The following is a 52,730-nucleotide window of genomic DNA, read 5'->3' on the forward strand; positions in this document are numbered from 1 at the left end:
GGAATGTTGTCGCCGTCGAATTCGCGACGCGACAGCTCTTCGCGGATTTCCATCTCGACGAGCTCGAGGATTTCCTCGTCGTCGACCAGATCGACCTTGTTGAGGAACACGACCATGGTCGGCACGCCGACCTGACGCGCGAGCAGGATGTGCTCCTTGGTCTGCGGCATCGGACCGTCGGTCGCTGCCACCACCAGGATCGCGCCGTCCATCTGCGCTGCGCCGGTGATCATGTTCTTCACATAGTCGGCGTGACCCGGGCAATCGACGTGCGCGTAGTGACGGCTGTTCGTCTCATACTCGACGTGCGCGGTCGAGATGGTGATGCCGCGCTCGCGCTCTTCCGGAGCCTTGTCGATGTTCGCGAAATCGACCGCTGCGTTGCCCGCAACGTTCTCCGCCAGGATCTTCGTGATCGCAGCCGTCAGCGACGTCTTGCCATGGTCGACGTGACCGATGGTGCCGATGTTGAGGTGCGGTTTGCTCCGATCGAACTTTGCCTTCGCCATTGTCTTCCTACCTTCTGATTCAATTTCCCGTGCCGCCAGGGGACTCGCGAGAACGCGGCCCCATAGCGGCTGTTTTCCGATTACGCCAGCTTTGCCTTCACTTCGTCGGCGACGTTGGCGGGCACTTCGTCATAGTGCGAGAACTGCATCGTGTACTGCGCACGGCCCTGGGTGAACGAGCGGAGCGCGTTCACATAGCCGAACATGTTCGCCAGCGGCACCATGGCAGTGACGGCCTGCGCGTTACCGCGGGTGTCCGTGCCCTGGATCTGGCCACGACGGCTGTTCATGTCGCCGATGACGTCGCCCAGATAGTCTTCCGGGGTGACGACTTCGACCTTCATGATCGGCTCGAGCAGCTTGATGCCCGACTTCTGCGCCGCTTCGCGCATTGCTGCACGGGCGGTGATTTCGAACGCCAGCGCCGACGAGTCGACGTCGTGGTACGCACCGTCGTACAGCAGCACTTCGAAGTCGATGATCGGGAAGCCGACCAGCGAACCGGTGGTTGCCGTCTCGCGGAAGCCCTTTTCGATCGCGGGGATATATTCCTTCGGAATGTTACCGCCCTTGATCTCGTCCTTGAAGACGAAGCCCGAACCGCGCTCGCCCGGCGTCAGCTTGACCTTGACGCGACCGAACTGGCCGGTGCCGCCCGACTGCTTCTTGTGCGTGTAGTCGATGTCGACCGGCTTCGCGAGATACTCGCGATACGCCACCTGCGGCGCGCCGACATTGGCCTCGACCTTGAACTCGCGACGCATGCGGTCGACCAGGATCTCGAGATGGAGCTCGCCCATGCCCTTGATGATGGTCTGGCCGCTCTCCGAGTCGGACGAGACGCGGAACGACGGGTCCTCGCGGGCAAGACGATTGAGCGCGACGCCCATCTTTTCCTGGTCCGCCTTGGTCTTCGGCTCCACCGACAGCTCGATCACGGGCTCGGGGAATTCCATCCGCTCGAGGATGATCGGGGCGTTCTGCGCGCAGAGCGTGTCACCGGTCGTGGTATCCTTCAGGCCCGCCAGCGCGACGATGTCGCCCGCGAACGCTTCCTGGATGTCCTCGCGGCTGTTCGCATGCATCAGCAGCATGCGGCCGACCTTTTCCTTCTTGTCCTTCACCGAGTTCATCACGGTGGTGGCCGCTTCGAGCTTGCCCGAATAGATGCGCGCGAAGGTCAGCGTGCCGACGAACGGATCGTTCATGATCTTGAACGCCAGCGCCGAGAACGGAATCTCGTCCGAGGAGGGACGCTCGTCCGGCGTCACGCCGTCGAGCTTGAGACCCTGGATCGCGGGAACGTCGAGCGGCGACGGCAGATAGTCGACCACGGCGTCGAGCAGGGGCTGCACGCCCTTGTTCTTGAACGCCGAACCGCACACCACCGGCACGAACGCCATCTCGAGCGTACCCTTGCGGATCAGCTTCTTGAGGTCGGCGACGCTCGGCTCGTTGCCTTCGAGATACGCTTCCATCAGCGTGTCGTCGAGTTCGACGGCCATCTCGATCAGGTCGCTGCGATACTTCGCCGCCTTCTCTGCGAGATCGTCCGGGATCGGCTGATATTCGAATTTCGCACCCAGGCTCTCTTCGAGCCAGATGATCGCGCGGTTCTCGACCAGGTCGACCAGGCCCTTGAAACCGCCTTCGATGCCGATCGGCAGATACAGGACGGCCGGGCGGGCGCCCAGGCGATCGATGATCGAGTTGACGCAGAAATAGAAATCGGCGCCGGTGCGATCCAGCTTGTTGACGAAGCACATGCGCGGCACGCCGTACTTGTCGGCCTGGCGCCACACGGTTTCGGACTGCGGCTCAACGCCGGCGACGCCGTCGAAGCATGCGACCGCACCGTCGAGCACGCGGAGCGAACGCTCGACTTCGATCGTGAAGTCGACGTGCCCGGGGGTGTCGATGATGTTGATCAGGTGCTCTTCGCCCTTGCCTTCTTCGGCGCGCCACTTGCACGTGGTGGCAGCAGACGTGATCGTGATCCCGCGCTCCTGCTCCTGCTCCATCCAGTCCATGGTCGCGGTGCCTTCGTGCACTTCGCCGATCTTGTAGGACTTGCCGGTGTAATAAAGGATGCGCTCGGTCGTGGTCGTCTTACCGGCGTCGATATGGGCCATGATGCCGATGTTGCGGTAACGCTCGAGCGGATGGCTGCGGGCCATGATCGTGGTTTCCTTGAAAATTTGGGGAGCCGGACCGTCCAGCTCCCCAATATGTAGGTACGAAAGTTACCAGCGGTAGTGGCTGAAGGCGCGGTTCGCTTCCGCCATGCGGTGCGTGTCTTCGCGCTTCTTCACCGCGTTGCCGCGGTTGTTCGCCGCATCCATCAGCTCACCCGAAAGACGGGCGGCCATGGTGTGCTCGCTGCGGTTGCGGGCCGAGGTGATCAGCCAGCGGATCGCGAGCGCCTGCGCACGCTCCGGACGGACTTCGACCGGAACCTGGTAGGTCGCACCGCCGACGCGGCGGCTGCGGACTTCGATGCCGGGCTTCACGTTGTTCAGCGCGTCATGGAACACGCCGATCGGCTCGCGCTTGGCGCGCTGCTCGACGGTTTCCAGGGCACCATAGACGATCGCTTCTGCAACGGCCTTCTTGCCGTCCAGCATGACCGAATTCATGAACTTCGACAGAACCTGATCACCGTAGACGGGATCGGGCAGGATTTCCCGCTTTTCGGGACGACGACGACGTGCCATCTCACATAATTCCTTCTGAACTTCAGCCGATCCGGAACACGTCCGGGGCTTACTATGGCCTGATTACTTCGGACGCTTCGCGCCGTACTTCGAACGGCTCTGCTTACGATCCTTGACGCCCTGCGTATCGAGCACGCCGCGAAGGACGTGGTAGCGGACGCCGGGAAGATCGCGCACACGGCCGCCGCGGATGAGCACGACCGAGTGCTCCTGCAGGTTGTGGCCTTCACCCGGAATGTAGCTGATGACTTCGCGGCTGTTGGTCAGGCGAACCTTCGCAACCTTGCGGAGTGCCGAGTTCGGCTTCTTCGGGGTCGTCGTGTACACGCGGGTGCAGACACCGCGCTTCTGCGGGTTCTGTTCCATCGCAGGGACCTTGGACTTGGCCTTCTGCGGTTCGCGGCCCTTGCGGACCAGCTGGTTAATCGTCGGCATGAAGCCCTTCACCTTTCAGATGGTTACTTTGCTGGAGCCCTGTTGGACAGAATACGAAAAAGCCCCGGCGGCCTCAGCCCCCCGGGCGATTGCGTCTCCAGCAACGTTCAGCTCTTGTACCCAAGGCAGGAATCGCCCTACCCGGAACCGGGCGGCCTATACCGATGCGGGGCGATCCGGTCAACTGCGGCGCCCTCGGGCCACCGCGGCCGCGGCGTTAACCCTTTCCGGGGGCTGTCCCCTTGCCGGAGCTGTGCTAGCGCAACGCTACGGAATCGGCGGCGGGGTATGCGGATGTTCAACGGCAGTCGTAATCGGGAAGATCGAGCAAGCTCGAGCGGGAGCACCGCCCAGGCGAATGCCCGGCGCGGGCAATTCTCCGTCCTCGGTGCCGACATCGTCATCACCGGCAATCTCAGCGCCACCTCGGACCTGCACATCGACGGGCGCATCGAAGGCGATGTTCGCTGCGGCAGCCTGGTGCAGGGGGCGGAGAGCCAGATCTTCGGCCGAGTCGAAGCCGACGATGCCCGCCTTGCCGGATCCGTCGAAGGATCGGTGCGCGCCCGCCAGCTCACCGTGGAACGCACCGCGCGGATCACCGGCGATGTCGAATATGAGACGATCATGGTCGAACAGGGCGGCCATATCGACGGCCGGCTGAAGCACATGAACGGCGGGGCCGGTCCGGCTGCCGCGCCGGTGCTGATCGAAGCGGCCGGGGAAGCGGCCTGAGGCCACCTCCCCGGGGCGCTTACATGCCCTTGATCTTGTCGTAGTGCTTGGAAATCATGCCTTCCGCGTCGTGCGCGAATTCGCGCAGTTGCGGCACGTCGCCGCTGCCGGCATAGGCCTGCACCGCGGCGAGCGCCTTTTCGTGCGCCACGACCTGCTGGCTCTTGTAGGCCGTGTCGAACGCGGCACCGGTGGCAGACTGGAGCGTCTTCAGGTTCGCCTGCTGCTCCTCGGTCATCGCCGGCGCCGGGGTGATCGCCGGGCTGGCCTTGCCGGCGGCCGTCTTCAGCTTGGCGGTCGACTTGGTGTGCTCCTCGACCATGTCCTTGCCGAAGTCCTTGAGACCGTCCGTCGTCGCCTTTTGCTGGGCGAGCTTGCCGGCGGCGATCTCATAGGCATCGCTTGCCGCGACGGTGTTCGCGAAGACCTGGCCGGTCATCGGCGCGGCGGCCATGGCGTTGCCGTCCATGCCGTTCATCGCGCCCATATTGTCGCCCATCGCCTCGCCCGCGGGGAGGTTGGTTACGGTGTCGCCGCTGTTCATCGCGTCGGTACCGCCGTTGCTGTTGCCGCCACAGGCGGCGAGCGCGAAGATCGGTGCTGCGCCCAACATCAACAGGTATTTCTTCATCATACAGGCCTCCTCAGTTCCGGAAGCGAACGCCCCGCCCCTGCCGGCGTTCCGAAAAAGCCGGATCATCCCTTTGAGGGGCAATCATAAGTTAGGAACCGAGGGTCTGTCGCCTTGTGTCCGCCTGGGGGCAATATCGGCAGCCCGTCGCCCGAATGGTGCAGCGCAACGCGAATGGTGCGGCGCGCAAACTTACGTTACCTAGCGTCCATTCCCCAGTTAAATTGCGCGCTTAGCTCTGGTCCCTCACCAAGCAACAAGGACTCCACGATGCACCAGGATGAACGGACCCGCCGCAAGGAACGCCTGCGAAGCTCCATCGCGCTGCTGCTGTTCGGGCTGGGAACGCTCGCCTTCCTGATCGCGATCGATCGCCCCGAATGGTTCCATCTGCGTCCCGCCAGCGGCACCGCCGCCGCCATGTCGCACGCCGCGACCGCGGCGCCGGACCGAAACGACGGCTGAACGGACCTGAAACAATCGTCGCGCGTATAGTCCGGCCATGATCGTCACCACCGCCCCCCGCGCCAGACAGGTCCTGCGTGAAGTGTGGCAGCCGCTCGCGCTGCTCTTCATCTGGGACGTGATCGTCACCATCGTCTATTTCGTGCTGCCGTTCCGCGCGCCCTCGCTGCCGCTGACGCTGTTCGGATCGGTGCTGGCGCTGTTCCTCGGCTTTCGCAGCAACTCGGCCTATCAGCGCTGGTGGGAAGGGCGCGGGCTGTGGGGGCTGATGATCAACGCCAGCCGCAACCTTGCGCGGATGGCGCGGAACTACCTGCCGGATAGCGAGGCGATCGATCTCAAGCGCACCATCGTGCTGCGCCAGATCGCCTATGTGAACGCACTGCGCTGTCAGTTGCGTCGCCAGTCCGCGGACCAGGAGGTGCTGCGCTTCCTCTCCAAGGGCGAGGCCGACTATGCGCTGGCCCGCACCAACATCGCCAACGGCATCGTCGACGGCACCGGGCGGCGCATCGAGATCGCGCGGTCGAAGGGATGGATCGATTCGATCCAGCAAAGCTCGATGGAGAGCGTGCTGGTCGACATCGCCAATGCCCAGGGCGGCATGGAGCGGCTGAAGAATACCCCGCTGCCGATGCAATATCGCTTCGTGCCGACGGTGTTCACCCATATCTTCTGCGTGCTGCTGCCGATCGGCCTGGTCGAAACGCTGGGGGTGGCGACGCCGCTGGGCTCGACGCTGGCGGGGCTGATGTTCCTGGCGGTGCTCGCGATCGGCGACGATCTGGTCGATCCCTTCGCCAACACCGTGCACGACCTGCCGCTGAACGCGATGTGCCGCACGATCGAGATCGACCTGCTGCAATCGATCGGCGATCCCGCCCCCGAGCCGGCGAAACCCGACAAGCAAGGCGTGCTGTGGTGAATTGCACGCTGGCCGCCCCTCAAAACGTCATCCTGGCTTGCGCCGGGATGGCGCCTGAGAGGGATGGCTTGCCGTGGCGCCCCTCCACCCGCTACAGCGCGCGGCGTAACGGGTGTCCTCCCGCCGACGGGGGGATGAAAAGGGAACTCGGTGAATAGTCCGAGGCTGCCCCCGCAACTGTAGCCGGTGAGCCGGCGCGCCATTCTGCCACTGGAGCCCATGCTTCCGGGAAGGCGGCGCGCCAGCGACGACCCGGGAGCCAGGAGACCTGCCCGCTACGGTCGATTCTTCACGCGGGCGGGGTGCACCGAGTGAGCGGGGCTGAAATCCCCGTGTGAGCGACACCAAACCATGCGGGAGCGCGTCGCTCCCCCATCCCGGGTGTCTGTACCAAATGCAGTTCTTCAAGCTTTCCCTGTTCGCCACCGCCGTGCTCGCGCCGCTGGCCGCCCATGCCGATCCCGACGACGACCGCATCGTCGTCGTCGCCAGCGGCGTCGCCCAGCGTGCCGATACCGTCGGCCGTTCGATCACCATCCTCGCGCGCGACGAGATCGAGCAGCGCCAGACCGTCGCGCTCTCGGACCTGCTCGCCACCACGCCGGGCGTCACCGTCGTCCGCAACGGCGGGCTCGGCACCGCCACCGCGCTCAGCATCCGCGGCGCGCAGACCGACCAGACGCTGGTGCTGATCGACGGCATCCGCGTCGGCGATCCCTCCGCAACCGGCGGCGCCTACAACTTCGCCAGCCTGCTCGCCGGGTCGGTCGAGCGCGTGGAGGTGCTGCGCGGGCCGAACTCGGTGATCTGGGGCAGCCAGGCGATCGGCGGCGTGGTCAACGTGACGACGCTGCAGGGCGCCCAGGGCCTGCACGTCCGCGCCAATGCCGAAGGCGGATCGTTCGGCACGTTCAACGGCAATGCCGCGATCGCCGGCGGCAACGACCGGATCACCGCGGGCCTGACCGCGGGCTATCTCACCACCGACGGCATTTCGGCCGCGGCGAACGGCACGGAGGCGGACGGCTATCGCCAGCTCGGCGCGACCGGCAACGTGCAGGTGCAGCTGGCCCCGGGCCTCGCGCTCGACCTGCGCGGCTATTATGCCGACAGCAAGGTCGATCTCGACGGCTATGCCCCGCCGACCTATGATTTCGGCGACACGCGCGAATATGCCAAGACGCAGGAGATCTACGGCTATGCCGGGCTCAGGAACGACGCGTTCGGCGGCAAGCTGCGCAGCCGGCTGGGCTTCACCCTCTCCGACATCCACCGCGACGGCTATACCGACGACGCGTCGATCGCGTACCGATACCGAGGACGCGCCGAGCGCTACACCTATCAGGGCGATGCGACGCTGGCCGAGCAGCTTCGCCTGGTGTTCGGCGCCGAGCATGAGCAGAGCCGCATCCGCTACGACGAGGGCTTCGGCAGCGTCGGGCGGTATTCCGTGGGCATCACCAGCTTCTCCGGCCAGGCGATCGTCACGCCGATCACCCCGGTGACGCTGACCGGCGGCGTGCGACATGACGATCACGACACGTTCGGCGGGCACTGGACCTGGAACGCCGATCTCGCCGTCCGCCCCACTGCGACCACGGTGCTGCACGCCAGCTTCGGCGAGGGTTTCAAGGCGCCGACGCTGTACCAGCTCTACAGCGCCTATGGCTTTCGCGGCCTCCAGCCCGAGACGGCCAAGAGCTACGAGGCCGGCGTGCGGCAGATGCTGGCCGGCGGCAAGGTCGCGCTGGGCGTCACCTGGTTCCATCGCGATGCCGACAACCAGATCGACTACAACTTCGACACCTCGACCTATTACAACCTCAACCAGACCCGCGCCGAGGGGATCGAGCTCGAAGCGCTGCTCCAGCCGGTGCAGGCGCTGACGGTACGGGCGAACGTCACCCATGTGACGTCGGAAAACCGCAGCGCCGGCTATCTCGGCAACGATCTGCCGCGCCGCCCGCGCGATACCGCCAATGTCTCGGCCGATTATCGCTTCCCGTTCGGCCTCGCGATCGGCGGCACGGTGACGATGGTCGGCGACAGCTTCAACGATGTCGGCAATGCCACGCCGATCGACGGCTATGCCCTGGCCGGGCTGCGCGCCGAGATGCCGGTGACGCAGCGGCTTTCGGTCTATGGCCGTGTCGATAATATCGGTGACGTGCGCTACCAGCAGATCACCGGCTACGGCACCTATGGCCGCGCTGCCTTTGGCGGCGTGCGGGTGCGCTTCCAGTGAGGTTCGGCGCCGCGCTGCTCGCCTGCCTTGGGCTCGCCTGCCTGGGGCTCGCGGGCTGCGCGGCGCCGCCCACCACCGGCGGCGGGGGCATCGTCTCGATGAACCCGTGCGCCGACGCGACGTTGCTGGAGCTGGTGCCGCCGTCGCGGATCGCCGCGATCAGCCATTATTCGCAAGCGCCCGATTCGACCTCGATCCCGCTCGACATCGCCCGACGCTTCCGCGGCAACAACGGCACCGCCGAGGAAGTGATCGGCCTCAAGCCCGACCTGGTGATCGCCAGCAGCTTCACCGCGCCGTCGACCCGCGAGGCGTTCGCCCGCGCCGGGCTGAAAGTCCTCTATCTCAACATTCCGCCATCGATCGCGGACAGCAAGGCGCAGGTCACCGAACTCGCCGCCGCGGTGGGGGCATCCGCGAAGGGCGCCGCGCTCAACGCCCGCATCGACGCCGCGGTCGCCGCCACCCGCTGGACCGGGCCCAGGACCCCCGCCCTGCTGTGGATCGGCGGCAACCTCGTCACCGGCGGCAAGACGCTGCTCGACGATCTGCTGATGACCACCGGCTTCTCCAACCAGGCCGCGCATTACGGCCTTGCCCATACCGGCCACCTGCCGATGGAGCAGGTGATCGCCGATCCGCCGCGCGTGATGCTCGCCCCCGAGGGGCCCGGCCATGACAGCGATTCGCGCGCGGCAAGCCTGCGCAAGCGCGCCCTCGCCGAGACCGGCCTCCCGGTCACCCAGGCGCAGTTTCCCCGCCAGTTGGTCAATTGCGGCGGGCCGGTGATCCCGGCCGCGCTTGCGCGCCTCGCCGAAATCCGCCGACAGGTCCGCTGAGACGCCTCAGCGGCGCGAGAGCACCTTCTCGATCGTTTCGTGCGGGATGGGAACGGCCTCGCCGAATTCGCGCTCCAGCCGGTCGCGGATGTCGAGCAGCTGCTTCTCGCTCAGATGCTCGATGCCGATGAATTCGTTGCGTGCCTTGTCGACCGCGCGGATCACTTCGTCCAGCTTGGCCTGCAGCGCGGCGGCGTCGCGGTTCTGGGCGTTCTGGATCAGGAACACCATCAGGAAGGTAACGATGGTGGTGCCGGTGTTGATCACCAGCTGCCACGTGTCCGACCAGTGGAACAGGGGCCCGCTGGTGCCCCAGACGATGATGATCAGGAAGGCGAAGGCAAAGGCCGGGGGGCGCCCCGCCCATCCGGCGACGCTCTGCGCGAACCGTTCGAAAATGCGTCCCAAGCCGATGCTCCCGATCCGTGGCGCCGCCGCTATGCGCGCCCGACGGGCAATTGCCAATCGGGGCTGTTCCTCGGTCTTCAGAGGAGCGCAAAAGGGGGGCCGGCGTTGCCGCCAGCCCCCCATGTCGCCGGCCGGTCGGGGTTCTGCGCCGAAGCGCATCGTCCTTCCCGTCGGCGGCCTGCGGCGCGCGCCCCGGCAGGGGGACGATCACCGGATCGGCACGCGAACCGCCACCGGGAGGGGCGATCGTCGCGGGCCTGCCGAATCGGGCGGATCCCGGCGGGACCCGGCACCGAAATGGCTCGCAAGACGCTGACTTTGCTCCGGTTTCCCCTCGGCACCGCCAGCCTTCCTACAAGCATGATGGTCTCACCGGCGGCGAGTCGGACCAAGCGGCATCGCCTGTGGATACTGTGGATAACGGGGATAAGCCGATGTCAGAGGCCCGGCGGCGCCCATCCCGGCGCGGCCAGCTCGAACCCCGCGAAATCGAAGCCGGGTACCACCACGCAGCTCACCAGCCCCCAGCCGTGCGGCGCCTCGGTCGCCTGCCAGCGCCCCGCCGGCACGCGCGCCTGCGGCGCCTGCCCTGCCAGCACGTCACTGCCGAGCACCACCCGCTCGATCCCGCCGTCCGAAGCTTCGATCTGCAGGTCGAGCGGGTATCCGGCGTGCCACAGCCACAGCTCGTCGGCATCCACCCGGTGCCAGTGCGAGCGCTGCCCGGCCTCGAGCAGGAACAGGATTCCGGTGCCTGGCGAGCGCCCCTCGCCCACTGTCGCGGCACGCCACGTCTCGCGATACCAGCCGCCTTCGGGGTGCGGCGCCAGCCCCAGCCGCTCGATGATCGCCCGCGCCTCGTCCATGCGTCTGCCTCCTGCCTGAACGCCGCGTAGTATTGGGTTCATGCAACCGGGATTAAACCCGGCACGTTCCTTTCTTCAACAACAACTCGGGGAGTATCCCATGCGTACCCTTCTGCTTTCGCTCAGCGCCGCCGCGCTCGCCATTCCCGCCGCGGTCGTGCTGCCCGCCACCCAGGCCGAGGCCAAGGCGACGATCGGCCAGGACCGTTATTACCGCGACCATGACGACCGCCGCTATCGCGACGACCGCCGCCGCTATGCCTATCGCGAGTGGCGCGGCCGCGACGGCCGCCGCTATTGCCGCAAGCCCGACGGCACCACCGGCACCGTGATCGGCGCCGTCGGCGGCGCGCTGCTCGGCCGCACGATCGACACCAGCGGCGACCGTACCGCGGGCACCGTGCTGGGCGGCGTCGCCGGTGCGCTGGCCGGCCGCGCGATCGAAAAGGGCGGCAACAACTGCCGCTGATAGCCGAAGCCTTAACCCCGGGGTGCTAATGCCCCGGGGGACATGCTTCGCGTCCTCGTCCTCTCCACCCTGTTCCCGGACGCGTCGCGCCCGAATTTCGGCATCTTCGTCGAGCGCCAGACCCGGGCGCTGGCAGCGCGGGACGGGGTGGAGGTGCAGGTGGTCGCCCCGCGGGGCCTGCCGCCCCTCCCCTTGGATCGCCACCCCCGCTACGCGGCGCTGGCCGCGCAGCCGATGCGGGAGGAATGGAACGGCCTGCCCGTCCATCGCCCGCGCTTCCTGAACCTGCCCGCCACCGGCGGCCGCTTCCATCCCTCGATGCTCGCCCGCGCGCTGCGCCCGATGCTGGCCGCACTGCGGCCCGACTTCCCTTTCGACGTGATCAGCGCGGAGTTCTTCTTCCCGGACGGGCCCGCTGCGGTCGCGCTCGGCAAGGCGTTCGACGTGCCCGTCTCGATCAAGGCGCGCGGATCGGACATCCACCAATGGACCCGCCGCCCGGCCATCGCCCGACAGATCGTGCGTGCGGGCCAGGCAGCAGACGGGCTGCTTTCGGTCTCGCTGGCCCTCCGCGACGACATGATCGCGCTCGGGATGCCGGGCGAGCGCACCCGGTGCATCGTCACGGGCGTCGACCTCGCCCGCTTCGCGCCCCGCGACCGCGCCGCCGCCAAGCGGGCGCTGGGGATCGGCGGCCCGCTGGTCGCTTCGGTCGGCGCGCTGATCCCGCTCAAGGGGCATGACCTGCTGATCGATGCCGTCGCGCGTCTGCCCGGCGTCCATCTTGCCATTGCCGGGCACGGTCCGGAAGCGGAGCGTCTGACGGCGCGCATCGCGGCCCATGGCTGCGGCGACCGCATCCGCTTGTGCGGCGCACTGAAGCCGGACGACATCGCCGAGCTCCTCGCCGCGGCCGACGTGATGGCGCTGGCCTCGTCGTCCGAGGGGCTGGCCAATGCCTGGCTCGAGGCGCTGGCCAGCGGCACGCCCATCGTCATCCCGGACGTGGGCGGCGCGCGGCAGGTGGTGACCGCCCCCGCCGCCGGGCGGATCGTCGATCGCACGCCCGAAGCACTCGCCGACGGCATCGCCGCGCTCCTCGCCGCGCCGCCCGCCGCCGCCGCGGTACGCCGCCTTGCCAAACCGTTCACCTGGGAAGCCAACAGCGAACGATTGCATCGCCACCTGGGCGGGCTCGTCGCCGCTCGTCGCGGAACCTGACCGTATCTGCAGGGTTCGACAGGTGCCGAGACAGGCAAGGAGCCCGTGATGCAGAAGCCCAAACCCTATCGCTCGCCGCGCCGACGGCACTCGCCGAACGCGCTGCCGCCGCGCCATCTCCGCCGCGCCGCCGCCCGACCGGGCGACACCGAGTTCGACATCGTGTTCGAATGGGAAGGCGACGGTCCGACCCAACACTGACCGCACGTTGACAGCGCGAATCGCTTGGCGGAAGCTGGCCGCTTCACCCAGCCCGGGAGGTGCGGCATGGCCGGCAAGAAAGACAAGAAGGCGAAGAAGGACGACAAGAAGACGTCGTTCCTGCCCAAGGTGATCGACGGCATCAAGCTGCCCAAGGACGCACGCCGCCAGCTCACCGCGCTCGCCAGACATCCGGTGATCGCCGATCTGCTGGCCTCGGGCCTCGTCGCCTTGGCGCAGCGGATCAAGGGCGACGGCGGCAAGGCCGAAGCCGCGGCGGCTCCGCCACCGGCCACCGAAACGACGCCTGCCGAACCCGCGGCGGTGGCGACGCCCGCAAAGCCGGCGGTGAAGCGGATCCGCAAACCGGCCGCGGCCACTGCGGCCACCCCTGCCGAAGGTACGGCGGAGACCAGGCCCGCGCCAGCCCGGCGCACGCGCAAGACCGCGGCCCCGGCCAATACATCGACGGCGCCGACCGCCGAGGCGGCTCCCGCCAAGCCGGCCAAGGCCCCGCCGCCGCGCCGCACCCGCAAAAAGGCCGAACCCGCCACCAAGCCGCGCACCCGCCGCACGCCGCCCAAGACGGAGAGCTGATCGCCTGCTAGCCCGGGCACCGGGGATCTCTGCATGCTGAGCACGGTGGCGGCGATGCCGTTCTTCACCGCCTTCTCGTCCGAATATTATGGATACCGCGTACCCGCGGCGCTCTATGCCTTCTGGATGATGCTGATCGCGCTCGCCAATATCTGGGTGCAGCGGCTGGCGACCTCGCCGCCGGTGCTCGGCGAACGCATCGCCCCGGCGCATTGCCGGGTGATCCGCCAGCGCGAGCTCGCGACGTTGCTCGGCACCATCTCGGCCTTCGCGATGGCGCTGGTCTTCCCCTTCGCCTCGCAGATGGCGCTGGCGACGATCCCCCTGTGGCGCCTGCTGCTCCAGCGCGTGTCGCCGCCGCGGGGGTGACCAATCCCCAAAGCCGTCATCCCGGCGCAAGCCGGGATCCATTGGGGTCACCGTATCGGCTCCAGCTGCTGCCGAGTGGCGAATGGATCCCGGCGTTCGCCGGGATGACGGAGGGCGTTTAGGCGGCAGATACGAGACGGGCCCCGCCCTGCGGCGAGGCCCGTCTCGTTCGCTAGCCGCCAGCGGATCAGCGGCGGTGGTTGTTGCGGTCGTGCTTCTCGTAGCGCACCTTGGCCGACAGCGCGTCGTAGCGGCGGTCGAGGTCGCGGCGTTCCTGCATCGTCAGGCCGGGACGCGAGGCGCGATAGCGGGCCTCCAGACGCACCAGGCCGCGATACTCGTTGCGGATCTGCGTCGCTTCGCGGCGGCTGAGCGAACCCGAGCGGATGCCCTGGTTGATGCGCTGTTCGATGCGATCCTGGCGCGCGTTGATGTTCTGCCAGCCCGGCTGGAACGCGGCGGCCGACGCAGGAACGGCGGCGGTGGCGACACCCAGACCGGCGATCAGCAGCATGAACTTCTTCATCGGATACTCCTCAATTCGACTGGACCGCCCCTGCGGTCGAGAGCCGTTGTGGAACGCAGATGTCGTCACTTTGTCCCAACATCCCGCCTTTTCCGTCACGATTTGTCGCAAGCCGGAGAGGTTCGTTCAGGTTCAGGTTCAGGGGCAGGTTCAGGCCGCGAGCAAGCGCTCCGCCTGCGCGCGTGCCTCGGGGGTGATCTCGGCGCCCGAGAGCATCCGGGCGATTTCCTCGCGGCGCTGCTCGGGGGTGAGCGGCGTAACCCCGGTGCGGGTGACGATGCCGTCGTGGCTTTTCGCGATCAGCAGGTGCCGCGCGCCGCGCGCCGCGACCTGCGGGCTGTGCGTCACCACCAGCAGCTGCGAACCCTGCGCCAGCCGCGCCAGTCGCTCGCCGATCGCATCGGCCACCGCGCCGCCGACGCCGCGATCGATCTCGTCGAAGATCAGCGTCCGCGCGCCGCCTTCCTCGGCGAGCGCCACCTTCATCGCGAGGATGAAGCGCGACAGCTCGCCGCCGCTGGCGATCTTCATCAGCGGCGCGAACGGCGCGCCGGGATTGGTCGAAACCTCGAACTCCACCCGGTCCATGCCGGCAGCGCTCCACTGACTCTCGTCGAGCGGCGCGACCATGGTGCGGAAGCGCGCGGCGTCGAGCTTGAGCGGCTTGAGCTCGGCCGCCACCGCCGCGTCGAGCCGCGCCGCCGCCATCGTTCGCACCGCCGACAGGGTCTGCGCCGCGTCGCGATAGGCCGCGTGCGCTTGCGTCGCCGCCTTCTCCAGCCTGGCGATGCCCGCGCCGCCGCTGGTCAGCCGCTCGAACCGCCCCGAAAGCTCCGCCAGCAGCGCCGGCAGGTCGTCCGGCTGCACCCGGTGCTTGCGGGCAATGGCGCGCAGCTCGAACAGCCGGGCTTCGTCGGCCTCCAGCGCGGCGGGATCGAAGGCCAGCGCCTCGGCGGCGGCATCGACCTGCGCCTGCGCTTCGCTGCCCTCGGTGATCGCGCGGTCGATCGCAGCCAGTGCCTCGGCCAGCGCCTCGTGGTCGTCGGACACCCGCTCCAGGATCCGCGCCGCCTGGCGCAGCCGGGCCAGCCCGCCGTCGGAGCCTTCCAGCAGATCGGCGATGCCCTGCAGGTCGGTCGCGATCTTTTCGCCGCGCTGCATCGCGGCGCGGCGCTCGGCGAGTCGCTCCTCCTCGCCTTCCTCGGGCGCGAGCGCCGCGAGTTCGGTGACGGCGTGTTCCAGCCATTCGCGGTCACGCTCGGCGCTGTCCTGCTCGGCCCGCGCCACCGCCAGTGCATCCTCGGCCGCGCGCCAGGCGCGGTGCGCGATGGCTACCGGCCCGGCATCGCAGCGCCCGAACGCATCGAGCAGCAGCCGGTGCCCGCGCGGGTTGAGCAGGCCGCGATCGTCGTGCTGGCCGTGAATCTCGACAAGGTGCGGCGCCAGTTCGCGCAGGAAGCCGGCCGAGGCAGGTTGATCGTTGACGAATGCCCGGCTGCCGCCATCGGCCTTGACCAGGCGGCGGACCAGCAGCGGCTCGCCCGGCTCCAGCTCCATGCCGTTCTGCGCGAACAGGTTGGCGATGGCGCTGTCCGCGGCAGGCGGCACGAAGCTCGCCACTACCACCGCCTGTGCCGCGCCGCTGCGGACGAGTCCGCTATCGGCGCGCGCCCCCAGGGCCAGTCCCAGCGCGTCGAGCAGGATCGACTTGCCCGCCCCGGTCTCGCCGGTCAGCACGCCGAGCCCCTCGCCGAACTCCAGGTCCAGCGCCTCGATCAGCACCACGTCGCGAATGGAAAGCGCGGTCAGCATCGGGCCCCCTATCGCAGGAACAGGAGTAGAACGAAAGTGGTTTTAGCTCGCGGGCTTGGGCGGCGGGCTGGCCTTGGTCGCGGCCGCCACCTTGTCCTGGTTTTCCTGGATCAGTTCATAGGCGTGCTTGTACCAGTCGGTGCCGGGATAATTGGCGCCGAGCACGGCGGCCGCCTTGTTGGCTTCCTCCGGCACGCCCATCGCCAGATAGCTCTCGGTCAGGCGCATCAGTGCTTCCGGCACGTGCGTGGTCATCTGATAGTTGTCGACCACGTTGCGGAAGCGCAGCGCCGCCGCCAGCCACTGGCCGCGCGTCTCGTAGAAGCGGCCGACTTCCATTTCCTTGCCGCCCAGGTGATCGCGCACCAGGTCCAGCTTCAGGCGGGCGTCGGCGGCGTATTTCGAATTCGGGTAGCGGCGAATCAGCTCGCCGAGCGAATCGAGCGCCTGCTGGGTGATCTTCTGGTCGCGGGTGACGTCGCTGATCTGCTCGTAATAGGAAATGCCGATGAGGTAATAGGCATAGGCCGCGTCGCGGTTGCCGGGGTGCACCGCCAGGAAGCGCTGCGCCGAGGCGATCGATTCCGCATAGTCGCGGTTCAGATAATAGCTGAACGCGCCCATCAGCTGCGCGCGGCGCGCCCATACCGAATAGGGGTGCTGGCGCTCGACTTCGTCGAACAGCGCGGCGGCGAGCTTGTACTGGTGCTGGTCCAGCTTCTGCTTGGCCGTGCTGTACAGGGTACCGACGTCGCGGGCGACGTAAGGCAGATCCTTCACCCCGCCGCGCTTGGCGCAGCCGGCGACGGAAAGGGCGAACACCGGAAGAAGCGCGAACGCAAGCGCGCGAGGCAGGGGACTACGCATATGGCGGGGTTCTTAGACCGGGGCCGTGGCTGCAAACAATCCTTTTCGGGGCGGGATTGCGGCGGAACCTGCTTCGGGCCACATGCGCTGGCATTTCCGTGACCGTATTCGAAGGGGATCTTCCGTGCCCGCCACGCTTCTCGCCACCCACCGCGTCGAAAAACCCTGGGGTCGCCACACCCTCTATCCGGGCTTCGCCGATCCCGCCGCCGATGGCGAGCCGGTCGGCGAGGTGTGGTTCCAGACGCCGGGCAATTCGACGCCCGACCTGCTGATCAAGTATTTGTTCACCAGCGAGAAACTGTCGGTGCAGGTCCACCCGAACGATGAGCAGGCGCAGGCCGTGGGCCTGCCGCGCGGCAAGGACGAATGCTGGATCATCCTCGATGCCCAGCCCGATTCGACGATCGCGCTCGGCACCAGGCAGCCCTACACCCGCGAGGAACTGCGCGCCGGCGCGCTCGACGGATCGATCGAGGACATGCTCGACTGGAAGCCGGTGAAGGCCGGCGACTTTTTCTACTCGGCCTCGGGCACGGTGCACGCGATCGGCGCGGGCATCACGCTGATCGAGGTGCAGCAGAACAGCGAGACGACCTATCGCCTCTATGATTACGGCCGCCCGCGCGAGCTGCATCTGGAGGCGGGCATCGCCGTTTCCGAGCCCGTTCCGTTCGTGCCGCACCCGATGCCCGGCGCGGTCGCCCCGAACCGCACGATCCTCGTCGAAGGCCCCAAGTTCGTGCTCGAACGCTGGGAAGGCGGCCATCGCCGTTTCGACCTGCCGGAAGGCACCACCGGCTGGCTGATCCCGGTACGCGGCGAAGGCGTGGTCGACGGCGTCGCGTTCAAGGCGGGTGAGTGCCTGACGCTGGAGGGCCATGTCGAGCTGGAAGCGGCGGTCGGCAGCGACCTGCTGTTCGCCTATCCGGGCGATGCACGTGTCCCGTCGATGGACGCCGAATGAACCGGATGTAGTTTCCCGTTCACGCAACCGACCGCGTCGGCGAACCGTTTGGCACGCATTGGAAACGATCTGGAGTACCCTGATGCGCATGCTGATACTCGCCGCCGCGGCCGCGCTGACCCTGCCGGTTGCCCCGGCGCTTGCCCAAGGGCATCGCGAACGGGAAGCACGGCAGGATTGCCGCCAAGATCTGCGCAATGCCGATAGCCGTCGCGAATTTCGCCGCGAGGCGCGCGATTGCCGCCAGGACATCAACGAAGCGCGCCGCGACGACCGGCGCGACTGGCGCCAGAACGGCGCCCGCCCGAACCAGGGCGATTGGCGCCGCTATCGCAACTATGATTACAACCGCCCCGGCCCCGGCCAGCAGCGCTATTATGCCGACAACTATTATCGCGACGGCCGCTATTATCAGGAGCGCCGCCTGAGCCGGAACGACCGGATCTATCGCGGCCGCGACAACCGCTATTATTGCCGCCGCAACGACGGCACCACCGGCCTGATCGTCGGCGGCGTGGCGGGCGGCCTGTTCGGCAACGCGCTGTCCTCGGGCGGCAATGCGACGCTCGGCACGCTGCTCGGTGCGGTGGCGGGTGGCGCGCTCGGCCAGTCGGTGGACCGCGGCAACGTGCGCTGCCGCTAAGCCCCGGCGGACGTCATCGAACGAGGGGCCCGGTTCGCCGGGCCCCTTTTTTGTGCGCGAGCGGCGCGTTGGAAACGCGTCCTCCCTATCAAGCCGTCATTCCGGCGAAAGCCGGAATCCATTGGCACGCCGTTTCGGAAAGAGCGGGCGCGTAGAGGCGAATGGATCCCGGCTTTCGCCGGAATGACGATGCGAGGGGAAGGAGTTCCAGCTGGCGCCGGCTGGGATCAGATGAAGCCGCCGGTCAGCATCAGCCGCGCGCCGCTGATGATCAGGATCAGCAGGTTCAGGTTCCGCCCCGCGTTCCCGCGCGAGAACATGCCGACCACCGTACCGGCGAGCGCGATCGGGAAGGCGATCCAGTTGATCAGCGGCAGAAAGGGGAACGGGATGATCCCCACCAGCGCGAAGGGCAGCGCGACCAGCCCGATCAGCAGCGAGAGTGCGTTGAACATGGCCGGCATGTGGGGCAGGCAAACTGTGTTATCAAGATAGCACGCCCTTTCGTTCCCCTCCTGGCGCTATGGCGGGCCCGGGAAGAATGCTATGTCGCCGTCCTCAAAGAACGCGTCAGGAGGTGTGCCGTGCTGCCCCCGCTTTCCGCTGCCCCGCTGTTCCTCCTGCTCGCCGTCCCGACGGCCGGCGAACGCCCCCTCCACGCCCAATATACGGTGACCAACATCGGCGGCGGCTTGGGCACCTATGTCGACGAGAAGGTGATATTCGGCCAGGTATCCACCGGGCGCTGGATCGCCGAGCGGGTGCGGCACGATCGCAGCTGGTGCGGCAAGCGCGATGCGGGCGGGAAATGCGTCGCCGTCGACAGCACCGTCCATGACTGGCTCGACGGCGCCACATGCACATCGGTTGCGCCGGCCATCAGCGAACTTCGGGCAATCCGGCCCACCGGCTTCGCCCCGATCCGACTTCGTGGTCGTGTCCGATTCCTCCACGGTCACGATCAAGGGCGCCACCACACAGGCGGGGTTCTTCACGGAGATCAGCGTCAGCCAGGTCGCGGGTGATTTCGCACGCTGGTGGCACAATTCCAGCAATGGCTGGAAATCCTGCTGGCAATCTGCCGCGCCGGTGGTGGAGGGGCAGGCGCTTGCCCCCAGCCTGTCCCCGGCTGGAGCCGTCGCTTCGTGAGGCGCCGAACCACGGCGGTTCCCCTTTGGCGCGATTCGCGCTAGGGGCGCGCCATGCCTAATCTTTTTCTCGTGATGCTCGGCGGGGCCATCGGCTCCGCGGCCCGCTACGGCGTTGGCCGCTTGGGCGTCGCCCTGCTCGGCCCGGCCTTCCCCTGGGGGACCCTCGCCGTCAACATTATCGGCGGCTTGCTGATGGGGATGCTCGGTGCCAGCCTGCTCCGCTTCGGCCCCAATGCCGAACAGGCGCGGCTGCTGCTCGGCGTCGGCGTGCTCGGCGGCTTCACCACCTTCTCCTCCTTCTCGCTCGAGACCTTCGCGATGATCGAGCGGGGCGATCTTGTCGTGGCGCTCGGCTATGTCCTCGCCTCCGTGATCGGCGCGATCGGCGCGCTGGCGATCGGCATGACGCTTGCCCGGGCGGTGACGGCATGAGCGGCAACGAGGACGGCGTCCGCCAGTTCGTCGTCGGCTATGACGATGACGGCATCCGGCTCGATCGCTGGTTCAAGCGGCATCTGCCCGATGTCAGCTTCAACATCGTCTCGCGCTGGGCGCGCACCGGCCAGCTCCGTGTCGACGGTTCGCGCGCCACGCCGGGCGACCGCATCGCCGCCGGCCAGCAGATTCGCGTGCCCCCGGCCGAGCCGGTCAAGGCCGCCGCCGCCGCAGCGCCTCGCGCCAAGCGCGTGCCCAAGCCGCTCAGCGAGGAACAGACCGCGTTCGCGCAATCGCTGGTGATCCACCGCGACGACGCAGCACTGGTGCTCAACAAGCCGCCCGGCCTCGCGACCCAGGGCGGCACCAAGACGTTCGAACATGTCGACGAGCTGCTCGACGGCCTGTGGTTCGAAGCCGAAGGTCGCCCCAAGCTGGTCCACCGGCTCGACAAGGACACGTCCGGCGCGCTGCTGGTCGCCCGTTCGGCGCGCGCCGCGGCGTTCTTCTCGAAGAGCTTCTCCAGCCGCACCGCGCGGAAAATCTACTGGGCGCTGGTGATGGGCGTGCCGGAGATCGAGGACGGCTTCATCGATCTGCCGATCGGCAAGCAGCCGGGCACCGGCGGCGAGAAGATGCAGGTGGACATGGAAGAGGGCCAGCTCGCCCGCACCCGCTACCGCGTGATCGAAATGGCCGGCAACCGCTGCGCCTGGGTGGAACTCCAGCCCTTTACCGGCCGCACCCACCAGCTGCGCGTCCACATGGCGGCGATCGGCCACCCGATCGTCGGCGACGGCAAATACGGGCTGCAGGAGGCATTCCTCACCGGCGGGATCAGCCGCAAGATGCACCTCCACGCCCGCCGCATCCGCATCGACCATCCCGATGGCGGCCGGATCGACGTGCGTGCGGAGCTGCCGCACCATTTCGCCGAATCGATGCACACGCTCGGCTTCGACCAGGCGATCGGCAACGCGATCGAGATCGACGACGGTCCCCCGCCGATGAGCAAGGAACTGCTCAAGCAGAAGGCCAAGGCGCACGCCAAGAACTACCGCAAGGAACGCCGCGGCGAACGGCGGGGCCGCGGGGAGAAGAAGTAAGCGTGGGCCTGCCTGCACTTCCTTCGTCATCCCGGCGAACGCTAGGCGCCTTCGCATGAACCGCCTCGCCCTTTTCGATTGCGACGGCACCTTGGTCGACAGCCAGGCGAGCATCTGCCTCGCCATGGAGCATTGCTTCGCGTCACAGCGAATCGATCCCCCGGCGCGCGAAGCGATCCGCCGCATCGTCGGCCTCAGCCTGGTCGAGGCGATCGCGCAGCTGCTACCGCAAGCCGAGGACGAGCTCCACCGCCACCTCGCCGAGGAATACAAGCGCGCCTATTTCGACCTGCGCACCGCCGGCCATATCGAGGACGAGCCGCTGTACGACGGCATCCTCGAGGCGATCGAGACGCTGGACGCGAACGGCTGGCTGCTCGGCGTCGCCACCGGCAAGTCCGATCGCGGGCTGATCCGCGTGCTGGAGGCGCACGGCCTGCGCCAGCGCTTCGTCACGCTCCAGACCGCCGACCGCCACCCCTCCAAGCCGCACCCCTCGATGATCGAGACCGCGATGGCCGAAGCGGGTGCGAGCGCGGAGACGACGGTGATGATCGGCGATACCAGCTTCGACATGGCGATGGCCGTCGCAGCCAATGCGCACCCTCTAGGTGTTGCATGGGGCTACCACACCGCCCATGATCTGCATGCGGCCGGCGCAGTGCGGGTCGTGGACCATGCATCGGCGATCCCGGCGCATCTGGAGGCCCTGTGACTGGAGGCCCTGTGACCGAAGCCGATCGTATCGCGCGCAATCGCTATTTCATCATGATGGGTGCCAACCTGGTCGGCGTCGCCGGCGCGGTGCTGGCACTGCTGATCATGGGCCGCGCCCAAACCACCGAACTGACCATGCTGGGCGTCGCGCTGATGCTCGCCTCGCTCTGGGTCATGGCGGCGATCCCCAAGATGCTCGCCCGCCGCTGGAGGACACCCCCCGAAGCATGAAACGATTCTGGAAGACCGTCGCCATCGTCGATGGCGCCATCGAGCTCGACAACCGTCCCGTCCGTACCCCCGCCCGTGCAGCCCTGATGCTGCCGACGCCGCAGCTGGCCGAGGCGGTGGCGGAGGAATGGCGCAGCGTCGGCGAGCAGCTCGATCCGCGCGCGATGCCGCTGACCGGCCTCGCCAACGCCGCGATCGACCAGGTCGCGCCCAACCCCGCCCCCTTCGCGGCGGACCTGGCGCGCTACGGCGAGAGCGACCTGCTCTGCTACCGTGCCGAGCTGCCGGAGCCGCTGGTCGCGCGACAGGCGGCGCAGTGGGATCCGCTGCTCGACTGGGCGCGGACGCGGTACGACGTGCATTTCGAGACGACGGCCGGGATCATGCATCGCCCGCAGCCCGCAGCGACGATCGCGCGCCTGAACGAGGTGGTGGCCGCGCTCGACCCGTTCCGGCTGGCAGCGCTGAGCCCGCTGGTGACGATCAGCGGTTCGCTGATCGCATCGCTCGCGCTGCTCGAAGACGCCGCGGACCACGACACCGTGTGGCGCGCCGCCCAGCTCGACGAGGACTGGCAGGCCGAGCAATGGGGCGAGGACGACCTGGCCATCCGCGCTCGGGAAGTGCGGCGGACGGATTTCGACGCGGGCGTGCGGTTTCTCAGCCTGCTGTAAGGCAGGTCAGAGGACGTCCGAGGATTCCCCCGTCGGGTCGCCGCGCTTCATCAGGCCGCGGATGAAGCCGATCAGCCCGGTCTGGCGCGAGCGCTTCAGCCGTTCGGCCTTGAGGATGGTGTGGACCGCCTGGAAGCACTGGTCGGCATCGTCGTTGACCAGGACATAGTCATAGCCGTCCCAGTGGCTCACCTCGTTCGAGGCGCGCGCCATGCGGTGCGAGATCACCTCGGGCGAATCGGTGCGGCGGCCTTCGAGGCGGCGGTGCAGCTCGGCCATCGACGGCGGCAGGATGAACACGCGGACGACGTCGCCGCCCATTGTCTGGTGCAGCTGCTGGGCGCCCTGCCAGTCGATGTCGAACAGCATGTCGCGGCCGGTCGCGAGCACCGCGTCCACCGGGCCCTTGGGCGTGCCGTAGCGATGCTTGAAGACGTGCGCCCATTCGATGAAGTGATGCTGCGAGACCATCTCGCGGAACCGCTCGACATCGACGAACGTATAGTCGACCCCGTTCACCTCGCCCGGCCGCGGCTCGCGCGTGGTCACCGAGACGGAGACGGCGAGATCGGGTTCGGCAGCCAGCAGCTTGCGGGCGATGGTCGACTTGCCGGCGCCCGAAGGCGAGGAAAGGACAAACAAAACCCCGCGGCGATGGAATCCATGCGGGTCGTTCTGGTGCGTATGGGCCATGCGCGCCTTTGGCGTAGCGGCACCCGAGCCGTCAAGCCCGGGCGCCGCGTGTCACCTTATGCGCCGAGCCCCGTATCGGGACCATGCTCGGTGCCGAGCTTGCGCTTGAGATAGGCAGCACCCACCGCGCCCGCGCCGAGCACGAACGCTGCGGGCACGACGCGCTTGGCGACTTCCCAGGTCGCGACGCCGACCGCGGCGCCAACGGCACCACCCTCGCCGTCCCGCCGGTCGATCTTGCTGCCGATCCAGCCTGCAATCAACTTGCCGATCATTGTCTTCTCCTTCGCCGGAATAACGGCGGTGCGGCGGCAGCGTTCCCGCCGCTCGCCGCAGCCGATCAACGGCCGATCATCGTCTCGGGCCGGACGAACTGGTCGAAGGTCGCTTCGTCCACCAACCCCAGCGCCAGCCCGGATTCCTTCAGGGTAAGGCCTTTCTCGTGGGCGTTCTTGGCAATCTTTGCGGCGTTGTCGTAGCCGATCGCCGGGGCCAGCGCGGTCACCAGCATCAGTGAGCGATCGACCAGTTCCTTGATCCGCGCCTCGTTCGCTACCGCGCCGTCCACGGCGCGCTCGGCGAAGTTGGTCATGCCGATTGCCATGAGGGTGATCGAGCGCAGCACGTTCGCGCCGATCAGCGGCTTGAACACGTTGAGCTCGAAATGCCCCTGCATGCCGCCCACGGTGACGGCGGTATGGTTGCCGATCACCTGCGCCGCGACCATCGTCAGCGATTCGCTCTGCGTCGGGTTCACCTTGCCGGGCATGATCGAGCTGCCGGGCTCGTTCGCCGGCAGTTCCAGCTCGCCCAGCCCCGAGCGCGGGCCCGAGCCGAGCAGGCGGATGTCGTTGGCGATCTTGGTGAGCGAGACGGCCAGCGTGTTGCAGACGCCGGACAGGTTCACCAGCTGATCCTTGGTCGCGAGCATCTCGAACTTGTTCGGCGCGGAGACGAAGGGCAGCCCGGTGATCTTCGCGATCTCGGCCGCCACGTCCTCGGCATAATGCGGCGGCGAGTTGAGCCCGGTGCCGACCGCGGTGCCGCCCAGCGCCAGCTTGAAGATGTCGAGCTCGAGCACGCTGTGAAACCGCGCCCGCGCCGATTCGAGCATCGCGGCATAGCCGGAAAATTCCTGCCCCAGCGTCAGCGGTGTCGCGTCCTGCAGATGGGTGCGGCCGATCTTGACGATGTGATCCCAGTCGTGCGCCTTGCGGTCGAGCGAGGCGTGCAGTCGTTCCAGCGCCGGGAACAGGTCGAGGGTCACCGCGCGGGCGGCGGCGATGTGCAGCGCGGTCGGGAAGCTGTCGTTCGACGATTGCGCCATGTTGACGTGATCGTTCGGGTGGATCGGGCTCTTGCCGCCGCGATTTCCCGTGAGGATCTCGTTGGCGCGGCCGGCGATCACCTCGTTGACGTTCATGTTGGTCTGGGTGCCGCTGCCGGTCTGCCAGATCACCAGCGGGAACTGGTCGTCGAGCTTGCCGTCGATCACCTCCTGCGCGACCCGGTCGATCACCTCGGCGATCTTGGGATCGAGCCCGTGCTTGACGTTCACCCGCGCCGCGGCCTGCTTCACGATCGCCTGGGCATGGACGATGCCGATCGGCATCCGCTCCTCGGGCCCGAATGGAAAGTTCTGGATCGATCGCTGGGTCTGGGCGCCCCAATAGGCGTCGGCGGGAACTTCGATCGCGCCGATCGAATCGGTTTCGGTGCGCGTGGCCGTCACTGCTTTCCTCCGCTTGTTTGCCTGCGATGTAGGACCCCGGTTCCGCCCCACAACCCGTACGATGGTTGGAAGAACGCGCGGTTGCGGGAAACACTTGGTAACTTGCCATCGGCGGAAGGCGGGAGGCAAAGAAAGCCTGTCACCGGCGACAACAGCCGGGGCAACCGCAGGAGAAGAGCCATGATCCCGTTGATTCTGGGGCTGCTGCTCGCCGCCCCCACTTCCGAAATCGCGCACAGCGTGCGCATCGATCACGAAGCCGGCCCGGTCCATGCCGACTATCGCATGCGCGTCGACGTTCGCCACCAGCAGCTCGGCGTCGCCGGCCCGGGCGGCCGCGCCTCGACGCTGCGCTGCCGCTGGCAGGCTGATCTGGTGGTCGATCGCCGGGCCCGCCACGCCGCCGGCACCCTCCAGCGCGGGCTGCGCCAGGAAAGCGTCGCCACCGGCAGCCGTCCCGGCTGGTGCACCGCCAACCGCGCCGCCATCGCCAGGGATGTTGCCAGCGCGACCAAGGACATGCGAGGCGCGGTGGAAGCGCTGGCCCGGCAGGATGCCGAGACGCTGCGCGCCGAACTCGACCAGATAGGACGTGTAAATACCTGATGCGTATCCCGATTACCGTTTTCGCCCTGGCGGCGCTCGCCTTCCCGATCGCCGCCCAGGCCCAGGTGCTGCCCAAGGTTTCGGGCGGCGTCGAACTTTCCACCGACGAGAGCCGCCGCGGCCTCAGCTGGAGCGAGAACCAGCTCAGCGCATCGGGTGACGTCTCGGCAGGCATCCTCGGCTTCGATGCCTCGGCGCGGGTGGCGATGGTGCGCGAATCGAGCCGTCATGCGGGTGCAGACGCGGTGTTCGACCTGGAGGCAGGCCGCGGATTCGACCTGGGTGCATTCAAGCTGCGCGGCTTCGTCACCGGCCATGTCTTCACCGGCGCGGCGCGGGCGATGGACTATGTCGAGCTCGGCGCGGACGGCGCCTTTTCGCTCGGGCCGCTGCGGCTGAACGGCGGCGCGGTCTATGCGCCGGACCAGGGACCGATCGGCGGGGACAATCTCTACCTGCATGCCGGCGCCTCGGTCGGCATCCCGTCGACGCCGTTCACCGTGTCGGGCGCGATCGGCCGCACCACCGGCAGCACCGACGACATCCGCGCCGCCCGCCTGCGCCCGACGGGCGACTATACCGACTGGCGGATCGGCGTGGAGCACGTCACCGGCCCGCTGACGCTCGGCGTCGACTATGTCGGCACCGACATCGATACCAACCGCGCGGTGTCGTCACCCTATGCAGACCTCCGTCACAGCGGCGATCGCGTGCTCGGACGGGCACGGCTTTCGTTCTGAAGCCGTCCTAGTCTTCCCCGTGCTCAAGTCCCCTCCCGAAAAGCGGGCGGGGACTTGAGAGAAGGTCGCGGTCCGGAAGAAACCTAGCGCTGCTCCGCCCCCGGCACCGCCACATCGGCAACCGCGGTCACCTCGTGCCCGCTGGCGAATCGCAGGGTCAGCGGCACCTTCTCGCCGGCATGGACGTTCGGCACCAGCCCGAGCAGCATGACGTGCTTGCCGCCGGGCACGAACTTCACCTGGGACCCTACCGGAAGGTCCAGGCTCGCGATCTGCGTCATCTTGGTCATGCCGCTGCCGTCCTTGGCGCTGTCGTGCAGTTCGGCCCGGTCCGCGGCCCGCGTGGAGACGCCGACCAGCGTTTCCGCCTCGCGGCCGCCGTGCAGCGTGAAGTACGCGGCCCCCGGCTGGCCGGCTACCGCCGGCAGGCGGATCCAGGCTCCATCCACCTTCACGCCGTCCGCCTGGGGCGAACAGGCCCCCAGCACCAGAACCGTCACAAGCCCCGCCAGAGTGCGCATTCGGCATCCTCCCTCTTTGATTTGGGAAATCTTGTAGAAACCCGGGCGTCTTGCGGCAAGGCGCGACGCACCTATATCCCCCCTCGGACATCTGGACGGCGGCCGCCTCTTCTGGGGCCGGAATCCAGATAACGCTTATGAACCCTTTTGTTTCGATTGTGGGGGCCAACGAGGACCATGGCTAAAGTTATCGGTATCGACCTGGGCACGACCAACAGCTGCGTCGCCGTGATGGAAGGCGGCAAGCCCAAGGTCATCGAGAATGTGGAAGGCGCGCGCACCACGCCGTCGATCGTCGCCTTCGCCAAGGATGGCGAGCGCCTGATCGGTCAGCCGGCGAAGCGCCAGGCAGTGACCAATCCGGACAGCACCATCTTTGCGGTGAAGCGCCTGATCGGCCGTCGTTTCGACGATCCCGTGACCAAGAAGGACACCGAGCTGGTGCCCTACACGATCGCGCGCGGTCCGAACGGCGACGCATGGGTTGCGGCCGGCGGCGAGGAATACAGCCCGTCGCAGATCTCGGCCTTCATCCTGCAGAAGATGAAGGAAACCGCCGAGTCGTATCTCGGCGAGAGCGTGACGCAGGCGGTGATCACCGTTCCGGCCTATTTCAACGACGCGCAGCGCCAGGCGACCAAGGACGCCGGCAAGATCGCGGGCCTTGAAGTGCTGCGCATCATCAACGAGCCGACGGCCGCGGCGCTCGCCTATGGCCTCGACAAGGACAACAACAAGACCATCGCGGTCTATGACCTTGGCGGCGGCACCTTCGACATCTCCGTGCTGGAAATCGGCGACGGCGTGTTCGAAGTGAAGGCGACCAACGGCGACACCTTCCTCGGCGGCGAGGACTTCGACTCGACGATCGTCCAGTATCTGGCCGACGAGTTCAAGAAGGCCGAGGGCATCGACCTCACCAAGGACAAGCTGGCGCTCCAGCGTCTGAAGGAAGCGGCCGAGAAGGCGAAGATCGAGCTCAGCTCGGCGCAGACGACCGAGGTCAACCTGCCCTTCATCACCGCCGACCAGAACGGCCCGAAGCACCTGGTGAAGAACATCACCCGCGCCGATCTCGAGCGTCTGGTCGATGACCTGATCAAGCGCACCCTCGAGCCGTGCCGCAAGGCGCTGGCCGATGCGGGCGTCAAGGCCGATGCGATCGACGAAGTCGTGCTCGTCGGCGGCATGACCCGCATGCCCAAGGTCCGCCAGATCGTGAAGGACTTCTTCGGCAAGGAGCCGCACACCGGCGTGAACCCGGACGAAGTCGTCGCCATCGGCGCGGCGATCCAGGCCGGCGTGCTCCAGGGCGACGTGAAGGACGTGCTGCTGCTCGACGTGACCCCGCTGTCGCTGGGCATCGAGACGCTGGGCGGCGTGTTCACCCGCATGATCGACCGCAACACCACGATCCCGACCAAGAAGAGCCAGGTCTATTCGACTGCCGATGACAATCAGCAGGCGGTGACGATCCGCGTCTTCCAGGGCGAGCGCGAGATGGCGGCCGACAACAAGATGCTCGGCCAGTTCGACCTGGTCGGCATTCCGCCGGCGCCGCGCGGCGTGCCGCAGATCGAGGTCACCTTCGACATCGACGCGAACGGCATCGTCAACGTGTCCGCCAAGGACAAGGGCACCGGCAAGGAACAGCAGATCCGCATCCAGGCCTCGGGCGGCCTTTCGGACGGCGACATCGAGCAGATGGTGCGCGATGCCGAGAAGTTCGCCGAGGACGACAAGAAGCGTCGTGCCGCGGCCGAAGCCAAGAACAACGCCGAAAGCCTCGTCCACACCACGGAGCGCCAGCTCGCCGAAAACGGCGACAAGGTCGATGCCGCGCTGAAGGGCGAGATCGAGGCGGCGATCGCCGAGACCAAGTCGGCGATCGAGAGCGGCGACGCCGATGCGATGACCGCCAAGGCCCAGAACCTCGCCCAGGTGGCGATGAAGCTCGGCCAGGCGATCTACGAGAAGCAGGCTGCCGAAAGCGCCTCGCCGAACGCGGGTGCTGCGGCCGGCGGCGAAGCCGCTGGCGAGGAAGTGGTCGACGCCGAGTTCTCGGAAGTGGACGACAACAAGGCGTAACGGATGCCCCTCCCTCTCCCCGTCGGGGAGAGGGCCGGGGAGAGGGGGAGCGGGCCCGGTCGATGCGACAATGCATCGACGGAGTCTCTCTCCCTTTCCCCTGATGGGGAGAGGGCTTGCTGGATGACCACCGAAGTCGATTATTACGAACTGCTCCAGGTCGAGCGCACGGCGGACGACGCGACGATCAAATCGTCCTACCGCAAGCTCGCGATGAAATATCACCCGGACAAGAATGCCGGGTGCAAGGATTCCGAGGCGAAGTTCAAGGCGATCAGCGAAGCCTATGACTGCCTGAAGGATCCGCAGAAGCGCGCGGCGTACGACCGCTTCGGCCATGCCGCGTTCCAGAACGGCGGCGGCGGCCATCATGGCGGCCAGGGCGATTTCGGCGCGTTCAGCGACATTTTCGAAAGCGTGTTCGGCGAATTCATGGGCGGCGGGCGCGGCGGCGGCGGTCGGCCCCAGCGGCGCGGCGCCGATCTGCGCTACGACATGGAAATCTCGCTCGAACAGGCGTTCCACGGCCATTCGACCGAGATCACCATCGACGTCTCGGGCCCGTGCGACAGCTGCCAGGGCTCGGGCGCCACGCCCGGCACCAAGGCCAAGACCTGCACCACTTGCGCCGGCCACGGCAAGGTGCGCGCACAGCAGGGCTTCTTCATGGTCGAGCGCACCTGCCCCGCCTGCCACGGCGCTGGCGAGGTGATCGCGGAGCCGTGCCGCACCTGCCGCGGCGAAGGCCGGACCGACAAGACCAAGACGCTCAAGATCGAGATTCCGCCCGGCGTCGACGAGGGCACCCGCATCCGCCTGACCGGCGAAGGCGAGGCCGGCGCGCGCGGGGCCCCGGCGGGCGATCTCTACATCTTCCTCCACGTCACCCGCCATTCGCTCTACGAGCGGCAGGGCACGACGCTGTACGCCACCGCGCCGATCAGCTTCACCACCGCCTCGCTCGGCGGCGAGATCCGCATCCCGGGGCTCGACGGCGAGGAGCATGTGATCAAGATCCATGCCGGCACCCAGTCCGGCCGCGAGATGCGCCATCGCGGCGCCGGCATGCCGGTGCTGCAGGGCCGTGGTCGCGGCGACCTGGTCGTGCGGCTGGAAGTGGAGACGCCGACCAAGCTCTCGGCCAGGCAGCGCGAGCTGCTCGAGGAGTTCCGCAAGACCGAAACGGGCGAGGAATGCCCGCAGTCGAGCGGTTTCTTCGCCAAGCTGAAGGCGGCGCTGGGTTGAGGTTGGTTTCCCGCACCTATCCATTGTCATCCCGGCGAAAGCCGGGATCCATTCGCCACTCCGCCGCAGCAAGTTCCGTGACGGCGACCCCAATGGATTCCGGCTTTCGCCGGAATGACGAACGTGGGGATGACAGCCGGGGGCTGGCAGCATGACCCCCCGCGAACTGCTCGACACCGCCGACGTCCCCGGCGGCGAACCGCTGCGGCTGTTCCGCCGCGGCGACGATCACATGATCGTGCTCGAACGCAACGAGCTGATGAACAGCCGGATGAGCGGTTCGGAAGAAGCGCTCGCGGTGATGACGCTCGAACGGCTCGGCAAGCGCGAGGCGCGGGTGCTGATCGGCGGCTATGGCATGGGCTTCACGCTCCGTGCCGCGCTGGGCGTGCTCGGCGGCAACGCCAAGGTGACGGTGGCCGAGCTGGTCCCGAAGATCGTCGACTGGGCGCGCGGGCCGATGGCGGCGCTCACCAATGGCTGCCTCGACGATCCGCGCGTGACCGTGCGCTTCGACGATGTCGGCCGGGTGATCGCCGATGGCCAGAACGCCTATGATGCGATCCTGCTCGACGTCGACAATGGCCCGGACGGGCTGACCCGCGCCGGCAACGACAGCCTCTATTCGATGCGCGGACTCGATTCCGCGCGCCAGGCGCTCCGTCCGGGCGGCATCCTCGCCGTCTGGTCGGCCGCCTCCGATCCCGCCTTTGCCCGCCGGATGCGCGACAGCGGCTTCCTGGTCGAGGAAGTTGCAGTTCGTGCACGCCAGAACGGCAAGGGCCCGCGCCACGTGATCTGGTTCGGCAGACGCCGCTGAAGCGGCTGGACAAGCCGACCGACTTCTGACCTATTTCCCCGAAGGCCCACCGCGCACCTTGCGCAACACGAGGCAAGATCATGGGGATGGATGGGAAGTTGGGCGGCCTGGCCGCGCTGTTGCTTGCGGGGACCGGCATTTTTCTTGGTGCGCCGGCGCTTGCCCAGACCGAGGCGCAGAAGCAGTCCGACGAACTGATCATCCGCGGCCAGCGGATGCCCGCCGCCGAAGCCCAGCGCTCGGCAACGTGCGAGGCGCTGGCGCGCAATCCCTATTTCGCGGCGCTGAGCGGCGTCGCCGCCGACAAGGGCGTGCTGGGGCCAGCGGTGTACCTGCCGACCCGTCTGCCGCGAAACCCGGACTATAGCGCGCCGCCGCTGGCCCCGCCGGGCTCGCCGCTTCCCAAGGCGCCCAAGAGCCGCTTCGGCACGCTCCTTCTCTTTTCCGGCGTGATCGATACCGCCAGCACCACGTCCGATGTCGCCGGCGCCGGGGGCGATGACGGCACGGCCGCGAGCGGTACCCCCGCCGCCGCGACCGCCTCGGCGGACGAGGTCGCCGCTGCCTGCCGCGCCCGCTATCAGCCCAATGCCGGCAGCCCGGAGGTGACCAGCCGCCCGGCTGGCATCCCGATCGAGTTCGGCGGCCCGACGGGCAAGACCGACACCCGGGCCTCGCGCATCGCGCATGACGACACGCTACCCATCGCCATCCTGCTGTTCGACCAGCGTCGCTTCGCGGAATCGCTGCCCTGGTTCAAGCGCGCCGCCGGCAAGCTGCCGCTGGGCGCCGGCGGGGACGAGGCGGCGCTGTACATCGGCAAGCTCTACCTGATGGGCCTGGGCGAACAGTCCGATCCTGCCGAAGGCGTGCGCTGGCTGGAAAAGGCGGCGACAGCCCGCTTCAACGCCATCACCGACACGCCGATGTTCAACCCGGACGTGCCCGAACTCAACACCGCCTCGGGCGAAGCGTCGGTGATCCTCGGCAACGTCTATCGCGGCGGCTACAAGGGCATCGCCAAGAACCCGGAGGCATCGCGCAAATGGTTCGCCCGCGCGCTGGAGACGGGTCATGTGCCCGCCGCCAAGATGCTGGGAGACCTCTACCGCGACGGCATCGACACCCCCCGCGACCCCGCCAGGGCGTCATCCTATTACCGCCAGGCGGCCAAGCTGGACCTGCCCTCGGCGCAGGTCGCGCTCGCACAGATGCTGGAGAGCGGCGACGACGGCGTGAAGCAGGACCGGCCGCAGGCCATCGCCTGGTACCGGGCCGCCGCGAAGCACGAGCATCTGGAGGCACTCTACGCCCTCGCCCGCGCCTTCGATCTGGGTGAAGGGGTGAAGGCGGATCCCGAACAGGCGCTGGGCTATTACAAGCGCGCGGCGCTCGCCGGGAGTGCGGGTGCGATGACCGCGCTCGGCACCTATTTCTATGAGGGCAGGCAAGTCGCCAAGGATCCCGCCGCCGCGCGCCGCTGGTTCGAGCAGGGGGCAACGCGCGGCGACGCCGACGGGATGGTCGATCTCGCCGCGATGCAGATCCAGGGCCAGGGCGGCGACAAGGACGTGGTGCAGGCCTGGGTATGGCTCAAGCGGGCCGCGACGCTCCGCCACCAGGCCGCCCCGAACGCGGTCGCCGCGCTGGAGCGCCGGATGAGCCCGGCCGAGCGCGCGGCGGCGCTACGCGCGCTCGAGCGGCACTGAGCATTCCCCTTCGGTCATCCCGTTTGCGGAACGATAGGCCGGTTTCGAGCATTCCTCCGACGCAAGCATGTGCCCAGAAGGAAGTTCGACCATGTCCGATACGCCCGAAACCACCAGCCTGCTCGTCACCGCGCGCGTCGACGGGCTGAAGGTGCGCAGCCGCGACGGCGATTCGCTGGGGCAGGTACAGGCGCTTATGGTCGAGAAGGGCAGCGGCCGCACGCTCTACGCGGTGCTGAGCCTCGGCGGCTTCCTCGGCATGGGCAAGAGCTACTATCCCCTGCCCTTCGAGCTGATTTCCTACGACGCGGGCGGCGACGATTACATCGTCACGATCGATCGCCGCGTGCTGGAGGGCGGGCCCAGCTGGGCAAGCAACGCGCCCGAATTCACCCAAGCCTATGCCGACCGCGTCTCGAACTATTACGGCCTCTCCGCCGCCCGGGTGGACCGCGTACCGCTGGACTGAAGGCCGCGCTCAGCCGCGGCGCAGCCACCGTGCGAGCCGCTCTGCCCCCAGAGTGGTCACGACACCCTTGCCCAGGGCCACCGCGCCGTCGAACCCGGCCAGCGCGGCGATCAGCGCGTGATTGGCGAATGTCGGCCGCAGCAGCATCAGGTCGACACAGGCGATCCCGCCACTCGCCATCTGCCGCTTGTGCTGGCCCTCCCCCTCGGTGAAGTCGAACCAGGCGAAGCGCCGCTCGGCGAACAGGTCGCGTAGCGCCTCCAACTGCAGCACCGCGCCTGGGGAGCACGCGGCGACCTCCGGGTCATGCCCGACATGGGCGTAGAGCACGGTATCCCCCTCCACCGGACAGCAGAGATAGGCGACAGGCTGCTCGTCCAGCATCAACAGCCAGGCACGCACCGCATCCGCCGCTGCCAGCCGCTGCAGCCAGGCCAGGTCGTCCGGCAGGCCGGCGCCGAGCAGGCGTTCCTGATAGGTCCGTGCCGACAGCGCCCGGGCAAGCGGATGGAAAACGGCCATGTCCCCGGGCGTCCGGAACCGCCGCACCACGGCGCCGATCCGCCGCGCCTTGCGCCTCAGCCCCTGCCGGGTGCTTGCGGAGAGCCCGGCGAACCACGCATCGAAATCCAGCGACAGGTCGACATGGAAGCGCGTGTAGCGCTGCCGCATCAGCACCAGCATCCCGCCGCTGCGCAGGTCCGCGCACTGCGCCTCCGGCAGCGAGGTGACCAGATAGCCTTGCGCCTCCCGCGGCAGCGTCGGCAGCACGGGGCAGGCCCCCTGCCGCGCCTCGGCGAGCGTCAGCGGCACCCGTACCAGGCGGCGTCGTACCGAGGCCATGGTCCGCGCGCCGACCATGAATCGCAGCGGCACCCATTGCGCCGCGCTCATCCGGCGCGTTCCTCGATCAGGTTCGACCATAGCTGCTCGGCCTGTCGCAGCCGGGTTCGCAACGCGTTGGGGCCCAGCGGCGCATCGTCCCGGTCCAGCGCCAGCGGCGGCCGATCCGCGAAATGTGCGGTCGGCAGCACGTCGCGGCGTTCGGCCAGCATCCGGCATAGCGCCTCGAAGCGGCGGACATGCACCGCGTTGGGCCGCGTGCCGGCGCGGTTGGCAAGCTCGAAGCCATGGCTGATGATCGTCAGCGCCGCGTGGCCTTGCGCCACTGCATGGTCCAGCGCCGCCCGCATCTCCCGCACGGACAGCGCACAAATCTGGAAATGGCGCAGCGCCGTGCCGGTATCGATCAGCGTCACCGGAACTTCGATCACGCCCTGGTGGCGCACCGGAGAGATTCGGCGCGGCGGCAGGCCGATCGCGCTCGGCCAGGGATGTTCGGAGCCGTTGTGGCTGGAATCATAGGCAAAGCCTTCCGCCGCGAGCGATGCGAGCGTCGCATCGTTCGCCGCATAGCTGCCGCCCCGAAAGGCGATCGGCGGCGGGGCCCCCGCCTCGATCAGCAGCGCGCGGGCTTGGCGGATCAGCGCGCGCTGCTCCTCCGCGCTGTAATCCACCAGGTCGAAGCGCGACGGCATGCGTGCCCGATCGGCGGCGCTCGCCCCGGTCCAGTTGGGGTGGAGGTGCAGCTGCACCTCCTGCCCCGCCGTACGGATCGCCCGCACCACCGCTTCGATCGGGCCGAGCCCGTGGACCAGCGCGGGCATCGGATCGACGAAGAAGCAGGCCTTCAGGTCGAACGCCGCGAGCCGCTCCAGCTGCCAGCTGACGCCCACGCCCGCCGGCTCGAACGACCGCGCGGCGACCTCCGCCAGATCGAGACCGGCGACGTGGTGGCGCCACATCAGCTCGGTATCGATCGTCAGGAACACGGTGGTGGGCATGCAGGTACGTCTCGCCATCGCCCCGGAGACAGGGGTCAGTCGCGCACCGGCCTAGCCCAGCCGGAGTGAAGAAATGGCAAAGCGATCAGGGCTTGATCCCGAAGCGCGCGAAGCGTTCGTCGATGCGCGGCTCGATCATCCGGGCGGCGGCGAGATAGGCGTCGGCATCCTTGGCCTTGGTCCGCTTGCCGATCACCCCCCGCATGTAGAGGCTGGCCGACTGTTCGGGGCTCGCCAGCAGCGCCGCGTCGAGATCGGTGCGCGCCGCATCCAGCTTGCCCATGCGGAAATAGACCATGGCGCGGCTGTCGAGGACCGCGGCCGAACTGCTGCTCAGCTCCACGCCGCTGGTGCAGTCCTTCAGCGCCTGCTCGATCGCCACATTGTGCGTCGCGCGGATCCAGCAGCGGCTGTTGAGCAAGGCGGCGTTGCCCGGCGCTGCGGCGATCGCCTCGTCGAGCATGGCGACGGCATCGTCGACCTGCCCGCCATCCCCCAGCAGATTGGCCAGATCGATCTGCCAGCCGAGCTTCTTCTCGCCGCCCTGCTCGATCCGCGCCTCGATCAGCGCGCGCGCTTCGTCCATCTGCCCCCGGTCGCGCTTGAACACCGCCAGCGTGCTGGTCGCGCCACCCGAATCGGGCTCCAGCTCAAGCGCGGCCTGCACGTCCGCCAGCGCCTTGTCGTCGCGGCGCAGCGCATATTCGGCATCGGCGCGGCGGAGATACATGTCCGCGGTCGGGGCCAGTTCGATGGCCTTGCTCAGGTCCGCGATCGCCGCCTCGCGATCATAGATCGTCTCGTGGAACCAGGCCCGGTTGGTATAGCTGTCGGGATCGTCCGGCTTCGCGGCAATCGCCTTGGCATAGGCATCCAGGATCGGCTTCAGCCGCCCGTCCGCGCGCGCGGTGCCGATCACCGCCCAGCGCGCCGGATGGTCCGCCGGCGCGACCAGCCGCAGCGGATTGGCCTTCACCCGCGCCACGTCGGCGCGTGCCGCCGGAATCTGGGCGGGCGCCACTTCCTGCAGGCCCGTCGTCGTCCGATCCTGCAGCGAGAGCCAGCCCTCCGCCAGCGCCACCTTGCGGGAGAGCTGCATGCCGGCAAGCGTGGCGGGAAGCGTCTGCTGCCCTTCGAGCGTGAAGCCCTTGCCGCCCTCGGCAAGCTTCCATCGCCGCTCCACCCACACATCGGAAGGCGCCCCGCTCACCGCCGGGATCGTCTTCCACGCGGTGCGGGCGCGATTCGGCGCGAAGCCCAGCCCCGCCGCGGTCGTATCGAGCAGCAGGCGGAAGCGCCCGCGATCATAGTTCCAGTCCTGATAAGCGATGCCGCTCGCGGTCACCGTCACGGTGCCGCCGGTGGAATCGTCCTCCATCTTCTGGTCATAGGCGCTGTGATTGCCCAGCACCGCCGATATCTGCGGCTCGAGGAATTCGGCGAGCTTGTCCTTGTCGATCTGCGAGCGGGCGCCGCGCAGCGCCTCCGCCATCGCGCCGCTATAGACGATGCGGATCGCGAACAGCTGCGGGAATTCGATGCCGGCGGTCGCATCCAGCGTCACCGAAACCTGCTGCGCCGGACGCGCCGGCGGCCGCATCGGCATTGCCTCCAGTCCGGCACCGCCCGCACGGATCGGCAGCGCCGTCCGGAACGGCGGCACGTCGTCCAGGTCCTCGACGCGCGAGCCGCCCTGGGTACCATCCAGCCAGAGCGCCTTGCCGTCGATCGTGGCGCGGACGATCACATGGTCGAACGCGCCCGGCGAAGGCAGCCGCGATTCGACCAGGTCGCCCAGCCCGCTGCTCACCAGCGCCGGCTCGGCCTCGATATCGAGCGCGCGGAGCAGCGATACCAGCAGCAAGGTCTTGGCCTTGCAGTCGCCATAGCGCAGCGTCCAGGTCTCCGCCGGCGCCTGGGGGCGGTAATTGCCGTTGTCCATGCCGCGGAACAGGTAGCGGACCTGGTCCTGGACAAGCCGCAGCGCCATCGCGGCGCGGGTGCGCGGGTCCTTGCTGGCGGCGGCGATGCGGGCAACCTCGCCGGCAAGCGGACTGCCCGGCGCGATCGCGCCTTCGCTGCTGTAAAAGGGCGCCATGGTGCGCGACAGCGTCGCCCAGTCGGCATAGGTGCTCACCTCCAGCATCGGCAGCGGCTTGTACCGCGCCGGCGCATCGTCGGGCAGCTCGGCGGGCTTGGCCGTCGGCAGCGACAGGGTGAGTTCGCGATAGCCGCCGGCAATCAGCTTGGGTTCGGCGCCCCGGCGATCGGCCGAGCCGAACACGCCGCCGGAATAGTCCCGCCACGCCACCGGCACCCCGTCCTTCCACAGCAGCCGCGCGCGGCCGAAACCGAGCTTCGCCGGCGCCGGCACCATCGGGACGATGCTCATCATCTCCTTGCCGAGGACGGGATCCTTGCGGGTGATCGTGAACGCGACATCGATCACGTCGCCGACGCGCAGCCCTTCCAGCGCGACGGTGGCGGTCAGCGCGCCGTCGAGCGCGAACTGCTCGAGCTTCTGCTCGCGCTGGATCACGTTGAACCGCGTGCCCTTGGCGAGCAGGTCCACATTCCCGCCGGCACGCAGGATCTGGAGCTTGTGGATGATCAGGTCGCCCTTGGCCGGATCCCATTGCAGCGGCAGCGTACCGCTCTGGGTGAGCATCTGCGGCGAGGCGATGCGGATCGCGCTTTCCATGTAGATCGCGACCTGCCCGTCCTCCAGCCGCTGCTGCTGGTCGAATACCTGCAGCACCGGCGCGGAATCGTCGAGCTTGACGACATCCACCGCCGGCGCGGAAAGCACCCAGGCGGGCGCCGCCTGATAGAGCGGCTTGTCGCCGGCATGCGCCACCCCGGCCGTGGACAACAATACGGCCACCAAAACTCTACGCCCGCGCATACAACTCCCCCTCAAATGGAGGTGGAGCGTAGCGGATGCTGCGCCGCGCTCAAGTGCCCTTTACGAACGACGAAACGCAGCGGCTAGCGGCTGTGGTAAAAGTCGTAGACCTGCTGCGCCACGCCTGCGGAGACGCCCGGCGCCTTCTTCAGATCCTCCAGGCTGGCATTCCGCACCGCGCGCCCGGTGCCGAAGTGCATCAGCAGCGCCTTTTTTCGCGCCGGGCCGATGCCGGGCACCTCGTCCAGCGGGCTCGCGCCGATCGCCTTGGCGCGCTTGTCGCGGTGCGCGCCGATGACGAAGCGGTGGACCTCGTCGCGCAGCCGCTGGAGGTAGAAGAGCAAGGGCGCGTTGACCGGCAGCATCCGCTCGCTGCCGTCCATCAGGTGGAACACTTCGCGGCCGTCCCGGCCATGATGCGGCCCCTTGGCGACGCCGACCATGCAGACATCCTCGATGCCCATCTCCTCGAGCACCGTCTTGGCGACGTTCAGCTGCCCCTTGCCGCCGTCGAGCAGCACCAGATCAGGCCAGTCGCCCTGGCTGCGATCGGGATCCTCGTCCTGCGCGCGGGCGAAGCGGCGGCTGAGCACCTCGCGCATCATCCCGTAATCGTCGCCGGCGATCGTCTCGGGGCGCTTGATGTTGAACTTGCGATACTGGCTCTTGCGGAAGCCTTCGGGCCCGGCGACGATCATCGCGCCCACCGCGTTGGTGCCCTGGATGTGGCTGTTGTCGTAGACCTCGATGCGGTTCGGCGGCTCGGGCAGGTCGAACAGATCGGCCATCTCGCGGAGCAGCTTGGCCTGCGTCGTGCTTTCGGCGAGGCGGCGGTCGAGCGCTTCCTCGGCGTTGCGCTTGGCCTGGTCGAGCAGCCGCCGCCGCGTGCCGCGCTGGGGCACCGACAGCGCTACCTTGTGCCCGGCGCGCTCGCCCATCGCCTCCGCCAGCAGTTCGGCCTCGGGCAGCTCGCGGTCGACGAACACGTTCCGGGCGGGGGGCACCTCTTCGTAGAACTGCATCAGGAAGGCGGCGAGCACCTCGTCCTCGGGCACGTCCTGGGTGTGGCTGGGGAAGAAGCTGCGATGGCCCCAATTCTGGCCGCCGCGGATGAAGAACGCCTCGATTCCGATCACGCCCGACTTGCTCGCCTGCGCGAAGATGTCGGCATCGCCGACGCCCTCGGCGTTGATCGCCTGGCTGCCCTGGATGAAGGTGAGCGCCTTCAGCCGATCGCGCAGGATCGCCGCCAGCTCGAAATCGAGATTCTCCGCCGCGGCCTGCATCTGCTCGCCCAGCTTGGCCTGCACCTTGGTCGACTTGCCCTGCAGGAAGTCGCGCGCATCGTCGACCAGCTCGGCATAGCCGGCCTGGTCGATGCGGCCGACGCACGGCGCCGAGCAGCGACGGATCTGGTAGAGCAGGCACGGCCGGTCGCGGCCGGCGAAGAAGCCGTCGGTGCAGCTGCGCAGCAGGAACAGCTTCTGCAACGCGTTGAGCGTCTTGCGCACCTGCCCCGCACCGGCGAACGGCCCGAAATAATCGCCCTTGGCGCGCCGCGCGCCGCGGTGGAGCTGGACGCGGGCAAAGTCGTGGTCCTGGCGCAGCAGGATGAACGGGAACGATTTGTCGTCGCGCAGCAGCACATTGTAGGGCGGCCGGTAGCGCTTGATCAGCTGCGCCTCGAGCAGCAGCGCCTCGGCCTCGTTGTTGGTCGTGACGATCGTCATCGACCGGGTCTGCGCGACCATGCGCTGCAGCCGCTTCGAGAGGCGGTTGACGTGGGTGTAGTTGGTCACCCGGTTCTTCAGCGCGCGCGCCTTGCCGACGTACAGCACGTCGCCGCGGGCATCCTGCATGCGGTAGACACCGGGCCGGATCGGCAGCGTCTGCAGGACGTTGCGGATCGCGGCCACGCCTGCTTCCAGGTCGGGCGTCTCTGCGCCGCGGACCGCGAAGGTAGCCTTTTCCTCGTTGAATCGGTCGGGGGAATTCGGGTCGTTCATTGCCGCCGATGTAGGCGTGCGAGGCGCGGGATGCCACCCATCCGAGGGGCATCGTGGCGTACCGAGGGAATGCGTTTTCTCACCGAGCCAGAGCAAAGCACATCTGAAGTCCGGGAGAGCGCCCCGCCGGAGAATAGTCGTCATCCCGGCGAAAGCCGGGATCCATTGCCCTGTGCGCCCGGGGGAAAGAACCGCGACTTCAGCGCGAATGGATCCCGGCTTTCGTCGGGATGACGGAGCAATAGCGCCTTAAGCAATTGCCCTTCCGCAGGCAGAGAGGAGATGCGAAGTGCGCCCTACTTCTCGCCCGCCTCGTTCTCCAGCTGGTCCACCTGCGCCTCGATCCGGCGCATCGTCTCGTCCGCCCGGACCTTCACGTCGCTCGCGCGCGCATGATCGCTCGCCGCGTGGCGCACCGCCACCACGGCCACAAACGCAGCGAGCGCCAGTGCCACCAGGGCACCGGCGCTCAGCCAGCGATAGGATTTAGGTTCAGCCATCGCACGCCCTTAGCACGGGCAGCGTGGCAGGCCAGCTCAGTTGAGCCGGCCCAGCCCGGCAATGGCCTTGTCGACCAGTGCCTTGTCGGCCTCGGCGCCGTGCTTTTCCGCGATCACCGCGGCGGCGGCAGTCGTGGCGGCATCGGCGGCCTTGTTGCGAATCGCCTGGATCGCGCTGCGCTCGGCGGCGGCGATCTTGTCCTCCGCCATGCGGGTGCGGCGGGCGATCAGCTCGGCCGCATCGACTTCGGCCTTCGCCTGCATCGCCTTGGCTTCCGCCTCCGCATTGGCGAGGACGGCCTTGGCATCGGCGTCGCTCGACGCGGTACGGGCCTTCGCCTCGGCGAGCATCGCCTCGGCCTCCGCGCGCAGCTTCGACGCTTCGTCGAGCTGGGTGCGGATCTTGGAAATCTGCTTGTCGAGCATGGCGCCGATCATGCTCGGCACCTTCTTGACCAGGATGATCAGCACCACCGCGAGCATCGACAGCGCCACGAAACCCGGGGCGGTGATGCCAAGCACGGCCGGCTCATGGTGGAGCTCGGTGGTGCCGGTCGCGGCGGTCATCGATTCAGTATGTTCAGCCATGGGCAAGCGCCGCCTTCACCTTCTGTTCGACGCTGGCGCGGTCGACCGCGACGCCCGACACGCGGGCGACGATCGCCTCGACGGCCTCGACGGTTGCCGCCTCGATCTCGCCGATCGCCGCACGCTCGCGCTCGGCGATGGTGCGGGTCGCATCAGCCAGCCGCGCCTCATCGGCCGCCGTGGCGGCCTTGAGCTTGGCTTCGGCGGCGGTTGCCGCCTGCGCCTTGGCGCCGGCGGTCACCCGCAGCGCCTCGGCACGGGCGGCTTCCAGCCCCGCCTGATAGGCCTCGTCGGCCCCGCGTGCAGCGTCGCGCGCGGCTTCGGCCGCAGCGATGTCCCCGGCGATGCGGGCGGAGCGATCTTCCATCGTCCGCTCGATCTTCGGGACCATCGCCTTGCCGATCCCGAAGTAGATCAGGGCAAATACGATCGCGAGCCAGAAGACCTGCGAGGCGTAGATCTCCGGGATCTGATCTAACTGGGGCATCGGCCGAGGCCTCCGTTCTGCTTACTTGACGACGAAGAGGATCAGGATCGCGACGACGAACGCGATCAGGCCCAGCAGTTCCGACGCGGCGAAACCGATGAACAGGCGACCCTGCTGGCCGTCTGCCGCACCCGGGTTGCGCAGCGCGCCTTCGAGGAACGAACCGAACACGTTGCCCACGCCGAGCGCGGCGAGGCCGATACCGATCGCAGCCAGGCCGGCACCGATGTACATTGCACCCAGATCAGTCATTTCTAGCTCCCTAGATAATCTTAAAAATTCAAAGCGAAAACGGGTCGACTTAGTGCAGGTGCACCGCGTCGTGGAGATACAGCGAGGTCAGCAGCGCGAACACATAGGCCTGGATCGCGCAGACCAGCAGCTCGAGCGCGCTGACGCCGACGATCATGCCGAAGCTCAGCACGCCGACCAGGCCACCCAGCGGCGTGCCGCTGCTCAGGCCCTGGACGACGAAGCTGCCGAACACTTCGAGCAGGATGTGCCCCGCGGTCATCGCGACGAACAGTCGCAGGCCCAGCGAGAACGGACGCACCAGGAACGAGATCAGCTCGACGGGCACGATCACCGGCATCAGCCACACCGGCGCGCCGTGCGGCACGAACAGCGAGAAGAACTTGAAGCCGTGCTTGATCAGGCCGACCGCGAGGACGATGCCGAACGAGAAGAAGGCGAGCACCGCGGTGACGGTGATGTGGCTGGTCACCGCGAAGGTGTGCAGTCCCGGCAGCACCGCAAGCGGCAGCACGCCGACCAGGTTCGCGAACAGGATGAAGAAGAACAGCGAGAAGATGTACGGCGCGAACTTCTTGCCGCCCTTGCCGATGTTCACGCTCACCATCGAGTCGATGAACCCGACCGCGCCTTCCACCATCAGCTGCCACTTGCCCGGGATCAGCTTGCGCTGCAGGCCGCCCACCATGAAGATGAACAGCAGCGCGGCGACCACCACCATGAACAGCGCCGAGTTGGTGAAGGAGATGTCATAGCCGAACAGGTCAATATGGCGGCCCAGTACGGGCTCGACCTTGAACTGCTCCATCGGATCGATTTTGCCGGCGCTCACTCTGCGCGCTCCTTCGAAATCTTGTAGATGTTGCGAAACGCCACGATCACGCTGAGCACCAGCAGGATCAAGAGCGCCCAGGGGCTCGTTTCCAGCCAGCGATCCAGCGCGAAGCCGATCACCCCGCCGCCCAGCGGTGCGCCGATCAGTTCGGCGAGCACCCGCGAGCCCTGCTTATAGCCCTTTTCGGGCTTGCGCACCGGCGTCTGGCCATCGCGCACCGCTGCCTTCGCATCGGCGATGCGACGGTCGAGGTCAGTACGGATAGGGTCGTCAGACAAAGCGAGCACGGCGATCCAGATATGAAAAAGCCGCCGCGCATCGGGCGGGCGACATACAGCATCGCAAGCCGGTGGCCGCGACGTGATGGCGCTTTAGGAAGACCAATCGACCGAGTCAACCGTTGCAGCACCCCGCGCTTCATTGCCGTTTCATCAAGTGCCGCGAAGTTCGCATCCGCAGAAATCCGCCATTTGCGTCCGTTGCGGTGCAACAGACGACCGGTTTCCCTGCCCGTTCGGGCGCTGCCGGTGCCGCCGGATTGCAGGTCGTGGCGCGCGCCTGCATAGTCGCTGCCATGTCCGTCGACGCCCCCGACAACAGCGGCCACCGTGCTCGCCTGCGCCAGCGCCTGTTCGAGGGCGGGCCGGACGCGCTGCTCGACCATGAACTTGTCGAATATCTGCTCGCACTGACCATCCCGCGAAAAGATACCAAGCCCCTCGCCAAGACGCTGCTGAAGGAATTCGACGGACTGCCCGGGCTGCTCGCGGCAGATCCCGATGCGATCCAGCGGATCGAGGGCATGAAGGACACCCAGATCGCCGCCCTGAAGGTAGTGCATGCCGCGGCGCTGCGGCTGCTGCAGACGCGCGTGCGGGAGAAGCCGGTGCTCGCCAACTGGCAGGCGCTGCTGGACTATCTACGCGCCGACATGGCGCCGCACGCGATCGAGCGCGTCCGCGTGCTCCATCTGAACGGTCGCAACATGTTGATCCGCGACGAGCTGATGAACGAAGGATCGATCGACGAGGCGCCGCTGTACGTGCGCCAGGTGATCGCCCGCGCGCTGCATCTCGGGTCGGCCGCGCTCATCCTGGTGCACAACCATCCCTCGGGAGACCCGAGCCCGAGCCGCGCCGACATCGAAGTGACACGCAAGACCATCGAAGCAGGCAAGCCGCTCGGCATCCTGGTGCACGACCACATCATTATCGGCAGCGAAGGCCATGCGAGCCTGCGCGCCAAGGGGCTGATTTAGGGGAGCCCGCGTCAGCGGGTCAAAGGGAGAGGAAGCACGGCGAGGGAGAGGTTCTGGCATCCGACCTGTGCGTCACCTTCGCCAAACCTGGCGGGAGGCAACGCTGCAGGCCTCCGCGCTTCTACTTCTTCCGCTTGAAATCCACCGAGACGACGTTCGAGCCGTCCTCCGCGGGCTTGGCCACCGGACCATCGCCGTCATTCTCGGCGTCGTCATGCTCGTGCGGCTCGGGCCCTTCGGGACCGTCTGCCGCCTGGAAGCGCAGCTCGAAATTGACCGCCGGATCGTGGAAGCCGGTGATCGCCGCGAACGGGATCGTCAGGATCGACGGGATCTGGTTGAAGCTGAGCCCGACCGAGAATTTGCGGTCGTCCACCGTCAGGTCCCAGTAGCGGTGCTGGAGGACGATGGTCATCTCGTCCGGGAACCGCTCCATCAGCCGCTGCGGGATATCGACCCCGGGCGCCTGCGTCTTGAAGGTGATGTAGAAATGATGCGCGCCCGGCAGGCCGCCCGACTGCGCCACCGAGCCGAGCACGCGGCCCACTACGGCGCGCAGGGCTTCCTGCACGATCTCGTCATACGGAATCAAACTATCGGGCACGGTGGCATTCATGCCCCTTGGGTAGCGGATGGAAAATTACGGTCAAGATTGCATGCGACGCCGCTAGCGTTATGTGCACCTTCATGCGCACCGCGACCATCAGCCGCAAGACCAGCGAAACCTCGATCGACGTCACCGTCAACCTCGACGGCACCGGCGCCTACAACATCAGCACGGGCATCGGATTTTTCGATCACATGCTCGAACAGCTCAGCCGCCACGGGCTGATCGACCTGGACGTGAAAACGGTGGGCGACCTCCATATCGACCAGCACCACACGGTGGAGGATACTGGGCTCGCGATCGGCGAAGCCATTGCGAAGGCGCTGGGCGACAAGAAGGGCATCCGTCGCTATGCCGATGCGCTGTCGCCGATGGACGAGACGCTGACCCGCGTCGCGATCGACATTTCGGGCCGCCCCTATCTCGTGTGGAAGACCGAGTTCAGCCAGAAGAAGCTCGGCGAGATGGACACCGAGATGTTCGAGCACTGGTTCCACAGCTTCGCTCAGACCGCCGGCCTGACGCTCCACGTCGAGACGCTGTACGGCAGCAACAACCACCATATCGCCGAAGCCGCGTTCAAGGGCCTGGCCCGCGCGCTGCGCGAGGCGGTGGAGATCGATCCGCGCAAGGCGGGGGTGATCCCGTCGACCAAGGGAGTGCTGTGATGATTCTCGTCCTTCTCACCTACAAGGTGGACCTCGCCGAAATCGACGCGCTGCGCCCCGCGCATGTCGACTGGCTCAAACAGGGCGTCGCCGATGGCCGCCTGCTGGTGGCTGGCCGCAAGGTGCCGGTGACCGGCGGGTTCTTCATGGCGCGCGGGTCGCTGGACGAGGTGCAGGCCTGGGCCGCCACCGATCCCTTCGCCACCGCCGGCGCCGCCGACTACGCCTTCATCGAAGTCGCCCCGAGCATCCTCGCGCCGGGGCTGGAGTCGCTCGGCCAGTGACCGTCGCGCTGATCGATTACGGCGCGGGCAACCTCCACTCGGTGCACAATGCGCTGAAGGCGGCGGGGGCTGGCGATATCGCGGTGACCGCCGATCCGGCGGTGGTGCTCGGCGCCGATCGCGTGGTGCTGCCCGGCGTCGGCGCGTTCGGTGCCTGTGCTTCGGGCCTGCGCGCCCTGCCCGGCATGATCGAGGCGCTGGAAACCCGCGTGCTGCGCGACGCCGTCCCGTTCCTCGGCGTGTGCGTCGGCATGCAGCTGCTCGCGACCACCGGCGAAGAGCTTGGCAGCCATGCCGGGCTCGGCTGGATCCCCGGCACCGTCCGCCACCTGCCCGCCGGCCCCGAGCTGCGCGTGCCGCACATGGGCTGGAACGACGTGGTGCCCGTGGTCGATCACCCGCTGATCGAGCGCGGCGAGGCCTATTTCCTCCACAGCTTCGCCTTTGACGGCGACGCGGTGCTGGCCACCACCGACCATGGCGGCCCGGTGACCGCCGCGATCGGCCGCGACAACATCGTCGGCCTGCAGTTCCACCCCGAAAAGAGCCAGCGCTACGGCATCGCGCTGCTCGAACGATTCCTCGCCTGGAAGCCCTGAGATCCCCATGACCCTGCACATCTTCCCCGCCATCGATCTCAAGGCCGGCCAGGTCGTTCGCCTGGCCGAAGGCGACATGGCCCGCGCCACCGTGTACGGCGACGATCCCGCCGCCCAGGCCGAGCTTTTCGCCCAGGCGGGCGCCGAATGGCTGCACGTCGTCGACCTCGACGGCGCGTTCGCGGGCGAATCGGTCAACGGACTCGCCGTCGCCAACATCCTGGCGAAGACGCCGGCCAAGGTGCAGCTCGGCGGCGGCATCCGGAATCGCGACTCGATTTCGCGCTGGCTGGACATGGGCGTCACCCGCGTCGTGATCGGCACCGCCGCGCTGGAGAACCCCGGCCTCGTCCGCGACGCCGCCCGCGCGCATCCCGGCCAGATCGTGGTGGCGGTCGACGCCCGCGACGGCATGGTCGCGACGCATGGCTGGGCCGATGTGTCGGACGTCAGCGTCGTCGATCTCGCCCGCCGCTTCGAGGATGCCGGCGTCGCCGCCCTCCTCTTCACCGATGTCGGCCGCGACGGCCTGCTCAAGGGGTGCAACGTCGAGGCGACCGTGGCGCTCGCCCGCGCGGTGTCGATCCCGGTGATCGCCAGCGGCGGCGTCACCGACATCCACGACATCCACGCCCTGCGCGGCCATGTCGCGGACGGCATCGAAGGCGTGATCTCGGGCCGCGCGCTCTATGACGGCCGGCTCGACCTCGCCGAGGCGATCGAGGCCGGGCGATGACCGTCCGCGCCCGCGTCATTCCCTGCCTCGACGTGGCGAACGGCCGCGTGGTGAAGGGCGTGAACTTCGTCGAGCTGCGTGACGCCGGCGATCCTGTCGAACAGGCCCGCGCCTATGACGCGGCCGGCGCCGACGAACTCTGCTTCCTCGACATCACCGCCAGCCACGAAGCGCGCGGCACGATCCTCGACGTGGTGCGCCGCACCGCCGAGGTGTGCTTCATGCCGCTCACCGTCGGCGGCGGCGTGCGCAGCGTCGAGGATGCCCGCGCGCTGCTGCTGGCGGGTGCGGACAAGGTCGCTGTGAACAGCGCCGCGGTGTCGCGCCCGGAAGTGGTCGCCGAGATCGCGGACCGCATGGGCAGCCAGTGCGTCGTCGCCTCGGTCGACGCGCGCCGCACGGCGGAAGGGCGCTGGGAGGTGTTCACCCATGGCGGCCGCCGCGCCACCGGCATCGACGCGGTCGAGCACGCGCTGCGCCTCGCCGAACTGGGCGCGGGCGAGTTGCTCGTCACCTCGATGGACCGCGACGGCACCCGCGACGGCTATGACCTCGCCCTGATCCGCACCATCGCCGACCAGGTGACGGTGCCGGTGGTCGCCTCGGGCGGCGTCGGCGGGCTCGACGATCTGGTGGCCGGCATCCGCGACGGCCATGCCTCGGCAGTGCTGGCCGCGTCGATCTTCCACTTCGGCCAGGCGACGATCGCCGAGGCACATGCCGCGCTGGCGGCGGCTGGGATTCCGGTTCGGGGGTAACAGCGGCACTCGTCCGAACCCGCCGACCCTTAGCCTACCAGCCACTTAACGAGCCCTGCACCGAGCAAAAGAACAAGTGCACAGCCCCACCACGGAATCGGTGTGTCGTCGTCTAATTCGCCTGACTCAATGAAGCGACGCACATCCCTCCTTTGGCGTATCGCATATGCCTCGTCCCGCGCACGAATGTCCGCATCATCGAGGTAGTGATGGACGGACTCCGGCGTAGCATCAATCGGCAGTTCGCGTTGAAGCTGACTTGAGAGCCGCGCGACCTCCGGCCAATCGGGTGATTCCTGTTCTTCGAAAGCGAGGATGGCTGCCACGCGGCTTTGTAGTTCGTCCATTTCCATCGCTACAGATTAACGCCGCATGCTAGCGAGGCAAAGGCGCGCTCGGTTTAAGCCTCAAACCGCCGTCGGCCGGCTCAGCACATACCACGCACACCCCAGCATCGCCGCCCCCACCCCGACCGCCAGCCAGGGCCCCGGCCGCGCGCCCCAGGCGAACAGGCCGTAGCCGAGCGTCATGCCGGCGCAGGCCATCGCCTTGCCCCTGCGCGGGATCGCGCCCTGTTCGCGCCATGCCACCAGCGTAGGACCGAATCGCTTGTGCCCGAGCAGCCACGCCTCCAGCCGCGGCGAGGAGCGAGCGAAGCAGCCGGCGGCAAGGATCAGGAAGATCGTCGTCGGCATCAGCGGCAGCAGCGCGCCGATGAAGCCGAGCGCGACGAACACGAGCCCGAGCACCAGCCAAAGCGGACGCGACAGGCGCGAGCCGCCCGGCGCCGTCTCCGATTCGCGTTCCTGCACCATCGTCATCCTGCCCTGCTGCCGCGAATCGCTCGCAGCTACCATAGGGGAACCACCGCAATCCGGCGCCTCAGGATTGACAGCGCCGCACGGCTCCCGCAGCCGGAAGCGATGGCAGACCTTCTCGACACGCTCGAACAGACGATCCGCGACCGCCGCTTGGGCGATCCTTCGACCAGCTATGTCGCCAAGCTCACCGCCCGCGGCCGCGCCAAGATCGCGCAGAAGCTGGGCGAGGAAGCCACCGAAGCCGTGATCGCCGCGATTCAGGACGATCGCGAAGAGGTCGTGAAGGAATCGGCGGACCTCATGTTCCACCTGCTCGTGCTGCTCGCTGACATGGACCTCAGCCTCGACGACGTCCGCGCCGAGCTGGCGCGGCGCGAGGGCGTGTCGGGCATCGCTGAAAAGGCGGCGCGGGGGGCGTGAGGGGCCTGCACCCCTCCGACTCTTCCGGCCTGCGGGCAGGGTCATCGTAGTTCGCCAAATGCAACAGCCATCCTCTTAATGGGGGGGATTGAAGGAGCCACCAATGCCGATCGATGCCACCAAGCCCTATGACGACCAGAACATCTTCGCGAAGATCCTGCGCGGCGAGATCCCGGCGAAGAAGGTCCATGAGGACGAGCACGCCCTCGCCTTTCACGACATCGCGCCCCAGGCGCCGCACCATATCCTGGTGATCCCCAAGGGCGCCTATGTCAGCTGGGACGATTTCTCCGCCAGCGCCTCCGACGCCGAGATTGCCGGGTTTGTCCGCGCGGTGGGCAAGGTCGCGCGCGCCGCGGGATTCGTCGAACCGGGCTACCGCCTGCTCGCAAACACGGGCCAGGATGCCGGGCAGGAGGTGCCGCACCTGCACGTCCATATCTTCGCCGGGCAACCGCTCGGCCCGATGCTCGCCCGGTAATTGCGCCGGAGCGCAACATTGTTTCGTGCCGAGACGCCGTAAGGGATTGCGCGGCCCGAGTTTGGGGCTAGGCTCGCGCCTTTACCAATTTGGGGGCGGCGCAACGTTCGCCGCGAAGGGGTCCATGCAATGATATTCGGGCGCGTAAAGCCTCTCGATGCCATTTTGGCGACAGCAGAAAAGAAATCGCTCCACCGCTCGCTCGGCGCCTTCCAGCTGACCATGCTGGGCATCGGCGCGGTGATCGGCACCGGCATCTTCGTGCTCACCGCCGAGGCCGCGCAAAAGGCCGGGCCGGGCATGATGATCTCGTTCGTGATCGCCGGCTTCGTCTGCGCGGTGGCCGCACTCTGCTACGCCGAAATGGCCGCGATGGTGCCGGTTTCGGGCTCCGCCTACACCTACAGCTACGCCGTGATGGGCGAGCTGGTCGCCTGGATGGTCGGCTGGGCGCTGATCCTCGAATATGCCATCGCGGCTGGGGCCGTCTCGGTCGGCTGGTCCGGCTATATGATGGGCTTCATCCAGCATAATTTCGGCATCGTCGTGCCGCTGCAGCTGATCCGCGGGCCGTTCGACGGCGGCATGATCAACCTGCCCGCGATGGCGGTCGCCGCGATCGTCACCGCGCTGCTGGTGAAGGGCACCAAGGAAAGCGCCTCGGTCAATGCGGTGCTGGTCGGCATCAAGATCCTCGCCCTGGCGATGTTCGTGGTGGTCACGCTGCCGGTGCTGAAGACCGGCCAGTTCACGCCGTTCGCGCCGCTCGGCTTCGCCGGCATCTCGGGTGCCGCGGCCTCGATCTTCTTCGCCTATGTCGGCTTCGACGCGGTCTCGACCGCGGCCGAGGAGACCAAGAACCCGCAGCGCAACATGCCGATCGGCCTGATCGGCAGCCTCGCGATCTGCACCATCTTCTACATGCTGGTCGCCTCGGGCGTGATCGGCACCGTCGGCGCGCAGCCGGTCCATGGTCCTGCCGGCGAAGTGCTGTCGCCCGGTACGCCGGCGCTGTCGCAGGCCTGCGCGGCGATGTCCGAGCAGGCGGTGGTCTGCTCGAAGGAAGCCCTCGCCTGGACGCTGCGTTCGATCGGCCATCCGTTCCTCGGCTGGCTGGTAGGTGCCGCGGCGATCATCGCGCTGCCCTCGGTCATCCTGATGATGATGTTCGGCCAGACCCGCATCTTCTTCGTGATGAGCCGCGACGGCCTGCTGCCCGAGTTCTTCTCGCGCGTGCACCCCAAGTGGCACACGCCGCACGTGATCACGGTCCTCACCGGCATCTTCGTGTCGCTGTTCGCTGCCTTCTTCCCCGTGGGCCTGCTGGCGGACGTGTCGAATTCCGGCACGCTGTTCGCCTTCGCCGCGGTGTCGATCGCGGTGCTGGTGCTGCGCCGGACCGATCCGAGCCGCCACCGCCCGTTCCGCACCCCGGCGATCATGGTGACCGCGCCGATCGCGATCGCGGGCTGCGCCTATCTGTTCATCAGCCTGTCGGGTCCCACGATCGCGCTGTTCTTCGGCTGGGCGGCGGTGGGCCTGGTGGTCTATTACGCCTATAGCCGTTCGCGCAGCCATGTCGGCCGCGGGCTGATCGACGTGCCGGAAACCGACGCCGATGCGCCGCCCCAGCCGGTGCCGCCGATCGGCGACGCGCACACGCCGGGCTACAAGGACGCCTGATCCCCGGATCGCAGCGGACAAATGAAAAGGGCCGGAGGAGCGATCCTCCGGCCCTTTTCATTTAGGCAGTGTCTAGTGTCCCCCTCACCCTTCCCACCGCCTTTGGCGGCGGGCCCCTTCCCTCTCCCACAAGGGGAGAGGGAGTTGGACCTACGCTCCCTCTCCCGTTGTGGGAGAGGGAGGGAGCCGCGAAGCGGCGGAAGGGTGAGGGGGAGGTCGCTTGGCTCAGCCCACCTTGGCAGCGGCGAGCGCCTTCAGGTCCTTTTCCGCGCGCGCGCCATAATGCTGGATGATCTCCGCCGCGCAGATCGCGCCCAGGCGGAGCGAGTCTTCCAGGCCCTTGCCCTGCGCCTGGCCGTGCAGGAAGCCGGCGGCGAACATGTCGCCCGCGCCGGTGGTGTCGACCAGCGCCGAAATCGGCTCGGCGGGAACTTCGACCCGCTCGTCGCCCTGGAGGGCCATCGCACCCTTCTCGCTGCGGGTGACCACGAGTAGCGGCACCTTGCCATGGATGTGCTGCACCGCCGCTTCGAAATCCTCATGCGCGCACAGCGCCAGCAGCTCGGCCTCGTTCGCGAACAGGATGTCGATCAGCCCGTCCTCGATCAGCTTGCGGAAATCGTCGCCGTGGCGCGAGATGCAGAACACGTCGGAGAGGGTGAAGGCGACCTTGCGGCCGGCGGCGCGGGCGATGTCGATCGCCTTGCGCATCGCGGCGCGCGGCTCTTCCGGATCCCACAGATAGCCTTCGAGATAGAGGATCGCGCCATTGGCGATCATCGTCTCGTCCAGCGCCGTGGCGGGCAGGAACTGCGAGGCACCAAGGAAGGTGTTCATCGTGCGCTGGCCGTCCGGCGTCACGAAGATCAGGCAGCGCGCGGTGGTCGGCTGGCCCGGGCGGACGGCGGTGTCGAAATGCACGCCCGCCGCGCGGATGTCGTGCGCGAAGACGCCGCCGAGCTGGTCGTCGGCGACCTGGCCGATGAACGCTGCCTTCCCGCCGAGCGCGGCGATGCCCGCCACGGTGTTCGCCGCCGAGCCGCCGGAAACCTCGCGGCCCGGGCCCATCTTGGCGTAGAGCGCGTCGGCCTCTTCGGGCGAAAACATCAGCTGCATCGAACCCTTGGGCACGCCGATCGAATCGATGAAGGCGTCGTCGGCCTGGGCGAGGATGTCGACGATGGCATTGCCGATCGCGACCACGTCAAAGCTGGGATTGGTCAAGGTTTGGGGCTCCAATTGAATTGGCGTCGCCGTAGAGAGAGGCCGCAAAGAGTGCAACCAAGGGAAAGCCGTTTGAACGCCATGCGTATCGCCAAGCCGTCCGCGCCGTTCGTCGCGTTGCTGCTCGCCGCCTGTTCGGGCACGGTGCCGAGCGCGCGCCCGGCCGGGCCGCTGCCCGTGCCGGGCCGGGTGCCGGTGCCCGATCAGCCGGCGAACCTCGCGCCGGTGCGCGGGCTCAGCGCGCCGCAGTTGATCGCCCGATTCGGCCAGCCGCGGCTCGACGTGAGCGAAGGCAAGGGCCACAAGCTGCAGTTCGTCGGCCCGATCTGCGTGCTCGACGCCTATCTCTATCCGCCCGAGCGCGGCAACGGGGCGGCGACCGTCACCTGGGTC

At 67.9% G+C, this 52,730-nt stretch carries 64 protein-coding genes and 1 riboswitch (2 of these 65 only partly in view); of the genes, 35 read left to right on the forward strand and 29 right to left on the reverse strand.

The window, feature by feature from the left end:
- The 4 genes from tuf to rpsL form a co-directional block, all read right to left on the reverse strand.
- Nucleotides 1–509 carry the 5' portion of an elongation factor Tu gene (gene tuf / locus SPI01S_RS06370; protein WP_066719913.1) on the reverse strand. It extends 685 nt beyond the left edge of the window, so 509 of the gene's 1,194 nt are visible here — the first part of the coding sequence; the start codon lies at nucleotides 507–509; its stop codon lies beyond the left edge, outside the window.
- Nucleotides 510–589: 80 nt separating this feature from the next.
- Nucleotides 590–2,686 carry an elongation factor G gene (gene fusA / locus SPI01S_RS06375; protein WP_066719915.1) on the reverse strand — a complete coding sequence of 699 codons (2,097 nt, stop codon included), beginning with the start codon at nucleotides 2,684–2,686 and terminating at the stop codon, nucleotides 590–592.
- A 66-nt stretch (nucleotides 2,687–2,752) separates the two neighbouring features.
- Complete coding sequence (gene rpsG, locus SPI01S_RS06380) at nucleotides 2,753–3,223, reverse strand: 30S ribosomal protein S7 (protein ID WP_066719917.1); 471 nt, start codon at nucleotides 3,221–3,223, stop codon at nucleotides 2,753–2,755.
- A 63-nt stretch (nucleotides 3,224–3,286) separates the two neighbouring features.
- Nucleotides 3,287–3,658, reverse strand: a complete 372-nt coding sequence (gene rpsL, locus SPI01S_RS06385) for a 30S ribosomal protein S12 (protein WP_010545715.1) — start codon at nucleotides 3,656–3,658, stop codon at nucleotides 3,287–3,289.
- Nucleotides 3,659–3,952: 294 nt separating this feature from the next.
- Between rpsL and SPI01S_RS06390 the strand changes: the two genes are divergently transcribed.
- Nucleotides 3,953–4,393, forward strand: a complete 441-nt coding sequence (locus SPI01S_RS06390; RefSeq protein ID WP_084253304.1) for a bactofilin family protein — start codon at nucleotides 3,953–3,955, stop codon at nucleotides 4,391–4,393.
- A gap of 19 nt (nucleotides 4,394–4,412) precedes the next feature.
- Here the strand turns inward: SPI01S_RS06390 and SPI01S_RS06395 are convergent, their stop codons facing one another.
- Nucleotides 4,413–5,027 (reverse strand): DUF4142 domain-containing protein, encoded by a 615-nt coding sequence (locus tag SPI01S_RS06395; RefSeq protein ID WP_169804470.1) that lies wholly within the window; start codon nucleotides 5,025–5,027, stop codon nucleotides 4,413–4,415.
- 267 nt (nucleotides 5,028–5,294) lie between these two features.
- Here SPI01S_RS06395 and SPI01S_RS06400 point away from each other — a divergent pair, with 267 nt between their 5' ends.
- From SPI01S_RS06400 to SPI01S_RS06415, 4 genes are all read left to right on the forward strand, one after another.
- Complete coding sequence (locus SPI01S_RS06400; protein ID WP_066719919.1) at nucleotides 5,295–5,489, forward strand: hypothetical protein; 195 nt, start codon at nucleotides 5,295–5,297, stop codon at nucleotides 5,487–5,489.
- A gap of 37 nt (nucleotides 5,490–5,526) precedes the next feature.
- On the forward strand, nucleotides 5,527–6,414 hold the full coding sequence (locus SPI01S_RS06405) for a bestrophin family protein (protein WP_066719921.1): 888 nt from the start codon (nucleotides 5,527–5,529) through the stop codon (nucleotides 6,412–6,414).
- Between the two features lie 93 nt (nucleotides 6,415–6,507).
- A riboswitch (cobalamin riboswitch) is annotated at nucleotides 6,508–6,704 on the forward strand.
- A gap of 104 nt (nucleotides 6,705–6,808) precedes the next feature.
- Complete coding sequence (locus SPI01S_RS06410) at nucleotides 6,809–8,659, forward strand: TonB-dependent receptor plug domain-containing protein (protein ID WP_066719923.1); 1,851 nt, start codon at nucleotides 6,809–6,811, stop codon at nucleotides 8,657–8,659.
- Entirely contained in the window at nucleotides 8,656–9,498 is an 843-nt protein-coding gene (locus tag SPI01S_RS06415; RefSeq protein ID WP_066719925.1) for an ABC transporter substrate-binding protein, read from the forward strand. Before SPI01S_RS06410 ends, SPI01S_RS06415 begins: the two co-directional genes overlap by 4 nt.
- Nucleotides 9,499–9,504: 6 nt before the next feature.
- On the opposite strand, the gene SPI01S_RS06420 is transcribed toward SPI01S_RS06415, so the two are convergent.
- Together SPI01S_RS06420 and SPI01S_RS06425 are read right to left on the reverse strand one after the other, a co-directional pair.
- Entirely contained in the window at nucleotides 9,505–9,906 is a 402-nt protein-coding gene (locus SPI01S_RS06420; protein WP_066719934.1) for a low affinity iron permease family protein, read from the reverse strand.
- Between the two features lie 437 nt (nucleotides 9,907–10,343).
- Complete coding sequence (locus SPI01S_RS06425) at nucleotides 10,344–10,772, reverse strand: cupin domain-containing protein (RefSeq protein WP_066719938.1); 429 nt, start codon at nucleotides 10,770–10,772, stop codon at nucleotides 10,344–10,346.
- 100 nt (nucleotides 10,773–10,872) lie between these two features.
- Between SPI01S_RS06425 and SPI01S_RS06430 the strand changes: the two genes are divergently transcribed.
- From SPI01S_RS06430 to SPI01S_RS06445, 5 genes are all read left to right on the forward strand, one after another.
- Nucleotides 10,873–11,241 (forward strand): glycine zipper 2TM domain-containing protein, encoded by a 369-nt coding sequence (locus tag SPI01S_RS06430; RefSeq protein WP_066719941.1) that lies wholly within the window; start codon nucleotides 10,873–10,875, stop codon nucleotides 11,239–11,241.
- 42 nt (nucleotides 11,242–11,283) lie between these two features.
- Entirely contained in the window at nucleotides 11,284–12,462 is a 1,179-nt protein-coding gene (locus tag SPI01S_RS06435) for a glycosyltransferase (RefSeq protein WP_066719945.1), read from the forward strand.
- Between the two features lie 48 nt (nucleotides 12,463–12,510).
- Nucleotides 12,511–12,663 (forward strand): hypothetical protein, encoded by a 153-nt coding sequence (locus SPI01S_RS22170; RefSeq protein ID WP_157084584.1) that lies wholly within the window; start codon nucleotides 12,511–12,513, stop codon nucleotides 12,661–12,663.
- A 66-nt stretch (nucleotides 12,664–12,729) separates the two neighbouring features.
- Nucleotides 12,730–13,260: a hypothetical protein gene (locus SPI01S_RS06440; RefSeq protein ID WP_066719948.1), complete on the forward strand. Its 531-nt coding sequence runs from the start codon at nucleotides 12,730–12,732 to the stop codon at nucleotides 13,258–13,260.
- Between the two features lie 33 nt (nucleotides 13,261–13,293).
- Entirely contained in the window at nucleotides 13,294–13,629 is a 336-nt protein-coding gene (locus SPI01S_RS06445; protein WP_066719955.1) for a hypothetical protein, read from the forward strand.
- A 187-nt stretch (nucleotides 13,630–13,816) separates the two neighbouring features.
- Here the strand turns inward: SPI01S_RS06445 and SPI01S_RS06450 are convergent, their stop codons facing one another.
- From SPI01S_RS06450 to SPI01S_RS06460, 3 genes are all read right to left on the reverse strand, one after another.
- Nucleotides 13,817–14,155, reverse strand: a complete 339-nt coding sequence (locus SPI01S_RS06450; protein WP_066719957.1) for a hypothetical protein — start codon at nucleotides 14,153–14,155, stop codon at nucleotides 13,817–13,819.
- Between the two features lie 150 nt (nucleotides 14,156–14,305).
- A complete protein-coding gene (gene recN / locus SPI01S_RS06455) occupies nucleotides 14,306–15,967 on the reverse strand; it encodes a DNA repair protein RecN (RefSeq protein ID WP_066719959.1) in 1,662 nt (553 codons plus the stop codon).
- Between the two features lie 42 nt (nucleotides 15,968–16,009).
- Nucleotides 16,010–16,834: an outer membrane protein assembly factor BamD gene (locus SPI01S_RS06460; RefSeq protein WP_066719961.1), complete on the reverse strand. Its 825-nt coding sequence runs from the start codon at nucleotides 16,832–16,834 to the stop codon at nucleotides 16,010–16,012.
- A gap of 124 nt (nucleotides 16,835–16,958) precedes the next feature.
- Here SPI01S_RS06460 and SPI01S_RS06465 point away from each other — a divergent pair, with 124 nt between their 5' ends.
- Nucleotides 16,959–17,801 carry a cupin domain-containing protein gene (locus tag SPI01S_RS06465; RefSeq protein ID WP_066719964.1) on the forward strand — a complete coding sequence of 281 codons (843 nt, stop codon included), beginning with the start codon at nucleotides 16,959–16,961 and terminating at the stop codon, nucleotides 17,799–17,801.
- An 82-nt stretch (nucleotides 17,802–17,883) separates the two neighbouring features.
- Complete coding sequence (locus tag SPI01S_RS06470) at nucleotides 17,884–18,444, forward strand: glycine zipper 2TM domain-containing protein (protein WP_066719968.1); 561 nt, start codon at nucleotides 17,884–17,886, stop codon at nucleotides 18,442–18,444.
- A 227-nt stretch (nucleotides 18,445–18,671) separates the two neighbouring features.
- Here the strand turns inward: SPI01S_RS06470 and SPI01S_RS06475 are convergent, their stop codons facing one another.
- Nucleotides 18,672–18,899, reverse strand: a complete 228-nt coding sequence (locus SPI01S_RS06475; RefSeq protein ID WP_066720228.1) for a hypothetical protein — start codon at nucleotides 18,897–18,899, stop codon at nucleotides 18,672–18,674.
- A gap of 129 nt (nucleotides 18,900–19,028) precedes the next feature.
- Between SPI01S_RS06475 and SPI01S_RS22855 the strand changes: the two genes are divergently transcribed.
- From SPI01S_RS22855 to SPI01S_RS06510, 6 genes are all read left to right on the forward strand, one after another.
- A complete protein-coding gene (locus SPI01S_RS22855) occupies nucleotides 19,029–19,469 on the forward strand; it encodes a hypothetical protein (protein ID WP_157084585.1) in 441 nt (146 codons plus the stop codon).
- 177 nt (nucleotides 19,470–19,646) lie between these two features.
- A complete protein-coding gene (gene crcB, locus SPI01S_RS06490; RefSeq protein WP_066719974.1) occupies nucleotides 19,647–20,027 on the forward strand; it encodes a fluoride efflux transporter CrcB in 381 nt (126 codons plus the stop codon).
- Nucleotides 20,024–21,136 (forward strand): RluA family pseudouridine synthase, encoded by a 1,113-nt coding sequence (locus SPI01S_RS06495; RefSeq protein ID WP_066719976.1) that lies wholly within the window; start codon nucleotides 20,024–20,026, stop codon nucleotides 21,134–21,136. The genes crcB and SPI01S_RS06495 overlap by 4 nt, the downstream gene beginning before the upstream one ends.
- Before the next feature lie 55 nt (nucleotides 21,137–21,191).
- Nucleotides 21,192–21,851 (forward strand): HAD-IA family hydrolase, encoded by a 660-nt coding sequence (locus SPI01S_RS06500; RefSeq protein ID WP_066719979.1) that lies wholly within the window; start codon nucleotides 21,192–21,194, stop codon nucleotides 21,849–21,851.
- A gap of 11 nt (nucleotides 21,852–21,862) precedes the next feature.
- The gene (locus tag SPI01S_RS06505) at nucleotides 21,863–22,084 is read left to right on the forward strand and encodes a hypothetical protein (protein ID WP_066719982.1); all 222 of its coding nucleotides are present in this window, start codon (nucleotides 21,863–21,865) and stop codon (nucleotides 22,082–22,084) included.
- Nucleotides 22,081–22,758, forward strand: a complete 678-nt coding sequence (locus SPI01S_RS06510; protein ID WP_066719985.1) for an ATP12 family chaperone protein — start codon at nucleotides 22,081–22,083, stop codon at nucleotides 22,756–22,758. Before SPI01S_RS06505 ends, SPI01S_RS06510 begins: the two co-directional genes overlap by 4 nt.
- A 6-nt stretch (nucleotides 22,759–22,764) precedes the next feature.
- On the opposite strand, the gene gmk is transcribed toward SPI01S_RS06510, so the two are convergent.
- The 3 genes from gmk to fumC all read right to left on the reverse strand — a co-directional run bounded on the left by gmk (nucleotide 22,765) and on the right by fumC (nucleotide 25,183).
- Nucleotides 22,765–23,451 carry a guanylate kinase gene (gene gmk / locus SPI01S_RS06515; protein WP_066719989.1) on the reverse strand — a complete coding sequence of 229 codons (687 nt, stop codon included), beginning with the start codon at nucleotides 23,449–23,451 and terminating at the stop codon, nucleotides 22,765–22,767.
- Nucleotides 23,452–23,507: 56 nt separating this feature from the next.
- Nucleotides 23,508–23,726, reverse strand: a complete 219-nt coding sequence (locus SPI01S_RS06520) for a hypothetical protein (protein WP_066720229.1) — start codon at nucleotides 23,724–23,726, stop codon at nucleotides 23,508–23,510.
- A 65-nt stretch (nucleotides 23,727–23,791) separates the two neighbouring features.
- Complete coding sequence (gene fumC / locus SPI01S_RS06525; RefSeq protein ID WP_066719992.1) at nucleotides 23,792–25,183, reverse strand: class II fumarate hydratase; 1,392 nt, start codon at nucleotides 25,181–25,183, stop codon at nucleotides 23,792–23,794.
- Between the two features lie 180 nt (nucleotides 25,184–25,363).
- On the opposite strand from fumC, the gene SPI01S_RS06530 reads away from it, so the two are divergent.
- Both SPI01S_RS06530 and SPI01S_RS06535 read left to right on the forward strand, forming a co-directional pair.
- A complete protein-coding gene (locus SPI01S_RS06530) occupies nucleotides 25,364–25,789 on the forward strand; it encodes a hypothetical protein (protein WP_066719995.1) in 426 nt (141 codons plus the stop codon).
- Nucleotides 25,789–26,529, forward strand: coding sequence for a TorF family putative porin (locus SPI01S_RS06535; RefSeq protein ID WP_066720004.1), 741 nt, complete (start codon nucleotides 25,789–25,791; stop codon nucleotides 26,527–26,529). Before SPI01S_RS06530 ends, SPI01S_RS06535 begins: the two co-directional genes overlap by 1 nt.
- Nucleotides 26,530–26,612: 83 nt before the next feature.
- Here the strand turns inward: SPI01S_RS06535 and SPI01S_RS06540 are convergent, their stop codons facing one another.
- Nucleotides 26,613–27,050 carry a copper chaperone PCu(A)C gene (locus tag SPI01S_RS06540; protein ID WP_066720007.1) on the reverse strand — a complete coding sequence of 146 codons (438 nt, stop codon included), beginning with the start codon at nucleotides 27,048–27,050 and terminating at the stop codon, nucleotides 26,613–26,615.
- 177 nt (nucleotides 27,051–27,227) lie between these two features.
- On the opposite strand from SPI01S_RS06540, the gene dnaK reads away from it, so the two are divergent.
- The 5 genes from dnaK (at nucleotide 27,228) to SPI01S_RS06565 (ending at nucleotide 33,381) form a co-directional block, all read left to right on the forward strand.
- Nucleotides 27,228–29,138, forward strand: coding sequence for a molecular chaperone DnaK (dnaK, locus tag SPI01S_RS06545; RefSeq protein WP_066720010.1), 1,911 nt, complete (start codon nucleotides 27,228–27,230; stop codon nucleotides 29,136–29,138).
- A 123-nt stretch (nucleotides 29,139–29,261) separates the two neighbouring features.
- Nucleotides 29,262–30,383: a molecular chaperone DnaJ gene (gene dnaJ, locus SPI01S_RS06550; RefSeq protein WP_066720013.1), complete on the forward strand. Its 1,122-nt coding sequence runs from the start codon at nucleotides 29,262–29,264 to the stop codon at nucleotides 30,381–30,383.
- Nucleotides 30,384–30,534: 151 nt separating this feature from the next.
- Complete coding sequence (locus SPI01S_RS06555) at nucleotides 30,535–31,203, forward strand: spermidine synthase (RefSeq protein WP_066720014.1); 669 nt, start codon at nucleotides 30,535–30,537, stop codon at nucleotides 31,201–31,203.
- 86 nt (nucleotides 31,204–31,289) lie between these two features.
- On the forward strand, nucleotides 31,290–32,912 hold the full coding sequence (locus SPI01S_RS06560; protein ID WP_066720016.1) for a tetratricopeptide repeat protein: 1,623 nt from the start codon (nucleotides 31,290–31,292) through the stop codon (nucleotides 32,910–32,912).
- 91 nt (nucleotides 32,913–33,003) lie between these two features.
- Nucleotides 33,004–33,381, forward strand: a complete 378-nt coding sequence (locus SPI01S_RS06565) for a PRC-barrel domain-containing protein (RefSeq protein WP_066720018.1) — start codon at nucleotides 33,004–33,006, stop codon at nucleotides 33,379–33,381.
- 9 nt (nucleotides 33,382–33,390) lie between these two features.
- Here the strand turns inward: SPI01S_RS06565 and SPI01S_RS06570 are convergent, their stop codons facing one another.
- The 10 genes from SPI01S_RS06570 to SPI01S_RS06615 all read right to left on the reverse strand — a co-directional run bounded on the left by SPI01S_RS06570 (nucleotide 33,391) and on the right by SPI01S_RS06615 (nucleotide 43,085).
- Nucleotides 33,391–34,275, reverse strand: a complete 885-nt coding sequence (locus tag SPI01S_RS06570; RefSeq protein ID WP_084253296.1) for a GNAT family N-acetyltransferase — start codon at nucleotides 34,273–34,275, stop codon at nucleotides 33,391–33,393.
- Nucleotides 34,272–35,225 (reverse strand): polysaccharide deacetylase family protein, encoded by a 954-nt coding sequence (locus SPI01S_RS06575; protein WP_066720024.1) that lies wholly within the window; start codon nucleotides 35,223–35,225, stop codon nucleotides 34,272–34,274. Before SPI01S_RS06575 ends, SPI01S_RS06570 begins: the two co-directional genes overlap by 4 nt.
- A gap of 85 nt (nucleotides 35,226–35,310) precedes the next feature.
- Nucleotides 35,311–38,109 carry a DUF3857 domain-containing protein gene (locus tag SPI01S_RS06580; RefSeq protein ID WP_245653496.1) on the reverse strand — a complete coding sequence of 933 codons (2,799 nt, stop codon included), beginning with the start codon at nucleotides 38,107–38,109 and terminating at the stop codon, nucleotides 35,311–35,313.
- 104 nt (nucleotides 38,110–38,213) lie between these two features.
- Nucleotides 38,214–40,136, reverse strand: a complete 1,923-nt coding sequence (uvrC, locus tag SPI01S_RS06585; RefSeq protein WP_066720030.1) for an excinuclease ABC subunit UvrC — start codon at nucleotides 40,134–40,136, stop codon at nucleotides 38,214–38,216.
- A 296-nt stretch (nucleotides 40,137–40,432) separates the two neighbouring features.
- The gene (locus SPI01S_RS06590; protein WP_066720034.1) at nucleotides 40,433–40,636 is read right to left on the reverse strand and encodes a hypothetical protein; all 204 of its coding nucleotides are present in this window, start codon (nucleotides 40,634–40,636) and stop codon (nucleotides 40,433–40,435) included.
- A 36-nt stretch (nucleotides 40,637–40,672) separates the two neighbouring features.
- Entirely contained in the window at nucleotides 40,673–41,224 is a 552-nt protein-coding gene (locus SPI01S_RS06595; protein ID WP_066720036.1) for a F0F1 ATP synthase subunit B family protein, read from the reverse strand.
- Nucleotides 41,217–41,711 carry a F0F1 ATP synthase subunit B family protein gene (locus tag SPI01S_RS06600; protein ID WP_066720039.1) on the reverse strand — a complete coding sequence of 165 codons (495 nt, stop codon included), beginning with the start codon at nucleotides 41,709–41,711 and terminating at the stop codon, nucleotides 41,217–41,219. The genes SPI01S_RS06595 and SPI01S_RS06600 overlap by 8 nt, the downstream gene beginning before the upstream one ends.
- 21 nt (nucleotides 41,712–41,732) lie before the next feature.
- A complete protein-coding gene (locus SPI01S_RS06605; RefSeq protein WP_010544368.1) occupies nucleotides 41,733–41,945 on the reverse strand; it encodes a F0F1 ATP synthase subunit C in 213 nt (70 codons plus the stop codon).
- A gap of 67 nt (nucleotides 41,946–42,012) precedes the next feature.
- On the reverse strand, nucleotides 42,013–42,771 hold the full coding sequence (locus tag SPI01S_RS06610; protein ID WP_066720231.1) for a F0F1 ATP synthase subunit A: 759 nt from the start codon (nucleotides 42,769–42,771) through the stop codon (nucleotides 42,013–42,015).
- 20 nt (nucleotides 42,772–42,791) lie between these two features.
- A complete protein-coding gene (locus SPI01S_RS06615) occupies nucleotides 42,792–43,085 on the reverse strand; it encodes an AtpZ/AtpI family protein (RefSeq protein WP_373278307.1) in 294 nt (97 codons plus the stop codon).
- A 287-nt stretch (nucleotides 43,086–43,372) separates the two neighbouring features.
- Between SPI01S_RS06615 and radC the strand changes: the two genes are divergently transcribed.
- Nucleotides 43,373–44,056 (forward strand): RadC family protein, encoded by a 684-nt coding sequence (gene radC / locus SPI01S_RS06620; RefSeq protein ID WP_066720045.1) that lies wholly within the window; start codon nucleotides 43,373–43,375, stop codon nucleotides 44,054–44,056.
- A gap of 121 nt (nucleotides 44,057–44,177) precedes the next feature.
- Here radC and SPI01S_RS06625 read toward each other — a convergent pair whose 3' ends face one another.
- On the reverse strand, nucleotides 44,178–44,672 hold the full coding sequence (locus SPI01S_RS06625) for an SspB family protein (protein WP_066720053.1): 495 nt from the start codon (nucleotides 44,670–44,672) through the stop codon (nucleotides 44,178–44,180).
- Nucleotides 44,673–44,743: 71 nt separating this feature from the next.
- Here SPI01S_RS06625 and hisB point away from each other — a divergent pair, with 71 nt between their 5' ends.
- Genes hisB through hisF form a run of 5 tightly spaced genes read left to right on the forward strand, consistent with a single transcriptional unit; the run spans nucleotide 44,744 to nucleotide 47,708 of the window.
- Nucleotides 44,744–45,331, forward strand: coding sequence for an imidazoleglycerol-phosphate dehydratase HisB (gene hisB, locus SPI01S_RS06630; RefSeq protein WP_066720233.1), 588 nt, complete (start codon nucleotides 44,744–44,746; stop codon nucleotides 45,329–45,331).
- Nucleotides 45,331–45,615 (forward strand): YciI family protein, encoded by a 285-nt coding sequence (locus SPI01S_RS06635; RefSeq protein WP_066720056.1) that lies wholly within the window; start codon nucleotides 45,331–45,333, stop codon nucleotides 45,613–45,615. Before hisB ends, SPI01S_RS06635 begins: the two co-directional genes overlap by 1 nt.
- On the forward strand, nucleotides 45,612–46,214 hold the full coding sequence (gene hisH, locus SPI01S_RS06640; RefSeq protein ID WP_066720058.1) for an imidazole glycerol phosphate synthase subunit HisH: 603 nt from the start codon (nucleotides 45,612–45,614) through the stop codon (nucleotides 46,212–46,214). The genes SPI01S_RS06635 and hisH overlap by 4 nt, the downstream gene beginning before the upstream one ends.
- A gap of 7 nt (nucleotides 46,215–46,221) precedes the next feature.
- On the forward strand, nucleotides 46,222–46,950 hold the full coding sequence (gene hisA, locus SPI01S_RS06645; RefSeq protein ID WP_066720061.1) for a 1-(5-phosphoribosyl)-5-[(5-phosphoribosylamino)methylideneamino]imidazole-4-carboxamide isomerase: 729 nt from the start codon (nucleotides 46,222–46,224) through the stop codon (nucleotides 46,948–46,950).
- On the forward strand, nucleotides 46,947–47,708 hold the full coding sequence (gene hisF / locus SPI01S_RS06650) for an imidazole glycerol phosphate synthase subunit HisF (RefSeq protein ID WP_066720063.1): 762 nt from the start codon (nucleotides 46,947–46,949) through the stop codon (nucleotides 47,706–47,708). Before hisA ends, hisF begins: the two co-directional genes overlap by 4 nt.
- 29 nt (nucleotides 47,709–47,737) lie before the next feature.
- On the opposite strand, the gene SPI01S_RS06655 is transcribed toward hisF, so the two are convergent.
- Both SPI01S_RS06655 and SPI01S_RS06660 read right to left on the reverse strand, forming a co-directional pair.
- Nucleotides 47,738–48,055: a hypothetical protein gene (locus SPI01S_RS06655; protein ID WP_157084586.1), complete on the reverse strand. Its 318-nt coding sequence runs from the start codon at nucleotides 48,053–48,055 to the stop codon at nucleotides 47,738–47,740.
- Between the two features lie 60 nt (nucleotides 48,056–48,115).
- Nucleotides 48,116–48,523: a YbaN family protein gene (locus SPI01S_RS06660; RefSeq protein WP_066720236.1), complete on the reverse strand. Its 408-nt coding sequence runs from the start codon at nucleotides 48,521–48,523 to the stop codon at nucleotides 48,116–48,118.
- Nucleotides 48,524–48,631: 108 nt separating this feature from the next.
- Here SPI01S_RS06660 and SPI01S_RS06665 point away from each other — a divergent pair, with 108 nt between their 5' ends.
- The 3 genes from SPI01S_RS06665 (at nucleotide 48,632) to SPI01S_RS06675 (ending at nucleotide 51,113) form a co-directional block, all read left to right on the forward strand.
- Nucleotides 48,632–48,949 (forward strand): phosphoribosyl-ATP diphosphatase, encoded by a 318-nt coding sequence (locus tag SPI01S_RS06665; protein WP_066720069.1) that lies wholly within the window; start codon nucleotides 48,632–48,634, stop codon nucleotides 48,947–48,949.
- 103 nt (nucleotides 48,950–49,052) lie between these two features.
- Nucleotides 49,053–49,430, forward strand: a complete 378-nt coding sequence (locus SPI01S_RS06670; RefSeq protein WP_066720072.1) for a histidine triad nucleotide-binding protein — start codon at nucleotides 49,053–49,055, stop codon at nucleotides 49,428–49,430.
- 129 nt (nucleotides 49,431–49,559) lie between these two features.
- Nucleotides 49,560–51,113 (forward strand): amino acid permease, encoded by a 1,554-nt coding sequence (locus SPI01S_RS06675; protein ID WP_066720075.1) that lies wholly within the window; start codon nucleotides 49,560–49,562, stop codon nucleotides 51,111–51,113.
- A 225-nt stretch (nucleotides 51,114–51,338) separates the two neighbouring features.
- Here SPI01S_RS06675 and SPI01S_RS06680 read toward each other — a convergent pair whose 3' ends face one another.
- Nucleotides 51,339–52,337, reverse strand: coding sequence for an adenosine kinase (locus SPI01S_RS06680; protein WP_066720078.1), 999 nt, complete (start codon nucleotides 52,335–52,337; stop codon nucleotides 51,339–51,341).
- Between the two features lie 81 nt (nucleotides 52,338–52,418).
- Here SPI01S_RS06680 and SPI01S_RS06685 point away from each other — a divergent pair, with 81 nt between their 5' ends.
- Nucleotides 52,419–52,730, forward strand: partial view of a hypothetical protein gene (locus tag SPI01S_RS06685; RefSeq protein WP_084253299.1) — the 5' portion only. Its footprint extends 72 nt past the window's final position; 312 of the gene's 384 nt are visible here — the first part of the coding sequence; its start codon is at nucleotides 52,419–52,421; the stop codon falls past the right edge of the window.

Source organism: Sphingomonas pituitosa NBRC 102491 (assembly GCF_001598435.1).
Classification (GTDB): Bacteria; Pseudomonadota; Alphaproteobacteria; order Sphingomonadales; family Sphingomonadaceae; genus Sphingomonas; species Sphingomonas pituitosa.

Bases quoted from the DNA above. Each gene is read 5' to 3' on its own strand.
- SPI01S_RS06440 (WP_066719948.1), top strand. From the start codon at position 12,730: ATGGCCGGCAAGAAAGACAAGAAGGCGAAGAAGGACGACAAGAAGACG.
- SPI01S_RS06635 (WP_066720056.1), top strand. From the start codon at position 45,331: ATGATTCTCGTCCTTCTCACCTACAAGGTGGACCTCGCCGAAATCGAC.
- SPI01S_RS06520 (WP_066720229.1), bottom strand. From the start codon at position 23,726: ATGATCGGCAAGTTGATTGCAGGCTGGATCGGCAGCAAGATCGACCGG.
- SPI01S_RS06450 (WP_066719957.1), bottom strand. From the start codon at position 14,155: ATGAAGAAGTTCATGCTGCTGATCGCCGGTCTGGGTGTCGCCACCGCC.
- SPI01S_RS06410 (WP_066719923.1), top strand. From the start codon at position 6,809: ATGCAGTTCTTCAAGCTTTCCCTGTTCGCCACCGCCGTGCTCGCGCCG.
- SPI01S_RS06470 (WP_066719968.1), top strand. From the start codon at position 17,884: ATGCGCATGCTGATACTCGCCGCCGCGGCCGCGCTGACCCTGCCGGTT.
- fusA (WP_066719915.1), bottom strand. From the start codon at position 2,686: ATGGCCCGCAGCCATCCGCTCGAGCGTTACCGCAACATCGGCATCATG.
- SPI01S_RS06600 (WP_066720039.1), bottom strand. From the start codon at position 41,711: ATGCCCCAGTTAGATCAGATCCCGGAGATCTACGCCTCGCAGGTCTTC.
- SPI01S_RS06390 (WP_084253304.1), top strand. From the start codon at position 3,953: ATGTTCAACGGCAGTCGTAATCGGGAAGATCGAGCAAGCTCGAGCGGG.
- dnaK (WP_066720010.1), top strand. From the start codon at position 27,228: ATGGCTAAAGTTATCGGTATCGACCTGGGCACGACCAACAGCTGCGTC.
- SPI01S_RS06510 (WP_066719985.1), top strand. From the start codon at position 22,081: ATGAAACGATTCTGGAAGACCGTCGCCATCGTCGATGGCGCCATCGAG.
- SPI01S_RS06675 (WP_066720075.1), top strand. From the start codon at position 49,560: ATGATATTCGGGCGCGTAAAGCCTCTCGATGCCATTTTGGCGACAGCA.
- SPI01S_RS06570 (WP_084253296.1), bottom strand. From the start codon at position 34,275: ATGAGCGCGGCGCAATGGGTGCCGCTGCGATTCATGGTCGGCGCGCGG.
- SPI01S_RS06655 (WP_157084586.1), bottom strand. From the start codon at position 48,055: ATGGACGAACTACAAAGCCGCGTGGCAGCCATCCTCGCTTTCGAAGAA.
- SPI01S_RS06500 (WP_066719979.1), top strand. From the start codon at position 21,192: ATGAACCGCCTCGCCCTTTTCGATTGCGACGGCACCTTGGTCGACAGC.
- SPI01S_RS06665 (WP_066720069.1), top strand. From the start codon at position 48,632: ATGGCAGACCTTCTCGACACGCTCGAACAGACGATCCGCGACCGCCGC.
- SPI01S_RS06595 (WP_066720036.1), bottom strand. From the start codon at position 41,224: ATGGCTGAACATACTGAATCGATGACCGCCGCGACCGGCACCACCGAG.
- SPI01S_RS06540 (WP_066720007.1), bottom strand. From the start codon at position 27,050: ATGCGCACTCTGGCGGGGCTTGTGACGGTTCTGGTGCTGGGGGCCTGT.
- SPI01S_RS06575 (WP_066720024.1), bottom strand. From the start codon at position 35,225: ATGCCCACCACCGTGTTCCTGACGATCGATACCGAGCTGATGTGGCGC.
- SPI01S_RS06590 (WP_066720034.1), bottom strand. From the start codon at position 40,636: ATGGCTGAACCTAAATCCTATCGCTGGCTGAGCGCCGGTGCCCTGGTG.
- SPI01S_RS06445 (WP_066719955.1), top strand. From the start codon at position 13,294: ATGCTGAGCACGGTGGCGGCGATGCCGTTCTTCACCGCCTTCTCGTCC.
- rpsG (WP_066719917.1), bottom strand. From the start codon at position 3,223: ATGGCACGTCGTCGTCGTCCCGAAAAGCGGGAAATCCTGCCCGATCCC.
- SPI01S_RS06400 (WP_066719919.1), top strand. From the start codon at position 5,295: ATGCACCAGGATGAACGGACCCGCCGCAAGGAACGCCTGCGAAGCTCC.
- rpsL (WP_010545715.1), bottom strand. From the start codon at position 3,658: ATGCCGACGATTAACCAGCTGGTCCGCAAGGGCCGCGAACCGCAGAAG.
- radC (WP_066720045.1), top strand. From the start codon at position 43,373: ATGTCCGTCGACGCCCCCGACAACAGCGGCCACCGTGCTCGCCTGCGC.
- SPI01S_RS06495 (WP_066719976.1), top strand. From the start codon at position 20,024: ATGAGCGGCAACGAGGACGGCGTCCGCCAGTTCGTCGTCGGCTATGAC.
- SPI01S_RS06565 (WP_066720018.1), top strand. From the start codon at position 33,004: ATGTCCGATACGCCCGAAACCACCAGCCTGCTCGTCACCGCGCGCGTC.
- SPI01S_RS06475 (WP_066720228.1), bottom strand. From the start codon at position 18,899: ATGTTCAACGCACTCTCGCTGCTGATCGGGCTGGTCGCGCTGCCCTTC.
- SPI01S_RS06610 (WP_066720231.1), bottom strand. From the start codon at position 42,771: ATGGAGCAGTTCAAGGTCGAGCCCGTACTGGGCCGCCATATTGACCTG.
- SPI01S_RS06670 (WP_066720072.1), top strand. From the start codon at position 49,053: ATGCCGATCGATGCCACCAAGCCCTATGACGACCAGAACATCTTCGCG.
- SPI01S_RS06555 (WP_066720014.1), top strand. From the start codon at position 30,535: ATGACCCCCCGCGAACTGCTCGACACCGCCGACGTCCCCGGCGGCGAA.
- SPI01S_RS06430 (WP_066719941.1), top strand. From the start codon at position 10,873: ATGCGTACCCTTCTGCTTTCGCTCAGCGCCGCCGCGCTCGCCATTCCC.
- hisF (WP_066720063.1), top strand. From the start codon at position 46,947: ATGACCGTCCGCGCCCGCGTCATTCCCTGCCTCGACGTGGCGAACGGC.
- hisA (WP_066720061.1), top strand. From the start codon at position 46,222: ATGACCCTGCACATCTTCCCCGCCATCGATCTCAAGGCCGGCCAGGTC.
- SPI01S_RS06395 (WP_169804470.1), bottom strand. From the start codon at position 5,027: ATGATGAAGAAATACCTGTTGATGTTGGGCGCAGCACCGATCTTCGCG.
- uvrC (WP_066720030.1), bottom strand. From the start codon at position 40,136: ATGAACGACCCGAATTCCCCCGACCGATTCAACGAGGAAAAGGCTACC.
- SPI01S_RS06660 (WP_066720236.1), bottom strand. From the start codon at position 48,523: ATGGTGCAGGAACGCGAATCGGAGACGGCGCCGGGCGGCTCGCGCCTG.
- SPI01S_RS06625 (WP_066720053.1), bottom strand. From the start codon at position 44,672: ATGAATGCCACCGTGCCCGATAGTTTGATTCCGTATGACGAGATCGTG.
- SPI01S_RS06435 (WP_066719945.1), top strand. From the start codon at position 11,284: ATGCTTCGCGTCCTCGTCCTCTCCACCCTGTTCCCGGACGCGTCGCGC.
- gmk (WP_066719989.1), bottom strand. From the start codon at position 23,451: ATGGCCCATACGCACCAGAACGACCCGCATGGATTCCATCGCCGCGGG.
- SPI01S_RS06530 (WP_066719995.1), top strand. From the start codon at position 25,364: ATGATCCCGTTGATTCTGGGGCTGCTGCTCGCCGCCCCCACTTCCGAA.
- SPI01S_RS22170 (WP_157084584.1), top strand. From the start codon at position 12,511: ATGCAGAAGCCCAAACCCTATCGCTCGCCGCGCCGACGGCACTCGCCG.
- SPI01S_RS06560 (WP_066720016.1), top strand. From the start codon at position 31,290: ATGGATGGGAAGTTGGGCGGCCTGGCCGCGCTGTTGCTTGCGGGGACC.
- SPI01S_RS06405 (WP_066719921.1), top strand. From the start codon at position 5,527: ATGATCGTCACCACCGCCCCCCGCGCCAGACAGGTCCTGCGTGAAGTG.
- crcB (WP_066719974.1), top strand. From the start codon at position 19,647: ATGCCTAATCTTTTTCTCGTGATGCTCGGCGGGGCCATCGGCTCCGCG.
- dnaJ (WP_066720013.1), top strand. From the start codon at position 29,262: ATGACCACCGAAGTCGATTATTACGAACTGCTCCAGGTCGAGCGCACG.
- SPI01S_RS06460 (WP_066719961.1), bottom strand. From the start codon at position 16,834: ATGCGTAGTCCCCTGCCTCGCGCGCTTGCGTTCGCGCTTCTTCCGGTG.
- SPI01S_RS06605 (WP_010544368.1), bottom strand. From the start codon at position 41,945: ATGTACATCGGTGCCGGCCTGGCTGCGATCGGTATCGGCCTCGCCGCG.
- hisB (WP_066720233.1), top strand. From the start codon at position 44,744: ATGCGCACCGCGACCATCAGCCGCAAGACCAGCGAAACCTCGATCGAC.
- recN (WP_066719959.1), bottom strand. From the start codon at position 15,967: ATGCTGACCGCGCTTTCCATTCGCGACGTGGTGCTGATCGAGGCGCTG.
- SPI01S_RS06535 (WP_066720004.1), top strand. From the start codon at position 25,789: ATGCGTATCCCGATTACCGTTTTCGCCCTGGCGGCGCTCGCCTTCCCG.
- SPI01S_RS06425 (WP_066719938.1), bottom strand. From the start codon at position 10,772: ATGGACGAGGCGCGGGCGATCATCGAGCGGCTGGGGCTGGCGCCGCAC.